The sequence below is a fragment of the Streptomyces sp. NPDC006430 genome, assembly GCF_040612395.1.
Lineage (GTDB): Bacteria > Actinomycetota > Actinomycetes > Streptomycetales > Streptomycetaceae > Streptomyces.
In genome coordinates this window covers 1-44,511 of record NZ_JBEXQA010000041.1, presented here as the reverse complement: position 1 = coordinate 44,511, position 44,511 = coordinate 1, and the positions used below count along the sequence as shown (strand labels likewise).

Below are 44,511 nucleotides of genomic sequence, written 5' to 3'. Positions count from 1 at the left end.
TGCTACGACCCCGCCATCCACCAAGCCAACAGCAAGATCAACGCGCCCACCGACGAGCCTCTGGCGGCATAGAGGTTGACTCAGGAAACTCATGCGTCCTCTTCAGTCCTTCTTCGTCTCGGGATCCATGGGGAGCACGGCGCTCACCTCGTACCCGCCGCCGGGGCGCGGGCCGGCGGTGAGCTCGCCCCCCAGCATGCCTGCCCGCTCCCGCATCCCCAGCAGCCCGTGCCCGGCTCCCTGCGAGGGTGGCGCGGGACGGGTCGGCGCGCTGTTCGCGACGCACAGGTGCAGTTCGCGCGGGCCGTACGCGATGCCGACCTCGACCCGTGAACCGGGCGCGTGGCGAAGGCAGTTGCTCAACGCCTCCTGCACGATCCGGTACGCGGTGAGCTCGACCCCCGGGGCGAGCGGGCGCCGTGTGCCGGCTATCTCGGTGGTGACGGCCAGCCCGGCACTGCGCACGTTGTCCACGAGGCCGTCCAGTTCGGCGAGGGTGGGCTGTGGATGGTGCGGGTTCGCCGGATCGTCCGGCTGTTCGGAGCGCAGCACGCCCAGGACCCGGCGCAGTTCCGTCAGGGCCTCCAACGCGTTCTCCCGGATGCCCGCCAGGTTCTCCTTGAGCTCTGCGGAAGGGTTGTCCACCAGGTGCGGTGCGACCTGCGCCTGGATCGAGATCACCGACATGTGGTGGGCGACGACGTCGTGCAGCTCGCGGGCGATCCGGTTGCGTTCCTCCAGCAGGGTGCGCTGGGCCCGCTCCTCCTCGGTGATCGTCTCCTGTTCCACGAGCTTGCCGCGGGCCAGCCGGGTGGCCCGCAGGGCGTATCCGAGCAGGCCGACGAAGCCGTAGAGCAGGACTGCCGGCAGGACGCTGCTCTGGCTGTGCTCCGGCTTGAACAGTGCCTCCGCCAGCCCGGTGCCTGCGAGGGAGACGCCGACGACCGTGACGGTCACCCGGGGCGGCACGCGCAGGGCGACCAGCAGCAGCACGGGCGCGAGGGCGAACAGCCCGCCCGCAGTCCAGGGCCAGGTCTGTCCGGACCCGACGTGGCCGTGGATCTGCCAGGCGCTCAGCCCGCCCGCCAGCAGTCCCAGCCACCAGCCCGCGATCGGTCGGAACATCGCGAGCAGGATGGAGGCGCCGGTCACGAGCGCCGTCACCAGCGGGAGCCCGCCGGTGACGCCGTAGTGGTCGCCGAGTTGTTCCGTGGTGAGGAAGCCGAAGAACAAGGCGGCGTAGCCGACCGCCAGATGAGGGAGCCGGTTCAGCCAGCGCGGCCGGGACATCTTGGGCAGCGGGTCCCGATCCAGGGTGAGCAGGTCCCCGGCCAGGGTCCGCAGGAACTCGCCCCGGGCCGTGACGGGCCGGCCCGAGTCCGCTTTCATTGGTGGGGTGTTGACCGTGGCCGGATACCTGGCCTGGGCTACGGGCGCGGCCAGGGGTTCGCTCTGCTCGTTCACGTCGGCCAGCCTAGGCATGACTGATCTCTTCGGTCGGTTCCAGCCGGGGGAGGGCGGTGGGGCGGGGATCCGCGACCGTCCGCGTCGCTGCGCTCCGCTGCGGGCGCTCGGCCTGCTCGTAGCTGCGGAACGCGGCCCAACAGACGCTCAGCGCGGCGGCGAACGCCGGAAGCCACAGCAGCCGGGCGGCTATCCAATACGGGGAGTCGGGCACGGTGTGGAGCCCGGGAAGATCGACGGGTGCCAGGAGCCCGAGCGCGGTGACGGCCATCATCGCCGTCTGGTGCCACAAGAAGATCGTCATCGCGGACAGGTTCGCCAGCGCCACCTTCGCCCAGGCCCGTGGCCGCCGCATGGCCCGCGCCAGCGGCTCGCGGAGCAGCAAGGCCAGCCCGCACTGGGCGAGACCGAACGCGACGGCGGCCAGCGTCGGCGGGTTCAGGTTCGATATCGAGGCCCCGGGAACACCGACCATCGACGCCGGATACCCACCCCACACCACCAGCGCAGCGGCCCCGGCCGCGCCCGCGCCCACCAGGACTGCGGCCGGGGCACGCCGGGCGAACGCGCCGCGGGACCATGCGACGCCGAGGGTGTAGGGGACGAGCCAGCCGGCGGCCACATTGACCCAGCCGATCCACTCGGGCCCGCCGAGAGCGAAACGCCACAGGTCCACGCCCGCCACCACGGCCAGTGGCCACAGCGGGTTGACCCGCGCCACGAGCGGGGTCGCGGCGGTGAGCGCGGCAAAGACGAGGAGGAACCACAGGGGGGAGAGGACAAGCTTGAGCAGCGTTTGGACGGTGCTCAGTTCCGCCCCGCCGAGTAGCATCCCGCCCGCCGCGACGGTCCAGAGGGTGAGTACCGCGGCGACCGGCCGGAACAGTCGCGACAGGCGCTGCCCCACCCATATCCGGTACGACATCCCGCACTCGCGCGCCGAGGCGTATCCGCGGGCAGCGACATGGCCGCCGACCAGGAAGAACACGGCCAGCGTCTGCAACATCCAGGACACCGGTGCCAGCCACGGCATATGGGACAGCGGACTGGTGGTGCTCAGGCCGCCGTTGGCGGTACTCAGGGCGGTGACCAGCCAGTGCCCCAGCACCACGCCGAGGATGGCGAAGGCCCGCAGTGCGTCCACGGTCCGGTCCCGGTCGGCGGGTGTTCCGGCGTCGATGCGGTCCGCGAGGGAAGACCATCGGGCGCGCGGCTTACGCACGGGGGACCTCCGGGGTGATGGGCATGGCGGTGCCGAGGACGATGCGGGTCAGGCTGTCGAGGGACTCGGTGCCCGGCTTGAGGTAGTCGCTGTGCCCGCCGGGTCCGGCCCGGAAGGGTCGGGCTCCGAAGGCGGGATCCACGGGATCGGTACCGAAGCCGATTCCTCCGAGGCGGACGTGGGGGACGTGAGCGATCCAGTCGCTGCCGCCCCGACCGGCCCAGACCCGAGCGCCGGTGGGCAGGTCGGCGGCGGAGTCGGCGCCGGTGCCCGGGCTGCCGAAGAGGGCCACGTCACTGACCTTGGGGCCGGTGCCGGTTCGGGCGCAGACCACGGACCCGTAGGAGTGGCACAGGAGGGAGAGCCGGGTATCGGGCAGGGTGTCTTGCCCCAAGTGCGTGAGGAACGAGGTGAGTTCGGCGGCGGCTGCGTCCGCCCGGTCCGTGGTCAGGACCGTCGTACTGACCGTGCCGGGGGTGTCGTACCCGAGCCAGGCGACCACGGCCGAGCCTGCGTGCTCGGCTCGGAGGTGCTGCTGCAGGGCGAGCGCCCCGGTCCGGAACCTCTGGTAGGTGTCCAACGTCGTGTCGGAACCGGGTATCAGGACGGTGACCCGGTCGGCGGTCTCCAGATCGCCGAGCACCTCGACGGCCCGCCCTTTGCCGCGACCGTCGAAGGCGAGGAACTGGGCCGTTCCGTCCGCTTCCATGGCGCGGAGCTTGGCGGCTCGGCCGGTGCGGCCGGCCTCCTGGGCCATGCGGGCCGCCTCGGCGAGGTTGGCGCGGTTGGCGGCGTACTTGGCCCGGGGCGCGCTCTGTTCGGAGAAAGCGGCGGGTGCAGGAGCGGGGACATCGGGAGAGGCGGCGGCGGACACCGGCAGCACGACGGCCGCAGCGACGAGGCCCGCCAACAGGGTGCGGCGCAGACGACCGCGGGGGCGTCCGGCGCTGCGTCCTTCGGGGCGTCCTTCGGGGCGGGGCATGGCGGGTCCCTCTTCCTTCGCTCGGTCCAGAGAGGTGGGCTTTCCTTCGCGTCTTCTCTGGTGTCGAAGTTAGGAATTGAGGGGCATCGATGGCGTCACACTGGGGACCGGCCTTTCAGGGTGGCTCTCAGGTATGACAGGGGATACCTGCGAGCCACGGACCGAGCCGCACGCTTCCATGAGGCGGCATCCCCAGGGCGGTCGACCTGCGTGCCGGGGATGACCTACGGCGGCAACGGCAACGGCAACGGCAACGGAGACGCAGACGGCAACGGAGACGCAGACGGCGACGGCGATGGAGGCCGGTGCAACGACCCGCCAGGGCACGGCCCATCGTGGCGAGTTCGCGTGACTCTGCGACACGGCGGGTCAGTCGCGGGCTGCTCTGCGCTCCCACAGCCGGGTGATGACGGTCAGCGGCCCAAGTGCGGCAATGTGCGGCGGGTGTCTCACGGGCAACAAGCCTTGCTCGCGGGCTTGTTGACGTCGACGCGATCCGCGTCCGGCAGTAGGGGCGGCCGCCGCACGGGTTTCGTCCGGGCCAGCGCCTCAGAGGCCGGCCGGCGTGGCGGGGGCGAGGGGAGGTGCCGTAAGGGCGTCCAGGGCCGCCGTGAGCCGGTCGAGGACGTGGACCGTTTCCGCGAAGGCCGCCTCGCCCAGTTCTTCCGCCAAGCGGGTGGCCAGGGCGGCGTGGCCCGGGCCGATGCGGGCGATGGCGGCCCGGCCCTCCTGCGTGGGGCGCAGCAGCTTCGCCCGCCGGTGGGCCGGGTTCGGGACGTACTCCGCCAGGCCCTGGGCCGCCAGTAGGTCCGCGATGCGCTGCACGCTCTGCCGGGTGATGCCCATGACCCGGGCGATGCCCGCCACCGGCAGGGGCTGCTGAAGCACGGCGCCCAGCACCTGCCACCGGGCGGCCGTCAGCCCGGCCGGCCTGGCGAGGTCTTCCGAGATCGCGAGGAACCGGCCGTTCAGCCCGAAGACCCCGAGCGCGGTGCGGCTCAGCAGGTCCTGTCGGGCCCGCGACGACAGCTGCGCAGCGGCAGCGGCATGCGCGGGTGCGGACGCAGGTCCGAGGCCGGACGCGGGCGTGGACGTGGACGCGGGCATGGACGCGGGCATGGACGCGGGCGTGGACGTGGACGCGCGGGCGTGTGCCGGTGGCGGCGCGGGCGACGACGCGGGTTCAGGCATCTCCGCGCTCCGCCGCCGCCATCAGGACCGGGAACGCGCTCGCGTCCGAGTCGTGGAAGAGGCGGTACCAGGCGTCCAGGACGTCCGGTTTGTATACGTCCAGCCGGGCGAAGACCTCCCGGGCCAGGGCCACCGGTTCCGTCGGTCCCGCGGTGATCAGGTCGCCGTCCGTCACCGCGTCGGCCTCGACGTACCGCGCGGCGCCCGCGTAGCCCGGCTGCTGGGCCAGGTAGGAGGAAGCCGCGCTGGTGTGGGCGCGGGCGTCGAGCAGGCCCGCACGGGCCAGTCCGGCCGTGGCGCCGCAGATCGCCGCGACCGGCACCCCGGCCGCCAGGAACTCCCGGGCCTTCTCGGCGAAGGGCGCCAGTTCGTCACCGGTGTCCCAGAGCGAGGCGCCCGTGAGGATGAGGAGGGAGGAGTGCTCGGGCGAGAGGTCCGCGAGGGCGAGGTCGGGCTGGATGCGGATGCCGCCCATGGTGGTGACCGGTGACGCGGCGGCGAAGCCGACCGTACGGACCTGGTGGCCGCGTTGGGTGAGGTGGGCGGTGGTGTGGCCGGTTTCCCAGTCGGCGTAGGTGTCGTAGACCGCCAGGTGGACCGGACGTGCGGTGGGCGTGGTCGAGGTCATCGGGGCCGCCTCCTCAGGGGTATATGACAGCAGGCTGTCATATCGGCAGTGTGCTGTCCATCACCTGGCGGCGTGCAGACACACTGCCGAGACCCGGCCCCCACCCACAGACAGTCCGCCGATATCCCTTCCCACCTGCGCACTTTTAGCGTGACCGCATGACCCCTCATGTCGCCACCGGTCCGATCGGCTCGAACGGCTCGCACCTCTCGAACGGCGCGGCCGTCAAGGCTGCCGATCGTGCCCACGTCTTCCACTCCTGGTCCGCCCAGGCCCTGATCGACCCGCTCGCCGTCGCCGGGGCCGAGGGGTCGTACTTCTGGGACTACGACGGCAAGCGCTACCTCGACTTCTCCTCCCAGCTGGTCAACACCAACATCGGCCACCAGCACCCCAAGGTCGTCGCCGCCATCCAGGAGCAGGCCGGCCGGCTCTGCACCCTCGCGCCCGGCTTCGCCGTCGACGTCCGCTCCGAGGCCGCGCGCCTGATCGCCGAGCGGACCCCCGGAGACCTGGACAAGGTCTTCTTCACCAACGGCGGCGCAGAGGCCGTCGAGAACGCCGTACGGATGGCCCGGCTGCACACCGGCCGCCAGAAGGTGCTCTCCACCTACCGCTCGTACCACGGGGCCACCGCCGCCGCGATCAACCTGACCGGCGACCCGCGCCGCTGGCCCTCCGACACGGCCGCCGCCGGGGTCGTCCACTTCTGGGGCCCGTACCTCTACCGCTCGGCCTTCCACGCCACCACCGAGGCCGAGGAGTGCGAGCGCGCCCTCACCCACCTCGCCGACACCATCGCCTTCGAGGGGCCGGCGACCATCGCCGCCATCATCCTGGAGAGCGTGCCCGGCACCGCGGGGATCATGACCCCGCCGCCCGGGTACCTCGCGGGCGTGCGCGAGCTCTGCGACCGGTACGGCATCGTCTTCATCCTGGACGAGGTCATGTCCGGCTTCGGGCGGACCGGCAAGTGGTTCGCCGCCGAGAACTGGGGGGTCACCCCCGACCTGATCACCTTCGCCAAGGGCGTGAACAGCGGATACGTTCCGCTCGGCGGCGTCGCCATCTCCGCCGCCATCGCCGAGACCTTCGCCACCCGCCCCTACCCGGGCGGCCTGACGTACTCCGGTCACCCCCTGGCCTGCGCCGCCGCCGTGGCGACGATCAACACCATGGCGGAGGAGGGCGTCGTCGAGCACGCCGCCCACCTCGGCGCGCACGTGATCGGTCCGGCGCTGGCCGAGATCGCCGAGCGGCACCCGTCGGTCGGTGAGGTCCGGGGTCTGGGCACCTTCTGGGCCCTGGAACTCGTACGGGACAAGGAGACGCGCGAGCCGCTCGTCCCGTACAACGCGGCCGGGGCCGACAACGCGCCGATGGCCGAGTTCGCGGCGGCCTGCAAGGCCTCCGGCCTGTGGCCCTTCGTCAACATGAACCGGACGCACGTCGTCCCGCCCTGCACCATCACGGAGGCGGAGGCCAAGGAGGGGCTGGCCCTGCTGGACGAGGCGCTGACGGTCGCGGACCGGCACACCACGAGCGGCTGATCATCCGGAGGGACCCCCGTCCCCGCATAACGGTCCACGATCGATCGGTTTCGGCCTCGCTGCCTGGCCTATGGTGTCCGAAGTTCTACTGAGGAGACGGACCCCTATGTCAGGCAGCGGCGCTGTCACCCGCAACACACTTCGCCAGCAGATCGCGGACGCGCTGCGCGACGAGGTGCTCGCGGGACGCCTGCCACCGGGCACCGAGTTCACGGTCAAGCAGATCGCCGAGCAGTACGAGGTCTCCGCGACCCCCGTACGCGAGGCACTGGTCGACCTCGCGGCCCAGGGGCTGCTGGAATCGGTCCAGCACCGGGGCTTCCGCGTGCGCGTCTACTCCGTGGACGACTTCCGGGAGATGATCGAGGCCCGTACGCTCATAGTGGACGGGATCTTCCGGCGGCTCGTCGAGCGCGGCACCGCGCCCGGCTCCGGCGAAATGCTGGTGTCGGTGCGCCGTCGTGCCGAAGAGGCGTGCCGGGCCGCGCAGAGCGGCTCGCTCGAAGTGCTGATCGGCTACGACCTGCGCTTCTGGAGGGAGCTGAGCGGGCTGGTCGGCAACACGTACATCTCGGATTTCCTGCACCGGATCCGCGTGCAGTGCTGGGTCTTCGCCGTGCCCCACCTGAAGGCGGAGCCCCATCCGCACCAGGGGCTGTGGTCCGGCCACAACGAGCTGGTCGACGCGGTGACCTGCGCGGACGCCGACGAGGTACGGCGCCTCGTGTACGCGTACAACCAGCACAGCCTGGACTGGGCTGCGGGTCTGAAGCCGGTCGGCACGTGAGCGGCGCGAGCGCGGACCGCGCATCCCGGACCGATGCGACAGAAGTGACCGATGCGACGGACGCGACGGACGTGACCGACGCGACGGCGATGCCCACGACGCCCGCGCCGACCGCCGAACCCGCCGCCTCGGCCTGGCTCGGCGCCGTCGGGCTCTCCGTCGTCATCCCCGCCCACGACGACGAGCACCGGATCGGCGCGACGCTCCACGCCCTGCGCGAACACCTCGACGCCCGCTTCGGCACCGGCCCCGGCACCTGGGAGCTCGTCGTCGTCGACGACGGCTCCACCGATGGCACGGCCCCGGTCGTCGAGTCCGCGGCGGCCGAGGAGCCCCGGATCCGGCTGATCCGCTCCGACCGCCACCGCGGCAGGGGCGCTGCGCTGCGCGCCGGGGTGCTCGCCTGCGCCGGCCGACGGGTGCTGCTCGCCGATGCGGGCCTCACGACGCCACTGGACGAGCTGGACCGCCTTGAGCAGGCCCTCGACCAGAGCAACCAGAGCAACCAGGGCAACCAGAGCAACCAGGGCAACCAGGGCGACGGGTTCCGGGCCGAGGGGTCCGTCTGCGCGGTCCTCGGCCGGTCCGGGAACCGCCTGGTCCGCGCCCTCGGCATCCCCGGAATACCCGGTTTCCGCTCCGATACCTGTCGCTTCGCCCTGTTCGACGGCGACCGGGCGCGCGCCGCCTTCGGCGCCTCGGCCCTCGACGGCCCGGCCATCGACGCAGAGGTGCTGCGCTGGGTGCGCCGCCAGGGCTGGGACGTGGCCGAGGTGCCGGTGCGCCGCAGCCCCGAGCGGGCTGCCGGGAAGACCGCCCGCCGCCGGGTCTCGGGCGACCGCCGCCGCGCGCTCGTCGAGCTGTTCCGGCTGAACGCCGGCGGCCTCGCCGTCGCCGCCGTCTTCATCGCCCTCTCCGCGTACGTCTTCCACGGGCTGTGGGCGGACCTCGACGGCCGCTACCTGGCCGACGCGCTCCAGGACCAGAACCAGTGGGAGTGGTTCGTCGGCGTCGCCACCGACAACATCACCCACCTGCGCAATCCGCTCTTCACCACCGCCCAGGGCATGCCCGACGGGGTGAACCTGATGGCGAACGCGACGATGCTCGGCCTGACCGTCCCGTTGATCCCGGTCACGCTCCTGTTCGGCGAGACCGTCACCTTCGCCCTGGTCCTCACGCTCGGCATGGCTGCCAGCGCCTGGACCTGGTACTGGCTGATCCGCCGCCGTTTCGTGGACAGCCGCTGGGCCGCAGCCGCGGGCGGGGCGCTCGCCGCGTTCGCACCGCCGATGGTGTCGCACGCCAACGGCCACCCGAACTTCGTCGTCCTGTTCATGATCCCGCTGATCATCGACCGGGCCCTGCGCCTGTGCGAGGGGCGCAACCAGGGCCGCGGCGTGGTCCGCGACGGGGTCCTGCTCGGCCTGTTCGCGACGTACCAGATCTTCCTCGGCGAGGAGCCGCTGCTCATCGCCGCGCTCGGCATGCTGGTCTTCTCTCTCGCCTACCTGCTGGTCGACCGTAGGCGTGCGCTCCAGGCCGCGCGCCCGCTGGGCCGCGGCCTGGTCGTCGCAGCAGCCGTGTGCCTGCCGCTGCTGGCCTTCCCGCTGTACTGGCAGTTCTTCGGCCCGCAGAGCTACCACTCGGTCCTGCACGGGGACAACGCCGGGAACAGCCCGCGCGCCCTGGTCGAGTACGCCGCCCGCTCCCTCTTCGGCAATGCCGAGACGGCGGGGCGGCTCTCGCTGAACACCACCGAACAGAACGCCTTCTACGGCTGGCCCCTGCTGGCCTTCGGCGTTGCCGTGTGCGTGTGGATGTGGCGCCGTGCGGCCGTCCGCGCGCTGGCGATCACCGGCGCCGTCGCGCTGCTGCTGTCCCTCGGGCCGTGGGTGCCCGTCCCGCGGACGGACGTCGTGCTGCCGGGGCCCTGGCGGCTGATGGTCAAGCTGCCGCTGTTCGAGTCGGTCATCGAGGGGCGCGTGGCGATGGTGTGCGCGCCCGTTCTGGGCGTGCTGCTGGCCCTCGCGCTGGACCGGATCGGACGTGTGCGGACGCGCGAGCTGCGTACGCTCGGCCTGCTCGGGGTGGCGGCGGCGCTGATCCCGGTGCTCCCGCTGCCGCTGGCCGTACGGGAGCGGGCGCCGGTGCCGGCGTTCATCGCCTCGGGCTCGTGGAAGGGCTACGTCAAGGACGGCGAAGTACTGGTTCCGGTACCGCTGCCGGACCCCGGCCAGGCAGACGCGCTGCACTGGCAGGTCGAGGCGGACTTCGGCTTCCGGCTGGCCGGAGGCTACTTCAACGGCCCGTGGGGGCCCGACCGGATCGGGATCTACGGGGCCACGCCACGGCACCTCTCGAACCTCCTCAGGGACGTCCGCTACGGGGCGCAGCCGCCGGAGATCACTCCGGACTGGCGGGAGCAGGCCCGGCAGGACCTCGCGTTCTGGAAGGCGGGCGCGGTCGTGCTGCCGTTCCAGGACCGGGGTGTGGAGCTGCGGGACATGCTCAGCGAGCTGCTCGGCAGGCAGCCGGAGAAGGTGCAGGACGTGTGGGTCTGGAGGGTGGGACCGGGGCAGCCGTAGCCCTCGGTTCGCTACAGGTTCTGCGCATCCCTTCGCGGAGGGTGTTCGGCGCACTACTCTGGCCGCATCGGCGACAACGACTGATCGGAGCCCGCGTGGCCTGTGACCTGTGGCTGGTCCCCCTTGTCGACGTGCTGTGCCACAGCCCCGACAACCCCTTCGCGGAAGAGATCGCCTCGTACGACAAGGCGCTGGGTGCGGCGGGGCTGCCGTCCGTTCCCGTCTTCGCCTACATGCCGGGCCTGAGCGGGGACGTGGCGCCCGTCGCCGGCTTCGACTACGACGCCCTGCACTTCCTGAGGCGGGCGTACCTGCTCCAGATCTGCGGGCTGCCGGTAACGCCGGTGGACGAGTTGGGCGGGGACTACGAGCAGCTGCTGGAGATGTTCGAGTCGACGGCGCAGCAGTCGCATCTGGTGTGGCACTACGACCACGCCGGGGCGTACGTGCCGGTGGACTTCGCCGCCCCGTTGGCCAATGAGGAGCTGTTGGCCGGGGGCGGGCCGCTGGGGTCGGTGCAGGGGCTGTTGCGGGAGCTGATGGTGGTGGCGCCCGCGATCGGGATCGATCCGGGAAATCCGCCGGCGGCGCCGGTGGCGCCGGGGCGGGCGACGTCGTTGGAGGAGCCGGCGGGGCCGATTCCGCACGACGACAGTCCGTTTGCACGGGAGCGGCACGTCTGGTTGGGCCTGCACGCCGCGGCGACGAGGAGTCTTGGCCAAGGCTCCATGATCATTTTTAGTTGACCGCCCGTCCTGCCGGCTCCGCACTGGTACCGATCCCCTGAGTGCCCGATCCCCCGAGTACCCGGTCACCTGCGCACCGGACGCCCTGACGCCCTGACGCCCGGAATCCCCGGCCCCCACAGCCCCGCCGGCAGCAGCGGTCAGCGGGGCTGTTCCGGGGGGCGCTGGCGCGGCATGTTCGGGCGGGTGCCCGGGGGGAGCGGGAAGCGAGTCGGGGGCAGGCCCGCCTCGGCTCGGGAGGAGGGGGTGCCCAGGGACTGCATCACCAGGGGCGCCGGGCCCGAGGAGAACTCCACCATCCATTCCGCGGTCTCGGAGCGCACCAGCTCCGTCACGTCCTCCGAGAAGCGCCGCAGGACCGTCAGGCACCGCTCCGCCGCCTCGCTGGCCGTACCCTCCGTGGGCCCCAGCACCTCCCGTACGTTCTCCGAGGCCCAGTCGAACTGGAGCGTCTGGAGGCGACGCTGGACCGCCTGGGCCGTCGCCACGTCCCGCATCCAGCCCGAGGTCAGCCCGAAGAACCGATCGCAGGCCAGGCAGGCGGCGCCGAGCAGGAGGGACAGGTAGCCGTACGGCATCGCGCCCGGGCCGGACCCGCTGAGCTCCAGCAGCGGCATCGAGGCACCGGCGACCGCACCCGCCGCCGCGCCGACCCGCAGGATCCGCGCGCCCCGGCGCTTCCAGGCACGGTCGGACAGGTACCACTCCGCGGTGCGCAGCGCATCGGCCTCGACCCGCCGGTAGAGCTCGTCCAGCCGCTCGGCCGGCTCGCCCCAGTCCCCGAGGGGGAACGGTCCGCCGGTCAGATCGCCCGCCGCCATCGGTCCGCTGCCCTCCTCCCGGGGATCCCGGGGATCCCGGGGTGGCCCCTCGGGCTGCATCTCCGGCTGGCTCACCCGGCACTCCCTCTGCCTGCGCTGACGTGTGGTGGTGCGCGTGTGCGCAATGATGCGCATGCTCTTCCTACCTTCGAATGGCGGCCGATGGGCGGCGAATCCCCGGTTTTCCGCTCGCAAGGAGGTCTCCATCAGGTACGCGTGCGCCCCGTCGCTCACTCGAAAGAGTTGGTCCTCACGGCGTAGGGCGCGCCGCGCGGGGAGCACGTAGGCTCGGATTGACCAAGCGTCCCGACGTTACGGAGTGAGTGACCTGTGATTCCCGGTGGTGGCCAGCCCAACATGCAGCAGCTGCTCCAGCAGGCCCAGAAGATGCAGCAGGACCTTGCGGCGGCGCAGGAAGAGCTGGCGCACGCAGAGGTCCACGGCCAGGCCGGCGGCGGTCTGGTCAGGGCGACCGTTACCGGTTCCGGCGAACTGCGTGCGCTGGTGATCGACCCGAAGGCCGTGGACCCCGAGGACACCGAGACCCTCGCCGATCTGGTCGTCGCGGCGGTCCAGGCGGCCAACGAGAACGCCCAGGCGCTGCAGCAGGAGAAGCTGGGCCCGCTGGCCCAGGGCCTCGGCGGCGGCAGCGGCATCCCCGGCCTCCCGTTCTAGTTCTTCCACCCCCGTTCCTCCCCGAAAGAAGGCAGTCCGTTGTACGAAGGCGTGGTCCAGGACCTGATCGACGAACTGGGCAGGCTGCCCGGCGTCGGGCCCAAGAGCGCGCAGCGGATCGCCTTCCACATCCTGCAGGCGGAGCCCACCGACGTCCGACGCCTCGCGCACGCGCTGCTGGAGGTCAAGGACAAGGTCCGGTTCTGTGCGGTGTGCGGGAACGTGGCGCAGGAGGAGCGGTGCGGGATCTGCCGCGACCCCCGCCGCGACACGACGGTCATCTGTGTCGTGGAGGAGCCGAAGGACGTGGTCGCCATCGAGCGGACCCGCGAGTTCCGGGGCAAGTACCACGTCCTCGGGGGCGCGATCAGCCCGATCGAGGGCGTCGGTCCGGACGACCTGCGCATCCGCGAGCTGCTCGCCCGTCTCGCGGACGGCGAGGTGACCGAGCTGATCCTCGCCACCGACCCGAACCTGGAGGGCGAGGCGACCGCCACCTACCTCGCCCGCATGATCAAGCCCATGGGCCTGAAGGTCACCCGCCTGGCCAGCGGGCTCCCCGTCGGGGGAGATCTGGAGTACGCGGACGAGGTCACGCTCGGGCGGGCCTTTGAAGGAAGGCGACTTCTCGATGTCTGACGCAACGCTGCACGCCTTGGCTCAGGATCCGGACGACTTCGCCGTCCAGATCGCGGACCAGATCGAGTCCTTCATCGTCGCGGTCACCGAGGTGGCCAAGGGAGAGGACCCGGACAGCGCGGTGCCCTTCCTCCTCCTGGAGGTGTCCCAGCTCCTGCTGGCGGGCGGTCGGCTGGGTGCGTACCAGGACGTCCTGCCCGACGAGCGCTACGAGCCCGACCTCGGGCCGGAGCCGGATGTGGACGAGCTGCGCGAGCGGCTCGCGTACATGCTGGAGCCGGTCGACGTGTACTCCGAGGTCTTCGACCCGTACGAGCCGCGCAAGGCGCCGGTCGCGCACCGGATCTCCGACGACCTGGCCGACGTGGTGGCGGACCTGCGGCACGGCCTGGCGCACTACGGGGCGGGCCGGACGGCCGAGGCGCTGTGGTGGTGGCAGTTCTCGTACTTCTCCAACTGGGGCTCGACGGCCTCGGCCACGCTGCGCGCCCTCCAGTCGCTGGTGGCGCACGTCCGGCTGGACCAGCCGCTGGAGGCCCTGGACGGCCTGGACACCGACGAGGACCTGGCCGAGGACGACCTCGCCGAGCAGGCTGGACGGGTGATGGCCGAGGAAATCGGTGCCCGGCTCGGTCTGCCCGGGAAATAGGGAACAAATAGGGAACCCGGGCTTTGATCTGATCGTCTCATGATGTGGTACGAAGCAGTCGGATCGCGGCCGCTCGTTACACTGCACCAGCAATGAGACGGACTGAGCGAGGAGCGCACGTGGGCCTTGTCGTGCAGAAGTACGGAGGCTCCTCCGTAGCCGATGCCGAAGGCATCAAGCGCGTCGCCAAGCGGATCGTGGACGCCAAGAAGAACGGCCACCAGGTGGTCGTCGTGGTTTCCGCGATGGGCGACACGACGGACGAGCTGATCGATCTCGCCGAGCAGGTATCCCCGATGCCGGCCGGGCGCGAATTCGACATGCTGCTGACCGCCGGAGAGCGTATCGCCATGGCCCTGCTGGCCATGGCGATCAAAAACCTGGGCCACGAGGCCCAGTCGTTCACCGGTAGCCAGGCAGGCGTCATCACCGACTCGGTCCACAACAAAGCGCGCATCATCGATGTCACGCCGGGCCGTATCCGCACTGCGCTGGACGAGGGCAACATCGCCATCGTCGCCGGCTTCCAGGGCGTGTCGGCGGACAGCAAGGACATCACCACCCTCGGTCGGGGCGGCTCGGACACGACTGCCGTCGCCCTCGCCGCGGCGCTGGACGCCGAGGTCTGCGAGATCTACACCGACGTCGACGGCGTCTTCACCGCGGACCCCCGCGTCGTGAAGAAGGCGAAGAAGATCGACTGGATCTCCTCCGAGGACATGCTGGAGCTCGCCGCCTCCGGTTCCAAGGTGCTGCTGCACCGCTGTGTCGAGTACGCACGCCGATACAACATCCCGATCCACGTCCGCTCGTCCTTCTCGGGACTGCCGGGCACCTGGGTCAGCAACGAGAATCCGCAAGGGGACGAGCAGGTGGAGCACGCCATCATCTCCGGAGTCGCTCACGACGTCTCCGAAGCCAAGATCACGGTCGTCGGCGTCCCGGACAAGCCGGGCGAGGCCGCGGCGATCTTCCGGGCCATCGCGGACGCCGAGATCAACATCGACATGATCGTGCAGAACGTGTCCGCCGCCGCCACGGGCCTGACGGACATCTCCTTCACCCTCCCCAAGACCGAGGGCCACAAGGCCATCGACGCCTTGGAGAAGGCGAAGGGCGTGATCGGCTTCGACTCCCTGCGCTACGACGACCAGATCGGCAAGATCTCCCTGGTCGGCGCCGGCATGAAGACGAACCCGGGCGTCACCGCCTCCTTCTTCCAGGCGCTGTCCGACGCGGGCGTCAACATCGAGCTGATCTCGACCTCCGAGATCCGCATCTCGGTCGTGACCCGCCAGGACGACGTCAACGAGGCCGTCCGCGCCGTGCACACGGCCTTCGGCCTCGACTCCGACAGCGACGAGGCCGTCGTCTACGGAGGCACCGGACGATGACCGAGACCCGGTCGACCCCGGCACCGGCGCTCGCCGTGGTCGGGGCGACCGGAGCAGTCGGCTCCGTAGTGCTCCAGATCCTGTCCCAGCGGGCGGACGTCTGGGGCGACATACGTTTGATCGCCTCCACCCGCTCGGCCGGCCGCATGCTGGCCGTGCGCGGGCGGGAGAGCGAGGTGCTCGCCCTCACCGAGGACGCCTTCGACGGCTTCGGCACGGGCGACGTGGTGCTGTTCCTGACCCCGGCCGAGATCTCGGCCCGCTGGGCGCCCGTCGTCGTCGCGCGCGGAGCCGTCGTCGTCGATCAGTCCGCGGCCTTCCGGGAGGACCCCGAGGTGCCGTTGGTGGTGCCCGAGGTCAACGCGCAGGCCGTACGGAACCGCCCGCGCGGGATCGTCGCGAGCCCGGACTGCGTCACCGCGGCGATGATCGCGGCCCTGGGCGCACTGCACGCCGAGTACGCGCTGGCCGACCTCACCGTGTCCTCGTACCAGGCCGCGAGCGCCGTCGGCCGGGTCGGCTCCGAGACGCTGCGCCGCCAACTGTCGGCCGTGGCCGGTACCTCCCTGGGGGAGCAGACCGGGGACGTGCGCCGCGCCGTGGGCGAGGACACCGGCCCCTTCGCCGCCCCCCTCGCCCTGAACGTGGTGCCGTGGTCCGGCGAGCTCCGCGAGGGCGGCTGGTCCTCGCACGAGCTGGCCGTACGCGCACAGACGCGCCGGGTCCTGCACCTGGAAGCGCTCCCGGTGGCGGTCACCTGCGTACAGGTGCCGGTACTGACCGGGCATTCGCTGAGCGTGCGGGCCCGGTTCGAGACCGAGGTGAGAGCCGTGCGCGCCCGGGAGGTCCTGGAGGCCGCGCCCGGCGTGGTCGTGGTGGACGACCCGGCGACCGGGGAGTTCCCGACTCCGGTGGACGCCGCGGGGACGGATCCGGCCTGGGTGGGGCGGCTGCGGGCCTCGCTCGACGATCCGCGCTCCCTGGAGTTCTTCGTGTGCGCCGACAACCTCCGCAACGGATCCGCCCTGAACGCCACGCAGATCGCGGAACTGATCGCAGGTGAATTCGCGTAATTCACTTTGTAGGATCAGTGCTGATCCCTTGATCAAGGTGATGGCCTGACTGCCGCCTGGACGGGCGGGGCAATCAGGAAGAGCGGGTACGCATGAGGGCAATGGGGATATTGCTGGTGAAGCTGCCTCGTGCGTACAACCCTGGTGGGGGGATGCGTGTCCAACGGGCGTGGCAGAGGGACTTCTCGACTTCACCGTCGTACCGGCGCGCAGCGCGATCGGTGCGCCGCGTCGGCCTTCCCGCTCGGCCAGCGGCTTCCCGGTGATCGTTCCCGTCCCTCCGGCCGCGTCGGCCGGCGTACCGACCCGGGGCGGTCGCATGCCCGCGCCCCGCGATAGCGCGGAGGCCGCAGGGAGCCGGGAGGAGGCGTCCGCCGTCGAGGCGACTGTCGTCGCCGGCACCACGGTCGACCACCTCACCGAGACCTACCAGGCCCACTACCGCTCACTGCTCGGCCTGGCCGCGCTGCTCCTCGACGACACCGCCTCCTGCGAGGACGTGGTCCAAGAGGCCTTCATCCGCGTCCACTCGGCCCGGAGCCGGGTGCGCGATCGGGACAAGACACTGGCGTATCTGCGCCAGACCGTCGTCAACCTCTCGCGCTCCGCGCTGCGCCGCCGCATCCTCGGCCTCAAGCTGCTCTCGAAGCCGATGCCGGACATGGCCAGCGCCGAGGAGGGCGCGTACGACCAGCTGGAACGGGACGATCTCATCAAGGCGATGCGCGGACTTCAGCGGCGTCAGCGCGAGGTGTTGGTGCTGCGGTACTTCGCGGACATGACCGAAGCCCAGGTCGCCGAGACGCTCGGCGTCTCGCTCGGCTCGGTGAAGGCGTACGGATCGCGGGGCATTGCCGCGCTGCGGGTGGCGATGGAGGCTGCGCAGTCATGATGGACGACCACACTCAGCCGGGCGGGGCGGGCGAGGAGCAGGCGCTGCGGAGCCTGCTCCGCGGAGCCGTCGAGGGCCTGGAGCCCTCCCAGGGCGCGCTGGAGCGGCTGCGGTACGCCGTCCCCGTACGCCGGACCCGTAAGCGGCAGGCCATCGTCGGGGCCGCGGCAGCTGCGCTGCTGGCCGGTACGGCCGTCCCGGCGGCCCTGCACCTGCACATCACCGGCGCCGAGGGCGGCTCCGCCGACCACTCCGCCATGGCCGGTCACGGCGAGGCGCCCGGCGCCACGGCGGGCGGCAGCGCCTCCCATCCGCACCAGAACGGTGCGGGCACGGCGCCCAAGGCCTCCAAGTCCGCCGGCAACGGGACGGAGACGGGCGGAGCCGGCGTGCAGCCGGACCCGCAGGCCGGCGGATCCCAGAGCGGCGGCGGGACGGCCGGCCCGTCCTCGGCGGGCGCTTCGGCGGGCGCCTCGGTGGGTGCCTCGGCAGGCACGGGCCCGCTGCCCCCGGCGACGGCGCCCGGCGTGCCCGGGTGCAGCGCGGAACAGCTCGGCGTGCAGGGCAGTGCCCGTGCCCCGGAGGCCGACGGCAAGGTGTACGGCCGTTTCAAGGTCACCAACGTCTCGGCGCGCGGCTGCACCGTGGTCGGCCCGGACACCGTGACCGCGGCCTCGGTGACGGCCTCCGTGCCCGGTCAGGCCTCCGGGGTCACCGTGGTCGGCCACACGGCGGGAGACCCGGCGGCCGGGCTGCCCGACCCGTCGGCGGAGGCGCCGCTGCTGCTGCTCCAGCCGTACACGGCGTACGAGGTCCGCTTCGCGTGGGTGCCCTCGGCGCAGTCCTGCCCGGCGGCCTCGCCCGACTCGGGGACCAAGCCCCCGTCGGGCGACTCGCCGAGCCCGGTGCAGCGCTCGGCAGGCGACGGGTCGGCGGTGGCGGGCACGGAGCCGAACACCGGCGGCACGGCCCCGGACACGACCGGGGTGGCGGTGACCCACACGCCGAACACGGCGCTGCCGGGTGCGCCGACCACGCAGACCACCATCCCCGCGGCCTGCGGGGGGACGGTCTACCGGACGGGCGTCATTCCGCTGGACGCGCCGAACCCGTAGCGGCTGCCGAACTCGTTGCCGGCGGTCCCGTTGTTGCCGCCGTAGCCGTAGCCGTAGCCGTAGCCGTAGCCGTAGCCGGTTCCTCGGCCGTCGGTTCCGGGAGCAGGCCGGCCTCGGCGTCGCGCAGGGTCTCCACCTCGCGGCGGTAGAGCCGGAACCACATGAACAGCACGAAGGCGGCGAAGACGAACCACTCGCCGGTGTAGCCGAGGTTCTGGAAGGCCTTCAGGTCGAGCCCGGTGTTGTTCGGTGCCTGGGCGGGCACCGGAGTCATCCCGTCCGACGGGGTCTGCACCGTCAGCCAGGCGTCGTACAGCTCGTACGGCACGAGGTTGACCAGTGAGGCGGCTCCGATCACCCCGAGCTGCCCGGCCGGCAGGCCGCCCTCGGCGTGCACGCCCTTGGTGGTGGAGTTCTCGGAGGCCTGGAGTGCCCCGGTGACCTCGACCCGCCCGGTCGGCGCGGCGGGTGCCCCGGCCGCGTCCGCGGCGCCCGGCAGCCAGCCCCGGACCACGGGAATCGTCTTGCCGGAGTCGGTCTTCAGCAGGGTCAGGACGTAGAAGCCGGACTTCCCGTCGAGCCGCCGGTCGGGGACCAGGAGTTGGTCGGCGTACTCCCCGGAGGCGGACGCGAGGCGTCCGGAGGTCCTCTTGTCGACGGGGAGCAGGGACTCCAGCGGCGCTGCGGGCTCGGCCCCGGGACGCTCGGAGGTCGCCTCCTGGTGGGTGGCGACGCGGTCCTCGAACCGGCCGAGCTGCCAGGTGCCCATGAACAGGCAGAAGGGAACCGCGAGCGCGACGAAGACGTTGATCCCCCACCAGCGCGGGGTCAGGAGAAACCGGTGCACCCCACCACCGTACGGGGAGTGCACCGGATCTTCGGGGCCGGGGCGGGCGGGACCGGTACCCGGCTGCGGCCGGGGCGGCCGGGGCGGCAGCGGCCGGGCGTTGCGGCAGCCGTCGCGGCACGCCCTGCGGCAGGTCCCACCGCACTGTTGCGGCAGGCCCTACGGCAGGTGCTTCTGCACGAATTCGAGCTCCATCCGGACCTGCTTGATCCGCTCCTCCACGACGAGCGAGCCGTGACCGGCGTCGTAGCGGTACACCTCGTGCACCGCCCCGCGCGCCGCCAGCCGCTCGACGTAGTTGTCGATCTGCCGGATCGGGCAGCGCGGGTCGTTGACGCCCGCCGCGATGTGGACGGGGGCCTTCACCGCGTCGACGTACGTGAGGGGCGAGGAGGCCTCGAAGCGGTCCGGTACCTCCTCCGGCGTGCCGCCGAAGAGGGTGCGGTCCAGGGACTTCAGCGCTTCCATCTCGTCGTGGTACGCCGCGACATAGTCGGCGACCGGCACGGCGGCCAGCCCCACGGCCCAGGCGTCGGGCTGCGTGCCGAGGCCCAGCAGGGTCAGGTAGCCGCCCCAGGAGCCGCCCGAGAGCACCAGCCGCGCCGGATCGGCGAGACCCGAGGCCACCGCCCACTCCCGGACGGCCGCGATGTCTTCCAACTCGATCAGGCCGACCCGGTGCTTGAGGGCGTCGGTCCACGCGCGGCCGTAGCCCGTCGAGCCCCGGTAGTTGACCCGGACGACGGCGAAGCCGTGGTCCAGCCAGGCCGCCGGGGTCGCCGCGAAGGAGTCGCTGTCGTGCCAGGTCGGGCCGCCATGCACCTCGAAGACGGTCGGGAAGGGCCCGTCGCCGTGGCCCGCGGGCCGCTGGGCGAGCGCGTGGATCCGCCCACCGGGTCCGTCCACCCACACGTCCTCCACCGGCACCGAGCCGGGCGGCCGGAAGCCGGGGGGATCGAGGACGACCCCGCCCGCGGTGGACCGTACGGACGAGGGCTCGGCCGCGGAGGACCACTGGTACTCCACCGTCCCGTCGGGCCGGGCCGTCGCACCCGAGACGGTGCCGGGCGGCGTGTTGACCCGTACGAGCTCCCGCGCGGCCAGGTCGTAGCGCCAGAGCTCGCTGCGCGCCTCGAAGCCGTGCTCGATCAGCAAGGCGGAGCCGTCCGGGTACCACTCGGCGCCCACATCGCCCGGCAGGTCGATCGCCAGATCCTCCTGGGCGCCGGTGGCCACGTCCCACACCATCGGCTCCCAGCGGCCGCGCCGCTGGTGGCCGACCAGCAGCCGGGTGTCACCGGCGACCGGGGCGAAGCCGAGCACCTCCAGGCCCAGCTCCACGGAGCCGCCCTCGGAGTCGTCGAGCTCGGCGACGGTGGCGCCGTCGAGGGTGACCACGCGCAGCGCCGAGTGCATGGCGTCGCCGTGCTCGGTGTGCTCGATCGCGATCAGGGTCCCGTCGTGGGACAGGTCGCCGACGCCTGCCGACTCCCGGTGCCGGTAGATCACCACGGGCTCCGTGCCGTCCGGCCGGACCACGTGGACGGTCGAGCCTTCCTCGTCGGTGGACCGGCCCACGACCGCCGTCCCGTCACGGCCGATGGCCAGCCCTGCGGGGTACGAGGGCAGGAGACCGGGGGTGGCCGGCTCGTCCGGGCCGCCCGTGAACGGCTGGCGCACCCAGGTGCCGAACTCGTCGCCGTCGGTGTCGGAGAACCACCAGATCCACTCGCCGTCGGGGGAGAGGGTTCCGTCGGTGGTCCCGTTGGGGCGGTCGGTGGCCTGCCGCTGCGTGCCGGTGGCGCGGTCCCAGGCGTAGAGCTCGTACGTACCGGTCGCGTTCGAGACGAAGAGCGAGCGGTCGGGGGCGTCCTCGGCCCAGTCGGGCAGCCCTACGCGCGGCGCACGGAAACGCTTCTCCCAGTCGGGCACGGCCGTGTTGTCAGTCATACCCCTATGTAACCCGATTGGCGCTGTCGGATGGTCGTGAAGAGCGGGAGGGGGCAGCGTGGGCGGGGTCCCACCCAGCCGTTTTCCCGTGAGGAGTGATCATGGCGAACCCGCGCAAGGAGCCGTCCCAGGAGAACCGTCGGTCGTCGGAGTCCCGTACCCCGCAGAAACCGGCACAGCTGGTCGAGGACGTCCGACAGGCCCAGATGGAGGCCATGAAGGAGGACCGGATGCGCGAGCAGCAGCGCAGGGGCGGGCGCCGCTGACGCCCGCTCTGGATGCCACCTCCTTCGAACCGAGGGAAAGTGGAGGGCGTACGCCCTCCGGAGCGCCCCGAGGAGGATCGATCATGGCCAAGAAGGCTCGCACCGGTACGTCACAAGCCGCAGAGCGCGAACACGAGCGGGCGAAGAACACGGCGGCCGAGGCGCGCTCCAAGGCCGCGGTCAGAGATATGCAATCGGTGTCCGCGAAGACGCGAGGCATGCAGCAGAAGGCCCAGGCCAAGCGCGGCTGAAGCGTCGTTGCACCGGTCCGGCCTGTGGTTTCCACGGAAACCACAGGCCGCGGTCGTACGCTGACCGCATGCGGATGATCGTCCGGGGCGCCCGGCTGCTGCACACCGAGGGCCTCTGCGACGTCGAGGTGGCCGAGGACGGTTGCATCGCGCGCGTGGTCCCGTACGACGACCAGAAGGAGCCGCCGGCCACCGGCGTGCTGATCGAGGCCCACGGCGGGCTGCTGTCGGCCCCCTTCGTCGAGCCGCACATCCACCTCGACACGGCTCTGACCGCCGGGGAGCCGCGCCCGAACGCCTCCGGGACGCTCTGGGAGGGCATCGCCTGCTGGAGCGAGCGCAAACGGACCCTGACCCGTGAGGACGTGATCGCGCGGGCCACGGAGGTGCTGCGCTGGCAAGCGGCCCAGGGCGTGCTGCACGTGCGGACGCACTGCGACGTCACCGACCCCGCGCTGACCGCGCTCGACGCGCTGCTGGAGGTCCGCGACCGGGTCCGGGACTTCATGACCCTCCAGATCGTCGCCTTCCCGCAGGAGGGCATCGTCTCCTTCCCCGACGGGGAGGCGCTGCTGCGCGAGGCGGTCGCGCGCGGAGCGGACGTGGTCGGTGCGATCCCGCACTTCGAGGACACCCGCGAGGACGGGGTCGCATCCCTGGGGATCGCCTTCGCCCTGGCCGAGGAACACGGGCTGCGCGTGGACGCCCACTGCGACGAGATCGACGACGAACAGTCCCGGTTCGTGGAGGTGCTGGCCGCGCTGGCGCTGCGCTCGGGGCTGCGGGAGCGGGCGACGGCCTCGCACACGACGGCGATGGGCTCCTACGGCGGTGCCTACAGCTTCAAACTCCAGCGGCTGTTGACGCGTTCCGGGATCAACCTGGTCTCCAACCCCTTCGCCAACCTCAACCTCCAGGGCCGTTTCGACGCCTACCCGAAGCGGCGCGGCCTGACCCAGGTCAAGGAGATGCTGGCGGCGGGGGTCAACGTGGCCTTCGGCCACGACGACGTGATGGACCCGTGGAACGCGCTGGGCACCGCCAATCCGCTCCAGACCGCCCTGGTCGGGCTGTACGCGGCCCAGCTCACCGGCGCGGAGGAAATCCCGCTGGCCTTCTCGATGGTGACGGACCGTGCGGCACGGGTGCTGGGCCTTTCGGCCGAGGAGTACGGCATCGCCGAGGGCGCGCCCGCCTCGTTCGTGCTGTTGCCGGCCGAGAGCGCCGGCGAGGCGATCCGCCGCCAGGTCCGGCCGCGGTACGTGGTCGTGCACGGCACGGTCCTCGCCGAGACCCCGCCGGCGCCGACCAGGCTGAACTGGCCCGGGGGGCCGCCGGTGCAGGTGGACTTCAGCCGGTCGTGAGCCCGAGCCCGCCCGGAGCCCGAGTCCGCCCGGAGCCCGAGCCCGTCCGGAGCCCGAGCCCGCCCGGCCCCGACACCGCACCGGGGCGTTCAGAGACCGCGCTCGATCATCCCGATCAGGTCCTGGCCCGCCTGGTGGGCCTGCTCGGGGGTGACCCCGCGCAGCGGCCCGTCGATCATCGCGCTGACCCCGGTGCCGGCGCAGTCCGTCGCCTGGGGCGCGGCGGCAAGCGCTCCCCCGCCGCGTCGCCCCGCTGGGCGGTCCGCCCCGGCGATAGCCTGCGCGCATGTCGTGGGACGAGGACGGAACTCCACACCCGCTCGCACTGCGCCGGACCGGCCGCAGCGAGCAGGAACCGGACCGGCTGCCCGAGGTCCGGGAACTGGAGGTGCTCGGCTGGGAGCCCGCGCCCGACGACGAAATGTGGGTGTTCCTCCCGTACGTATGGCCCCCGGCGGACCGGACCTGGATCCCGGACCGGTCCACGCACTGGGCGGTGGAGACCAGGCTGGACGGCCACGGTCACATCACCGAGGTGGAGGCCGCCCCGCTCGCGGAGTCGGACCTGCACGATCTCGACTGGGAGGCCGAGGAGGTGCTCACGAGCCTCGGCCTCCCGCCCCGGCCGCTGGGCCGCCTCTGGCTGCTGCGCCCGCCCGGCGCCTTCCACACGCTCGGAGCGGTCCTCGACCACCTCCGCACCGTGGCGACCGAGCGCGGCGTGGAGCCCCGGGCCTCGGCCGCCTTCCTGGCGCTGGTCCGCACCGAACTCGATGCCCTGGCCGACTAGGCGGGTCCGGGCGGGTCCGTGTCGGGCTCAGGGACGTGGCCGGGGGTCACTCCTGGCCGGCGGAGAGGGTTCCGCTGAGCGTTCCGTGCAGGCGGGCGCTGGGTCCGCTCAGTCCGGTGATCTCCACGGTCTTGCCCCGCTGGGCGTACCGGTGCTCGATCGCGTCGAGGGCGGCGACGGACGAGGCGTCCCAGACGTGGGCGGCGGACAGGTCGATGACGACTTCGTCCGGGTCCCCGGCGTAGTCGAAGCGCCCCACGAGTTCGTTGGACGAGGCGAAGAACAGCTGGCCGCTGACCGTGTAGATGACCTGTCCGCCGTCAGGGTCGGTGACCGCGGTGACGTCGGCGAGGCGGGCGACGCGCTTCGCGAAGATGACCATGGCGGTGACGGACCCGGCGACGACGCCGACCGCGAGGTTGTGGGTGGTCACCACGCACACCACGGTCGTGACCATCACCGTGGTCTCACCCGCCGGCATGCGCCGTAGCGTCTTCGGCGTAATGGAGTGCCAGTCGAAGGTCGCGCAGCAGACCATCACCATGACGGCGACCAGGGCAGCCATCGGGATCTCGGAGACCACCGGCCCGAAGGCGATGCACAGCACCATCAGGAACACGCCGGCGAGGAAGGTCGACAGCCGGGTACGGGCCCCGGAGACCTTCACGTTGACCATGGTCTGGCCGATCATTGCGCAGCCACCCATGCCACCGAGGAACCCGGTGACGACGTTCGCGACGCCCTGCCCGATCGCCTCACGGGTCTTGGAGGAACGGGTGTCGGTGATCTCGTCGACCAGCTGGGCGGTCATCAGCGACTCCATCAGCCCGACGAGCGCCATGGCGAAGGCGTACGGGGCGATCGTGGCCAGCGTGCCGGCGGTGAACGGCACGTCGGGCAGTCCCGGCATCGGCAGCGCCGACGGCAGCACCCCCTTGTCCCCGACGGTCGGTACGGCGATCCCCGCGGCCACGGTGAGGGAGGTCAGGATCACGATCGACACCAGCGGAGCCGGCACCGCCGTCGTGACCTTCGGGAAGAACACCATCAGCGCCAGCCCGATCGCCAGCAGCGGGTACACCGCCCACGGCACGTTCCGCAGCTCGGGCACCTGCGCCATGAAGACCAGGATGGCCAGCGAGTTGACGAACCCGACCATGACCGACCGCGGGATGAACCGCATCAGCTTCCCGATGCCGAGTGCGCCCAGCACGACCTGGAACACGCCGGCCAGGATGACCGCCGCCACCAGGTGGCCGAAGCCGTGCTCCCGGTTGAGCGGGGCGATGACCAGGGCCACCGCCCCCGTCGCCGCGGAGATCATCGCGGGCCGCCCGCCCACGACGGCGATCGTGACGGCCATCGTGAAGGAGGCGAAGAGCCCGATCGCCGGGTCCACCCCGGCGATGATCGAGAACGATATGGCCTCCGGGATGAGCGCGAGTGCGACCACCAGCCCGGCCAGCACCTCGATGCGCAGCACCTTCGGCGAAAGCCACGACGGACGGCGGACCCCGCGCAGTCGCGCGGACGGGGACACAGCGGAAGCAGACACGAAGGAGCAGACCTCTGGCTCGGGCACATCGGGAACGACGCAGAAAAGGCCTGACCCGCGATGCGGATCAGGCCCTGCCTGTGTTGTGCGAAGTCGGGGTGGCGGGATTTGAACCCACGACCTCTTCGTCCCGAACGAAGCGCGCTGCCAAGCTGCGCTACACCCCGATCGCCGCCTTGCAGTGTTACTGCCTGGCGACATCGATTACTTTAGCGGACCCGTGGCCGGAGACGAAATCCGGTTTTCGCGGGAGGGTCGCCGGGCCGGTGGAAACGGTGCGCGGAAGGCCGTCGGGAGCCCGGTCCCTGGGCTACGCCTTCGACGTCAGCGTCAGGAGCGTCGCCTCCGGCGGGCACGCGAACCGCACCGGTGTGAAGCGGTTCGTGCCGCAGCCGGCCGAGACGTGGAGGTAGGACCGGTGGCCGGTCACTTCGTGCGTGGAGAGGCCCTTCACCCGCTTCGTGTCCAGGTCGCAGTTGGTGACGAGCGCGCCGTAGAAGGGGATGCACAGCTGCCCGCCGTGCGTGTGCCCGGCCAGGATCAGCGGGTAGCGGTCCGCGGCGAAGGATTCGAGGACGCGCAGGTACGGGGCGTGGACGACGGCGATCGAGAAGTCGGAGTCCGCCTCCGGCCCGCCCGCCACGTGCTCGTAGCGGTCGCGCTTGATGTGCGGGTCGTCCAGGCCGGTGAAGGCCAGCTCCATCCCGTCCAGCTTCAGCCGGGCCCGCGTGTTGGTGAGGTTCAGCCAGCCCGCCGCGTCGAAGGCGTCCCGCATCTCCTCCCAGGGGTTGTGCACGGCGCCGACGACCGGCTTGTTGCCGTTCAGTCCGTGCCGTCCCTGGACCCTCTCGACCAGGTAGCGCCCGGGATTGCGCAGCCGCGGCCCGTAGTAGTCGTTCGAGCCGAAGACGTACACGCCGGGGAAGTCCATCAGCGGGCCCAGGGCGTCGAGTACTTCGGGCACGCCCTCCGTGTCGGAGAGGTTGTCGCCGGTGTTCACGACGAAGTCCGGCCGCAGTCCGGCCAGCGACTGCAACCAGGCGCGCTTCTTGCGTTGCCCGCCGACCATGTGGATGTCCGACACCTGGAGTATCCGCAGCGGTCGCATACCGGCGGGTAGGACCGGCACCGTGATTCGGCGCAGGCGGAAGGACCGCGCCTCGAAACCGGCGGCATAGGCCACACCAGCGGCCCCCACCGCCGCGATTCCAGCGGTGACCTTCAGGGGTACTCCGTAACGCGCACGCATGGCCCCATGCTCTCAGACCCGGAAAACCGGCGGGCGCCACCGCCCCCGCACCTGGCAGACTCAGGTGCATGACCACGCTCAAGGCCAAGCTCCAGGAAGACCTCACCACCGCCATCAAGGCGCGCGACGAGCTGCACTCGTCCACGCTGCGACTGACCCTCGCCGCCATCACCAAGGAGGAGGTCGCGGGCAAGGAAGCGCGCGTGCTTTCCGACGAGGAGGTTCTCAAGGTGATCGCCAAGGAGGCGAAGAAGCGCCGCGAGGCCGCGGAGGCCTTCGCGCAGGGCGGCCGTCCGGAGCAGGCCGCGCGCGAGACGGCGGAGGGCGAGTTCCTCGACACCTACCTGCCCAAGCAGCTCTCCGACGAGGAGCTCGGTGCGATCGTGGCGCAGGCCGTCGAGGAGGCCAAGGCCGCGGGCGCCGAGGGGCCGCGGGCCATGGGCGCTGTCATGAAGATCGTGAACCCGAAGGTGGCCGGGCTGGCGGAGGGCGGGCGCGTCGCCGCCGCCGTCAAGAAGCACCTCGCGTAGGAAGCAGGACGTAGGAAGCAGCAAGCAGCAAGCAGGAAGAAAGGGAGGGTCCCGGCCGCGTTCCGGCCGGGACCCTCCCTTTGCTCGTGGCGCCGCTCTTCCTACGGGATCTCGATACCGCCGATCAGGCCCGGCTCCGTGGTGTCCCCCGGGAGCGGGGTGGTCGGGGTGGTGCCGCCGATCGTTCCGGCTGCCGTCTGGCCGCCGGAACGTCTGCCGGGCTTGCCGTCGCCACCCGGCTTGCCGGGCTTCCCGGGCTTGTTCGGGGTGGGGCCTGTGGGACGGCCGCCGCCGGCCGGCAGCCCGGTGTCCGCGATGACGACCGTGGCGAAGTTCGGAGCCTCCCGGCCCGACAGCGCGCCCGAGACCGCCTGCTTCCAGATCGGGCCGGGCAGCCCGCCACCGTAGACCTTGTCGTAGTACTGGCCGCCGATGGTGATGTTCTCCATCGACACCTGCTTGGAGCCGCCCGAGCCGACCCAGGTGGCGCCGGCCATGTTCGGGGTGTACCCGACGAACCAGGCGTTGTAGCGGCTGTCGGTGGTGCCGGTCTTGCCCGCGTTCTGCCGGTCGGTCAGACCCGCGGCGGTACCCGTACCGGAGTCGACCACGCCGAGCAGCAGCGTGTTGATGGTGTCGGCGGTCCTCTCCGCCATCACCCGGTCGCACTGGGACTTCGGCACGGCCAGCGCCTTGCCGTGCGAGTCGGTGATGGACTCCAGGGCGACGGGGGTGCAGTGCACGCCGCGGTTGGCGAAGGTCGCGTACGCGTTCGCCATGGTCAGCGGGGACATGCCCTCGGTGCCGAGCGCGATCGCCGGGACCTCGGGCAGCTTCGTGCCGTCGGCCGGGATCACGCCGAGCTTGGTGGTCATCTCCGTCACGGGGCAGAGTCCGGTCTCGGAGATCATTTCCACGAAGTACGTGTTGACCGACTTGGCCATCGCGTCCTTCAGGTTGTATGCGCCGAACTCGGACTCCGACTCGTTCGGCACCCGCGCGTGCTCGGTGTTCTGCCAGGGCTTGTCGCCGCAGGTCTGCACCGGGCTCGGGTACTCCATCTCCTGCGGGGTGTTGTACACCTTCGTCGCCGGAAGGCCGCGCTCCAGGGCCGCGGCCGCGACGAACGGCTTGAAGGTCGAGCCGGTCGGGAAGCCGAAGTTTGAACCGCCCATCCGCTTGTCCACGGAGAAGTTGATCTGCGTTTCGTTCTTGCCGAAGCCGTACGGCTTGGACTGCCCCATGGCGAGCACCCGGCCGGTACCGGGCTGCACCAGGGTGACCGCCGTGGCGACCTTGTCGTCCTGGTTGACGTGGTCCTTGATCGACTCGTTGACGGACTCCTGCGACTGCGGGTCCAGCGTCGTACGGACCGTCAGGCCGCCCTGGTTCCAGAGCTTGGCCCGCTCCTCGCGGGTCTTGCCGAACACGGGGTCGGTCAGGAACGTGTTGCGCACGTAGTCGCAGAAGAAGCCCGCGCCCTTGACCGCGGTGATGCAGCCGTTCTTCGGCCGGGTCACCTTCAGCGTCACCGGCTTCTTCTTCGCCTCGTCCGCCTCCGCCTGCGAGACGTCCTTCATGTCGACCATCCGCTGGAGGACGACGTTCCGGCGCTTCATCGCTTCCTGTGCGTCGTTCACCGGGTCGAACCGGCTCGGCGACTGCACGACCCCGGCCAGCAGCGCCGACTCGTCGAGGGTCAGGTCCTTGGCAGGCTTGCTGAAGTAGCGCTGGGCGGCGGATTCGATTCCGTACGCCTGCTGGCCGAAGTACGTGATGTTGAGGTAGTTCTCAAGGATCTTCTTCTTCCCGAGCTCCTCCTCGACCTGGATCGAGTACTTCAGCTCGCGGATCTTGCGGCCCAGGCTCTTCTCCTGGGCCTCGCGCACCTTGGTCTCGTCGTCGCCGGCCTCTTCGACGAACACGTTCTTGACGTACTGCTGCGTCAGCGTCGAGGCGCCCTGGGCGGCGCCGCCCTCCTGCGCGTTGCGGTTGACCGCGCGCAGGATGCCCTTCAGGTCGACCGCGCCGTGCTCATAGAAGCGCGAGTCCTCGATCGCGACGATCGCCTTCTGCATGTACGGGGAGATGGCCGTGAGCGGGACCACCTGCCGGTCACGTGAATAGACCGTGGCGATCAAGCCACCCTCGGCGTCCAGAATCGTCGTGCGCTGACTCAGCGGCGGTGTCTTGAGATTGGCCGGGATCTCGTCGAATCCCTCGACCGTGCCCTTTGCGGCGAGCCCCAGAGCGCCTGCGCCCGGGATCGCGATGCCGGCCAGCACAACTCCGGAGAGAACGGACACCCCGAGGAACTTGGCGGCCTGCTGCGGCCCCGTGAGCCCGGCGCCCGAGCGCTTCTTTCCCATGGAGGGCAGCCTACGTTCTCATTCGCCGGACACGCGCGAATGCCTTGGCCTAAGCTGTCCCCAACTGTCACAGCAGTGCGGTGCGACATCAACCCCTCGGCTTGATTTTCACCCTTCCCGAATGGGGTGGACATATGTCCGAATCTCGCCCCTCGCTCTCACGGTCGCTCACCCATGGTCCGCCGATTCCACCCGAATTGCCGGAATGGTCGGGTATGTCGCCGGATCACTCCGTCGGGTGATCTGCCGCTTACCCATAGTCCGTTCGGACCATTCAAGATTGGGCCCGTCGGGGGTGTTGCACCGTGCCCGCCTTCCGTAACGTCCTCAACTGGCAGCGGTGAATATGCCGCTACCGCCGTGGGGGAGCCTCGATTCGGGAGAGGACGGCGCCGGGATGGGCTGGGTTACCGACTGGAGTGCGCAGGCAGCCTGCCGCACTACCGATCCGGATGAACTGTTCGTTCAAGGAGCGGCACAGAACAGGGCCAAGGCGGTGTGCACCGGATGTCCGGTGCGGACCGAGTGCTTGGCCGATGCGCTCGACAATCGCGTCGAGTTCGGCGTGTGGGGCGGAATGACCGAGCGGGAGCGTCGCGCATTGCTGCGCAGGCGTCCCACCGTCACCTCGTGGCGACGGTTGCTCGAAACCGCGCGCACGGAGTACGAACGCAGTACAGGCATCCTCACCGTGGATGTCGATGCGGAGATTGACGTTCCGTACGAGACGTACGCGGCAGCCGGGTAGACACACCCGCGCGGTCCCCCGTACGAACGCCTCCCCATCCGGAGGTGATCGACGTACGAACGCCTACGCTCCGGCCGGAACCCCGGCCGCGAGTCGCTCTCCGATGGCCCGCAGCCCGGCGAGGTCGTGCACGTCGCCGGGCAGGGCGGCCACTTCAACCACCGCCACTTCGGGGTGGAGCGAGGCGAAGCGGTCGCGTGTGCGCTGTTCGCGCGCGATCACCTGCATCCGTTCGGCGTGCAGGCGCAGCAGTCCTGCAGTGATCTCGTCCACATCGGCGTCGATGTCGATGTCGGTGTCTGTGTGGTCATGGGTACGGGCGCGGGCACGACCGTCGGGGGAGCCGGGTTCGGGAGTGTCCGTGGCGGCAGCGGGTTTCGAGGCCGACTCACGAAGTCCAGCTTTCCCGGACTCCTGATCGACAATGCCGCCTACTTCAAGATTCTCTGCGGCGGCCAATGCCCGCTCGGCGGAGAGCTGATCGGCTCCGCTGCCGTGCACCCGGTTCAGTACGAGCCCGGCCAGCGGCATCTTCTCCGCGGCCAGCCGCTCCACGAAGTACGCCGCCTCCCGCAGGGCGTCCGGCTCGGGAGCCGCGACCACCAGGAAGGCCGTACCCGGAGCCTGGAGCAGCCGGAACGTGGCGTCCGCACGCGTGCGGAAACCGCCGAACATCGTGTCCATCGCCGCCACGAAGGTCTGTACGTCCTTCAGCAGCGAGGCGCCCATCAGCTTGCTGAGCGTGCCGGTCATCAGGGACATGCCGACGTTGAGGAACTTCATCCCCGCCCGGCCGCCCACCTTCGCGGGAGCCATCAACACGCGGATGAACTTCCCGTCCAGGAAGGACCCCAGGCGCTTCGGCGCATCGAGGAAATCCAGCGCGGACCGGCTCGGCGGGGTGTCGACGACGATCAGGTCCCAGTCGTCCCGGGCCCGCAACTGGCCCAGCTTCTCCATCGCCATGTACTCCTGCGTGCCCGCGAAGCCGGCCGACAGGGACTGGTAGAAGGGGTTGGCCAGGATCGCCCGGGCCCGCTCCCCGTCCGCGTGCGCCTCGACGATCTCGTCGAAGGTCCGCTTCATGTCCAGCATCATGGCGTGCAGTCGGCCTTCGCCTTCGCCCTCGCCGTAACCTTCGCCTTCGCCGCTACCGTGAGCGCCGCCGCTTCCGTTCACGCCCTTGACCAGGCGCGGGGTGTTGTCCAGCGAGTCGATCCCCATCGACTGGGCGAGTCGGCGCGCCGGATCGATGGTCAGCACGACCACCTTTCGCCCGCGCTCCGCCGCCCGTACGCCCAGGGCCGCGGCGGTGGTGGTCTTGCCGACCCCGCCCGCGCCACAGCAGACGATGATCCGCGTCCCGGGATCGTCGAGCAGCCGGTCCACGGCCAGCCGCGGCGGAGTGTCCATGCCGGTGCTCGCGTTCACGACCGCGTTCACGGCCGTGCCGATGGCCTCGCTCATTCGTCGCCCGCCTGCTTCCGCAACTCCGAGGCCAGCTCGTACAGCCCGGCCAGATCCATCCCCGCGCCGAGCAGGGGGAGTTCGTACGTCGGCACGTCCAGCTGTGCCAGTACGGTGCGCTGCGCGCGCTCCAGCTCCACCCGGCTCGCATGCTCGGCGGCCTGCGCGAGCAGCGGGTCCACCAGCCGCTCCGCCAGCCCGCCGCGGCGCGCCCCGCCGAGCCCGGCGCGGGACAGCGCCTTGGCCACGTCGGCGCGGTGCTCGCCGGCCGCCGCGCGCAGGGCGTCCTCGTCCAAGTGGTGGGGCCGCACCATGTTGACGACGACCCGGCCCACGGGCAGTCCGGCCTCCTGGAGCTCGGCGATCCCGTCCGCGGTTTCCTGGACGGGCATTTCTTCGAGCAGGGTGACCAAGTGGACCGCCGTCTCCGCGGACTTGAGCACCTTCATGACGGCCTGCGCCTGGTTGTGGATCGGCCCGAACCGGGCCAGCCCGGCCACCTCGTCGTTGACGTTCAGGAAACGGGTGATCCGCCCGGTCGGCGGCGCATCCATGACCACGTGGTCGTAGACGTACCGACCGGCCTTGTCCTTGCGCCGTACCGCCTCGCACGCCTTGCCCGTCAGCAGCACGTCGCGCAGCCCGGGCGCGATGGTCGTCGCGAAGTCGATGGCGCCGAGCTTCTTGAGGGCACGGCCCGCGGAGCCGAGCTTGTAGAACATCTGGAGGTAGTCCAGCAGCGCCCGCTCGGCGTCGATGGCGAGGGCGAACACCTCCCCGCCACCCGAAGCGACGGCGATCTTCCGCTCCTCGTAGGGGAGCGCCTCCGTGCCGAAGAGCTGGGCGATGCCCTGCCTGCCCTCGACCTCCACCAGAAGAGTCCGTCCGCCCTCGCGCGCGAGGGCGAGCGCGAGTGCCGCGGCGACCGTGGTCTTTCCGGTTCCGCCCTTGCCGCTGACCACCTGGAGCCTGCTCACAGCGTCTGAGCCTAACCACTCGGGTCTCGGGCCGTGCATGAGCCTCCCCCTGACTCCACCCGAGGGGACCGCCCGCTCGACAGGCACTACGCTCGCCCCCATGACCAAGAAGTTCGAATACGCGACGGTCCCGCTGCTGGTCCACGCCACCAAGCAGATCCTGGACACCTGGGGCGAGGACGGCTGGGAGCTCGTCCAGGTCGTGCCCGGCCCCAACAACCCCGAGCAGCTCGTGGCCTACCTCAAGCGGGAGAAGGCATGAGCGGCACCGTCGACGCGAAGCTCGCCGAGCTCGGCCTGACCCTGCCGGAGGTCGTCCCGCCGCTGGCCGCGTACCAGCCGGCCGTGCGGTCGGGCGGGTACGTGTTCACCGCGGGGCAGCTCCCGATGGTCAAGGGCAGCCTTCCGCTCACCGGCAAGGTCGGTGCGGAGGTCTCGGCGGAGCAGGCCAAGGAGCTGGCGGCGACCTGCGCGCTGAACGCGCTGGCCGCCGTGAAGTCCGTGATCGGTGACCTCGACAAGATCGCGCGTGTCGTGAAGGTCGTGGGCTTCGTGGCCTCGGCCCCGGACTTCACGGGCCAGCCGGGCGTGCTGAACGGTGCGAGCGAGCTGCTGGGTGCGGTGCTCGGCGACAAGGGCGTCCACGCCCGCAGCGCGGTCGGCGTGGCGGTGCTCCCGCTGGACGCCCCGGTCGAGATCGAGATCCAGGTCGAGATCCTCCCGGGCGCCTGACCCGCGGACGACCCCGTACGCCCTTTTGCCGCAGCCCCCGCCGACCCGGCGGGGGCTGCGCGCGTCTCCCGCCACCCCCCCCGCCCGGGGGAGTCCCGCCGTCGGCCTGCCCCCGATCCGGGCCTGAGCCCCGCCCCCGGCCTGACCCGATCCCGGCCCCGGACCGGCCCCGGCCCGAGTCCGATCCGGGCCCGATCCCGGCCCCGGACCGGCCCCGGCCTGACCCCGGCCCGGCCCGAGTCCGGTCCGGGGCCGGGCCGGGGCCGGGGCCCCACGGTCTGCCACCCCGGCAGGGGCCCGGCACGTCCGCCACCCGGGGCCGTGGCCCTCGAACATCGGGCCGGATGGCCGTAGCATCCGGCCATGCCCAACGGTGAGCAGGGACAGCAGCAGACAGGCGGAGCAGCCGGAGCGCGCGGCGCCGCTCCCGCCGGCGGACAGTGGTACCCGCCCGAATGGCCCGCGCGGATCCGGGCGCTCGCGGACGGTTCCCTCACCCCGGTGGAACCCAGACGCGCCGCCACCGTCATGCTGCTCCGCGACACCCCCGCCGGCCCCGCCGTCCACATGCTGCGCCGCAAGGCGTCCATGGCCTTCGCCGGCGGCGCGTACGCCTACCCGGGCGGCGGAGTCGACCCGCGCGACGAGGACCACCTCGTCGGCTGGGCGGGTCCGAGCCAGGCCGACTGGGCCGCACGCCTCGGCACCGATCCCCGCACCGCGCAGGCCATCGTCTGCGGCGCCGTCCGCGAGACCTTCGAGGAGGCGGGTGTCCTGCTCGCCGGGGAGACCCCCGACACGGTCGTGGGCGACACCACCGGCGACGACTGGGAGGCCGACCGAGCGGCCCTCGTCGCCCGCGAACTGTCCTTCGCCGAGTTCCTCGACCGTCGCGGCCTGCGGCTGCGCTCCGATCTGCTCGGCGCGTGGGCCCGCTGGATCACCCCGGAGTTCGAGCCCCGTCGCTACGACACCTGGTTCTTCGTCGCAGCCCTCCCGGAAGGCCAGCGCACCCGCAACGCCTCCACCGAGGCCGACCGGACCGTCTGGATCCGTCCGGCGGACGCAGCGGACGGCTACGACAAGGGCGAGCTGCTGATGATGCCGCCCACCATCTCCACCCTGCGCTCCCTGGAGCCGTACGGGAGCGCCGTCGACGCGCTCTCCGCGGCCGCCGCCCAGGACCTGACCCCCGTACTCGCCCGAGCTGCGCTGGAGGACGGCGTCGTGGTGCTCAGCTGGCCCGGGCACGACGAGTTCACCAAGCGCGTCCGCCTCGGAGGCCCCGCATGACCGACGCTGAAGCCCTGCCCGGACAGCCCCGCGGAATCGTCACTTCTGGGCCCGCCACCGACCGCGCGGTCAACATCCTGGCCCCCAACGCCTCCCCGATGACCCTGGACGGCACCAACACGTGGCTCGTCTCGGAGCCCGGCTCCGACCTCGCCGTCGTCATCGACCCCGGCCCGCTGGACGACGTCCACCTGCGGGCGGTCGTCGAGACCGCCGAGCGGGCGGGGAAGCGGATCGCGCTGACCCTCCTCACGCACGGCCACCCCGACCATGCGGCGGGCGCGGGCCGGTTCGCCGAGCTCACCGGCACCAAGGTCCGGGCCCTGGACCCCGCCCTGCGCCTCGGCGACGAGGGGCTGGCCGCCGGGGACGTGATCCGGACCGGCGGTCTGGAGCTGCGCGTCGTTCCGACCCCCGGCCACACCCACGACTCGCTCTGCTTCCACCTGCCCGCCGACCGCGCCGTCCTGACCGGCGACACGATCCTCGGTCGCGGCACCACCGTCGTCGTCCACCCCGACGGCCGGCTCGGCGACTACCTGGACTCGCTGCGGCGCCTGCGCTCGCTGACGGTCGACGACGGCGTGCACACGGTGCTCCCGGGCCACGGGCCGGTCCTGGACGACGCGCAGGGCGCGGTGGAGTTCTACCTGGCCCACCGTGCGCACCGGCTCGCCCAGGTCGAGACCGCGGTCGAGGACGGCTATGTCACCCCCGAGGCGGTCGTCGCCCACGTCTACGCGGACGTGGACCGCTCCCTGTGGCCGGCCGCGGAATGGTCCGTACGGGCGCAGCTCGAGTACCTTCAAGATCACGGACTGATCCCTGGAGGCCCGGAATGACGACCCTTTTCCTGCTGCTCGCGCTGATCGCCACAGCCTCGTGGATCACCTCGACGGTGACCTTGCGGATGAAGGCCCTGGAGCGCCGGTCGGAGCAGCTGGAGCGACGCCTGGGCCTGGTCCTGGACCACTTCGGCATCGAGGAGCCGGAGTCGGCCGGGCTGGCGGACGTACGGGAGCTGGTGCGCGCGGGCCGCACGATCGAGGCGATCCGCGTCCACCGTCGGGTCACCGGGTCGGGCCTGGCCGAGGCCAAGCAGGCGGTCGACGCCCTGACCGCCGCTCCGGCAGGGCCCGCGCAGTAGTACCCCGGCCCGCGACGCGCTCCCGACGCCCGGCCCGCGCTCCCGGTCACAGCACTAGCGGGGCGCCTTGGTTCCGTGCCGGGCCGCGTACTCGTCCGCGAGCCACGGTCCCAGGTCCTCCACCCACGTGCGCAGGACGGCCGGGTCTCCGGTCGGATCCAGGGCTTCGGCAGCCGCGGCCCGCATCTGCGCGGCGCGCTCCGGGTAGTACCGGCCGAAGACCTCCGCGGACTCGGTCAGGTCGCTGGTCCAGCCGCCCCACCACGGCATGACGAGAGTGAATCCGCTCCGCACCAGACGCCGCGAGATGCGCCGGCTCAGCGTCCGGTACTCGGAAGTGTTCGACGCGGCCCACACCCCGGCCCGCCAGTCGGGCAGTACGGCGGCCAGGTCCCCGTTGGTCTCCCGGGCGAGCAGGCTGTCCGGACGGTAGCGCGGCAGGTGCTCGGCCAGGTCCGCACCGAGCAGCGGGGTGCACAGGCAGGCGAGGAACCAGCCCAGGTCGTAACGTTCCTGCTCGCTCAGCAGGGTGTCTTTGCCGTGGAGCAGGATCCCGACGCCGTCGATCTCGTCGAAGTCCTGGTCGAGGCCGCGCGCCAGCACCTCTGCGGTGTCCCGGTCCTCGTGGGAGGGCTCGTGCTGGAGGGCGAGCAGCAGGTCGAGGTCGGAGAGCCCCGGACGGGCCGTCCCGCGGGGCACGGACCCGTACAGGTAGCCGCTGTGCAGGCGTTGCCCGTACGCCTCGCCGATCCGTTCGCGCGCGGCGGCGACGACCGGCGCGAAGGCGTCCTGCACCCGGCCGAGCGACCCCTCGCGCTCGAAGTACCCGTACGCGTCGAGCCCTTTGCGCTCCATGGCATCCACTGTGCCCCTCGCCGGGACGAAGGTCGACGAAGGCCTCGGGAGGGAACGCGCAGGGGGTCCCGCCCGGTCGGGCAGGACCCCCTGCGTACGAGGCAACCGCGGTCAGCGGGAGCGCTTCGCCAGTCGTTCCACGTCCAGCAGGATCACCGCGCGGGCCTCCAGGCGGAGCCAGCCGCGGCCCGCGAAGTCCGCGAGGGCCTTGTTGACCGTTTCGCGGGAGGCACCGACCAGCTGGGCCAGCTCTTCCTGCGTCAGGTCGTGTACGACGTGGATGCCTTCCTCGGACTGCACGCCGAAGCGGCGCGACAGGTCGAGGAGGGCGCGGGCCACCCGGCCCGGAACGTCCGAGAAGACCAGGTCGGACATCTGGTCGTTGGTCTTGCGCAGGCGCCGTGCCACCGCGCGCAGCAGCGCGGTCGCGACCTCCGGGCGGGCATTGAGCCACGGCTGGAGGTCGCCGTGGCCGAGGCCGAGCAGCTTGACCTCGGTCAGGGCGGTGGCCGTGGCCGTGCGCGGACCGGGGTCGAACAGCGACAGCTCGCCGATCAGCTCGCCGGGGCCGAGGACGGCCAGCATGTTCTCGCGGCCGTCGGGGGAGGTGCGGTGCAGCTTCACCTTGCCCTCGGTCACGACATACAGCCGGTCACCGGGGTCGCCCTCGTGGAACAGGGCGTCACCGCGTGCGAGGGTCACCTCGCCCATGGAGGCGCGGAGCTCCGCGGCCTGCTCATCATCGAGCGCCGCGAAGAGCGGGGCGCGCCGCAGAACGTCGTCCACGAGTCTCTCTCCTATGTCGACCAGCTCAGGGGACCGTGCTCCCCATTTTGCCGGACGGCTCAAACAGTGCGATCAATCACAAGGATGCCGGACGGACGGGCGTGCTGTGCGGCGAGAGGCCAATCGGAGTGGTGTTACCTGAGGTCCAGGCGGGTGTCAGCGCCCGGCCTTAGGCTGGCCGGGTGTCCAATAAGCCGGTGAGAGCACAGGCCAAGGGGTCCGCAGGAGTGACGGGCGCCCAAAATTCAGCTGTGGGCGAACAAGCCCCCGAAAAGGCGCCCGGGAAGCCCCGGAAGGCCGCAGAGCGGCCCCAGGGCAAAGCTTCGGCCAAGAAAACGGAATCGCACCTGGGCATGGTGCGTCGGGCCCGCCGCATCAACCGCGAACTGGCCGAGATCTATCCATACGCCCACCCCGAGCTCGACTTCCGGAACCCCTTCGAGCTGCTGGTCGCCACGGTCCTGTCCGCGCAGACCACCGACCTGCGGGTGAACCAGACGACCCCGGCACTCTTCGCCGCCTACCCGACCCCCGAGGACATGGCCGCGGCCGTTCCCGAGGATCTGGAGGAGATCATCCGGCCGACCGGGTTCTTCAGGGCGAAGGCCCGCTCCCTCCTCGGCCTCTCCCAGGCGCTGCGGGACAACTTCGGCGGCGAGGTCCCGGGCCGCATGGAAGACCTGGTGACGCTGCCCGGAGTCGGCCGGAAGACGGCCAACGTGGTGCTCGGCAATGCCTTCGGGGTCCCCGGGATCACCGTGGACACCCACTTCGGCCGCCTGGTGCGCCGGTGGAAGTGGACCGAACAGGAAGACCCGGAAAAGGTCGAGGCGGAGATCTGCGCGATCTTCCCGAAGAGCGAGTGGACGATGCTCTCGCACCGCGTCGTCTTCCACGGCCGTCGGATCTGCCACGCCCGCAGGCCCGCCTGCGGCGCCTGCCCGATCGCCCCGCTGTGTCCGGCGTACGGGGAAGGCGAAACGGACCCGGAGAAGGCGAAGAAGCTGCTCAAGTACGAGAAGGGCGGTCAGCCCGGCCAGCGGCTGAGCCCGCCGCCGGACTACCCGGGCCTGCCGGCCGCACCGCTGGGCGGTGCCCCGGCAGGCTCCTGAGCACGGCCGCGGGTCGCCGTACGACGGCCCGCGCAGGAACGAATCCGGACCGGGGCGGCGTTGTCCCGGTATCGGGACGGCGACGGTGTCGGCAACGGCAGGGAGCAGGGGTGCCTATGACGCGCGGAGCGCGGGACGAGAGCAGCGTGGCCCAGGCAGCCGCGCCGCCGCAGCAGGGCACGAAGCGGGGCGTCCCGTACGAGGACCCCATCGGCCGCCGCGTCAGCACCCGCGGCCTCCCCGGGTGGCTCGACCCCGTCGTGGAGGCGGTGCGCACGGTCCGGCCGACCCAGCTCAGCCGGTTCCTGCCGCCCGAGGACGGCAGGGGCCGACAGTCCGCCGTGCTGATCCTGTTCGGGGAGGGCCCCCGCGGCCCCGAGCTGCTCCTCATGGAACGTGCCGGGAGTCTGCGCTCGCACCCCGGCCAGCCCTCGTTCCCGGGCGGCGCCCTCGATCCGGAAGACGGTGATCCGCACAGCACCGGCCCGCTGCGCGCCGCCCTGCGCGAGGCCGAGGAGGAGACCGGGCTCGACCCCTCGGGCGTCCAGCTCTTCGGGGTGCTGCCGCGCCTCTACATCCCGGTCAGCGAGTTCGTGGTGACCCCGGTGCTCGGCTGGTGGCGCGCTCCCAGCCCCGTCGGAGCTGTGGACCCGGCCGAGACCGCCCGGGTCTTCACGGTCCCCGTGGCCGATCTCACGGACCCCGAACATCGCGTCACGGTCCTCCACCCGAGCGGCCACACGGGGCCCGCTTTCACCGTCGCATCGGCTCTGGTCTGGGGTTTTACTGCCGGTGTGATCGACCGCTTGCTGCATTTCGCAGGATGGGAGCTGCCCTGGGACCGATCACGGCAGGTCCCGCTCGACTGGCGCGCATGAGACGGTGACCCTCGTGAACGTGCTGGACATCCTGTTGCTGCTCGCCGCCGTGTGGTTCGCGATCGTCGGCTACCGCCAGGGGTTCGTCGTCGGCATCCTGTCGGTGATCGGCTTCCTCGGCGGTGGCCTCGTCGCCGTGTCCCTGCTCCCGTTGGTCTGGGACCGGGTGACCGACAACGGCACCCAGGTGTCCACCACGCTCGTCGTGATCGCGGTCGTCGTGATCATCGTCTGCGCCTCGATCGGCCAGGCCCTGACCACCCATCTAGGCAACCGGCTGCGCCGCCACATCACCTGGTCGCCTGCCCGCGCGCTCGACGCGACCGGCGGCGCCCTGGTCAACGTCGTCGCGATGCTGCTGGTGGCGTGGCTGATCGGCTCGGCGCTTGCCGGGACGTCACTTCCCACGCTGGGCAAGGAAGTCCGCAACTCCAAGGTGCTGCTCGGCGTGTCGCGGGTGCTACCCGCCCAGGCCAACACCTGGTTCTCCGACTTCAGCTCCACCCTCGCGCGCAGCGGCTTCCCCCAGGTCTTCAGCCCGTTCTCCAACGAGCCGATCACCGAGGTGAAGGCGCCCGACCCGGGGCTCGCCCGCAGCCCCGTCGCGGAGGTGGCCAAGCGCTCGATCGTGAAGGTCGTCGGCACCGCGCCCAGTTGCAGCAAGGTCCTCGAAGGCACCGGTTTCGTTTTCGCGCCCGGCAAGGTGATGACCAACGCGCACGTCGTCGGCGGGGTCGGCGAGCCGACCGTCCAGATCGGCGGCGAGGGCAAGCTCTACGACGGCAAGGTCGTGCTCTACGACTGGGAGCGCGACATCGCCGTCCTGGACGTGCCCAAGCTGAAGGCGCCCGCGCTGGAGTTCACCGACAAGGACGCGGTGAGCAGCAGCGACGCGATCGTCGCCGGCTTCCCGGAGAACGGCGCGTACGACGTCCGCGCGGCACGCGTCCGCGGCCGGATCAACGCCAACGGCCCGGACATCTACCACCGCGGCACCGTCCGGCGCGACGTCTACTCGCTGTTCGCGACCGTCCGCCAGGGCAACTCCGGCGGCCCGCTGCTGACGCCCGACGGCAAGGTGTACGGGGTCGTCTTCGCGAAGTCGCTCGACGACCCGAACACCGGCTACGCACTGACGGCGGACGAGGTCCGCGACGACATCCGGATCGGGAAGATCGCCGACCGGCGGGTCGACAGCCAGGGCTGCGCCCTCTGATCCGTACGGGCAGAGGTGCCCACAGGGAAGGGGGCGCGGCGGTGGCTACGTCCGTGGATGCCGCAGGCGTGCCGACACCCAGCGGGCTCGGCGGCGCAGGATGCGTGGAATCCCGAGTCGGGGGTCGTGGCCGTCCCGGCCCGTCGTCCCGCGCGTGCCCGGCGTCGCTGCCGGGCGGCGTTCGCGTGTGATGTCACCGTAGTCGTGCGTCCAGCCCATACAACGAGCTGTGCCCGGGCCCCAAGGTCGGTAATCCCGTACGGGGCGGCCAATTGGCCTATGCGCGGGGCAAGTGAATGCTCGTAAGACAGTCGGACGAACCATTCGTCAGATCGACATCCAGCCGTCTCCGGGTGGCCTGTTGGCGGCCGGCTGACCGCGGCTGGGTATCGGCGGCCGATGGCAAGCCCGGTGACGCGGTCCGGCGGTCAGCGGTCCGGCTCGGGGTCCTTGAGCCAGTTCACCAACTCGGTCGAGAAGGCGGCGGGATCCTCCTCGTGGGGGAAGTGCCCGAGGCCGTCGAACAGCCGCCAGCGGTACGGGGCTTCGACGTACTCCCCGGAGCCGGCCGCGCTCCGGGTCCGCATCACCGGGTCGAGCGATCCGTGCAGGTGCAGCGTCGGCACCCGCACCGGCCGCTTCATCCGGCGGTTGAACTGGAGCCCGTCCGGCCGGGCCATCGACCGCATCATCCAGCGGTACGGTTCGATCGAGCAGTGCGCGGTGGACGGGATGCACATCGCCCGCCGGTACACCTCGACGTCCTCCTCATCGGGAGGTACGGGACCGGACCAGTCCCGGATCAGCTGCCCCACGAGCGCCCCGTCGTCGGCGACGAGCTGTCGCTCCGGGACGAACGGCCGCTGGAAGCCCCAGATGTGCGAACTGGCCCGGGCCTGACCGAAGTCGGACAGCATCGCCGAGCGCCAGCGCCGCGGGTGCGGCATCGACGAGACCACGAGCCGGCGCACCAGCTTGGGCCGCATCACGGCCGCGGTCCAGGCGAGGTAGCCACCCAGGTCGTGTCCCACGAGGGCGGCGTCCGGCTCGCCGAGGGACCGTACGACCCCGGTGATGTCGAGCGCCAGGTTGGCCGGGTCGTAGCCGCGCGGGGTGCGGTCGCTGCCGCCCACCCCGCGCAGGTCCATCGCGACCGCGCGGTAGCCCGCGTCGGCGAGCGCGATCAGTTGGTGCCGCCAGGTCCACCAGAACTGCGGGAAGCCGTGCAGCAGTAGCACCAGCGGTCCGTCGCCGAGTTCGGCGACGTGGAACCGGGCCCCGTTGGCCGCGACGTCCCGGTGGGTCACCGATCTCCCGCCGGGCACGTCGATCCTGACCGCCGTCGCGGCGGTGGGCGGAGAGCTGGAGTCCGGCGAGGGCGCAGTCATGAGGACGAGCGTGCCACACCCACGGCCTGGTCACTCACTGACCGCGGATGCGGCTTGACGCTTCCGACCACCGCTGCGGTCACCTTGACCGAGGCGATGCTCTTCTCCGGCGGCTTGACCTGCTTGAACTTCTTGATCGCGATCAGTCCGAGCAGGGCCGCGAGCAGCAGAAACGCTACACCCACGATGAGGAACGACCAGGCCAGCCCGAGCCCGAGGTTGTGGATGCCGTACGCAGCGGCGAAGCTCAGCACCGGCAGGGAGAAGAGTGCGAGTACCCCTGCGACGGTGATGGCAGCGCTGCCGGCACCCGCACGCTTGACGTCCTGGCGGATCTCCGCCTTGGCGAGGGCGATCTCGTCGTGCACCAGGGCGGACATCTCGGCGGTGGCCGAGGCGACCAGCTGGCCGAGTGTGCGCTCGGCTCCTTGCACCCCTTGGTCCACTGCGCTCATCGCTCTCTCCCTCTGTCATCTGCCGGTCACTGCGTCACTTCAGATCATGCCGGACGGTCGCCCTCGGCGCTGGACCCGGCTGCCGCTTCCTTTCCAGTGGCGGACGGCGGGGTCGACGCCGGGCCCGTCGTGGTGGTGGGCGGCGCGACGGTCGCGGAGGCGGCTGCGGTCGCCGCCCGGCGGCGGTGCTCCGCGGCCTTCTCCTCGTAGATCTCCGCCATCCGCAGGTGGTACTCGGGCTTGTCCTGCTCGTAGATGTCCGGGATGCCGTCCTGGTCCTCGTCCCGCTCCTCGGCCTCGGTGAGGGCCCGGTACGTGCGGTTGCGGAGCTTGAGCAAGATGCTCGCGATGACGGCGGCGATCAGCGAACCGATCAGCACGGCGGCCTTGACCTCGGAGGTGAGGGTCGTGTCGTCGGTGAAGGCGAGCTCGCCGATCAGCAGCGAGACGGTGAAGCCGATGCCGGCGAGGGAGGCTAGGGCGAGCACGTCCGGCCAGGCGAGGTCCTCGCCCAGCTCCGCTCTCGTGAAACGGGCGGCCAGCCACGTGCCGCCGAAGATGCCCACGGCCTTGCCGACGACCAGGCCGAGGACGACACCGAGGGTCTCGGGCCGGGTGAAGACCTGCGCGATGGCTTCGTCGGAGAGCGAGACCCCGGCGGAGAACAGCGCGAAGAGCGGGACGGCGAGACCCGCCGAGAGGGGTCGGACCAGGTGCTCGATGTGCTCGCCGGGGGACTGGTCCTCGCCCTCGTTGCGGGTGCAGCGGAGCATCAGGCCCATGGCCACGCCGGCGATGGTGGCGTGGACGCCGCTGTTGTACATCAGGCCCCAGATGGCCAGGGCGAGCGGAACGTACACGTACCAGCCGTGGACGCCCCGGCGGAGCAGGAACCAGAACAGGACGAGGCCCGCGACCGCGCCGCCGAGCTGGAGGAAGTTGATCTCGCTGGTGAAGAAGATCGCGATGATCATGATTGCGAAGAGGTCGTCCACGACGGCGAGCGTCAGCAGGAACGCCCGCAGGGCGGATGGCAGTGACGTCCCGATGACCGCGAGGACAGCGAGGGCGAAGGCGATGTCGGTGGCGGTCGGGACCGCCCAACCGCCCATCGAGCCGCCGCCGAGGCCGTTGACCAGGACGTAGACCAGTGCGGGAACGGCCATGCCGCACAGGGCGGCGATCACCGGGAGGGCAGCCGCTTTCGGGTCGCGCAGGTCGCCCGCGACGAGCTCACGCTTGAGCTCGATGCCGGCTACGAAGAAGAAGATCGCGAGCAGGCCGTCGGCTGCCCAGTGCTGGAGCGAGAGGTTCAGTCCGAGGGAGGCCGGGCCGACGTGGAAGTCGCTGACGCTGGCGTAGCTGTCCGTGAGTGCGGGGATGTTCGCCCACAACAGTGCGGCGATCGCGGCCACGAGGAGGAGCACGCCGCCGACGGTCTCCGTGCGCAGGGCATCGGCCACGAAGCGCTGCTCGGGCAGGGACAGCCTGCTGAGGAACGTGCGGCTACGGCGGTCGGTGGAGCTGGGCGCGGCCACGAGGGGGACACCTCCGGGTGGATTGGACGGCATGGCGGAACTCGTTGCCGACCAGACTTCCCGGCGCACCCTGTGGACTCTCTTTACGCTTCCGATACCCTACAGGGCCGCGCGAGGGCGTATCCGGCGATCTTCACTTTATGCGCAGAAGGGGCATCCGGCGCGATGCGTCGAATGCCCCTCCTCGCGGTCTCGCGACCGGTGTCGAGCCCGGCTCCACCGGCCCCGGGTCCCGGCTCAGTCCTCGCTGGAGGCGTCCGGCAGCTTGTTCTGGATGAGGTCCATGACGGAGGAGTCGGCCAGCGTGGTGACGTCGCCGACGGCGCGGTTTT

Annotated in this window: 43 protein-coding genes and 1 tRNA gene; 25 read left to right on the top strand and 19 right to left on the bottom strand. The window is 71.4% G+C overall.

Translation table 11 applies throughout. The features are described 5' to 3' along the window. Positions 1 to 102: 102 nt before the first annotated feature. From ABZZ20_RS33220 to ABZZ20_RS33200, 5 genes are all read right to left on the bottom strand, one after another. The gene (locus ABZZ20_RS33220; RefSeq protein ID WP_356876124.1) at positions 103 to 1,464 is read right to left on the bottom strand and encodes a sensor histidine kinase; all 1,362 of its coding nucleotides are present in this window, start codon (positions 1,462 to 1,464) and stop codon (positions 103 to 105) included. 10 nt (positions 1,465 to 1,474) lie between these two features. Further along, a complete protein-coding gene (locus ABZZ20_RS33215; protein ID WP_356876122.1) occupies positions 1,475 to 2,686 on the bottom strand; it encodes an acyltransferase in 1,212 nt (403 codons plus the stop codon). Further along, positions 2,679 to 3,668 carry an alpha/beta hydrolase gene (locus ABZZ20_RS33210; protein ID WP_356876120.1) on the bottom strand — a complete coding sequence of 330 codons (990 nt, stop codon included), beginning with the start codon at positions 3,666 to 3,668 and terminating at the stop codon, positions 2,679 to 2,681. The genes ABZZ20_RS33215 and ABZZ20_RS33210 overlap by 8 nt, the downstream gene beginning before the upstream one ends. Positions 3,669 to 4,217: 549 nt before the next feature. Further along, positions 4,218 to 4,775, bottom strand: a complete 558-nt coding sequence (locus ABZZ20_RS33205; RefSeq protein ID WP_356876118.1) for a MarR family winged helix-turn-helix transcriptional regulator — start codon at positions 4,773 to 4,775, stop codon at positions 4,218 to 4,220. 76 nt (positions 4,776 to 4,851) lie between these two features. Then, on the bottom strand, positions 4,852 to 5,487 hold the full coding sequence (locus ABZZ20_RS33200; RefSeq protein WP_356876116.1) for a DJ-1/PfpI family protein: 636 nt from the start codon (positions 5,485 to 5,487) through the stop codon (positions 4,852 to 4,854). Positions 5,488 to 5,645: 158 nt separating this feature from the next. Here ABZZ20_RS33200 and ABZZ20_RS33195 point away from each other — a divergent pair, with 158 nt between their 5' ends. From ABZZ20_RS33195 to ABZZ20_RS33180, 4 genes are all read left to right on the top strand, one after another. Next, complete coding sequence (locus ABZZ20_RS33195) at positions 5,646 to 7,037, top strand: aspartate aminotransferase family protein (RefSeq protein ID WP_356876114.1); 1,392 nt, start codon at positions 5,646 to 5,648, stop codon at positions 7,035 to 7,037. A 106-nt stretch (positions 7,038 to 7,143) separates the two neighbouring features. Further along, a complete protein-coding gene (locus ABZZ20_RS33190) occupies positions 7,144 to 7,824 on the top strand; it encodes a GntR family transcriptional regulator (protein ID WP_356876112.1) in 681 nt (226 codons plus the stop codon). A gap of 44 nt (positions 7,825 to 7,868) precedes the next feature. Then, positions 7,869 to 10,412: a glycosyltransferase gene (locus ABZZ20_RS33185; protein ID WP_356876110.1), complete on the top strand. Its 2,544-nt coding sequence runs from the start codon at positions 7,869 to 7,871 to the stop codon at positions 10,410 to 10,412. A gap of 95 nt (positions 10,413 to 10,507) precedes the next feature. Then, positions 10,508 to 11,158 (top strand): hypothetical protein, encoded by a 651-nt coding sequence (locus tag ABZZ20_RS33180; protein WP_356876108.1) that lies wholly within the window; start codon positions 10,508 to 10,510, stop codon positions 11,156 to 11,158. Positions 11,159 to 11,298: 140 nt separating this feature from the next. Here ABZZ20_RS33180 and ABZZ20_RS33175 read toward each other — a convergent pair whose 3' ends face one another. After that, the gene (locus ABZZ20_RS33175) at positions 11,299 to 12,054 is read right to left on the bottom strand and encodes an SLATT domain-containing protein (protein WP_356876106.1); all 756 of its coding nucleotides are present in this window, start codon (positions 12,052 to 12,054) and stop codon (positions 11,299 to 11,301) included. A gap of 255 nt (positions 12,055 to 12,309) precedes the next feature. On the opposite strand from ABZZ20_RS33175, the gene ABZZ20_RS33170 reads away from it, so the two are divergent. The 7 genes from ABZZ20_RS33170 to ABZZ20_RS33140 all read left to right on the top strand — a co-directional run bounded on the left by ABZZ20_RS33170 (position 12,310) and on the right by ABZZ20_RS33140 (position 18,416). Next, positions 12,310 to 12,654: a YbaB/EbfC family nucleoid-associated protein gene (locus ABZZ20_RS33170; protein ID WP_356876104.1), complete on the top strand. Its 345-nt coding sequence runs from the start codon at positions 12,310 to 12,312 to the stop codon at positions 12,652 to 12,654. Between the two features lie 39 nt (positions 12,655 to 12,693). Then, complete coding sequence (gene recR / locus ABZZ20_RS33165; protein ID WP_030010802.1) at positions 12,694 to 13,293, top strand: recombination mediator RecR; 600 nt, start codon at positions 12,694 to 12,696, stop codon at positions 13,291 to 13,293. Continuing rightward, on the top strand, positions 13,286 to 13,942 hold the full coding sequence (locus ABZZ20_RS33160) for a DUF5063 domain-containing protein (RefSeq protein ID WP_356876102.1): 657 nt from the start codon (positions 13,286 to 13,288) through the stop codon (positions 13,940 to 13,942). The genes recR and ABZZ20_RS33160 overlap by 8 nt, the downstream gene beginning before the upstream one ends. Before the next feature lie 119 nt (positions 13,943 to 14,061). Next, positions 14,062 to 15,336 (top strand): aspartate kinase, encoded by a 1,275-nt coding sequence (locus ABZZ20_RS33155; RefSeq protein ID WP_356876100.1) that lies wholly within the window; start codon positions 14,062 to 14,064, stop codon positions 15,334 to 15,336. Continuing rightward, the gene (locus tag ABZZ20_RS33150; RefSeq protein WP_356876098.1) at positions 15,333 to 16,409 is read left to right on the top strand and encodes an aspartate-semialdehyde dehydrogenase; all 1,077 of its coding nucleotides are present in this window, start codon (positions 15,333 to 15,335) and stop codon (positions 16,407 to 16,409) included. Before ABZZ20_RS33155 ends, ABZZ20_RS33150 begins: the two co-directional genes overlap by 4 nt. A 169-nt stretch (positions 16,410 to 16,578) precedes the next feature. Next, entirely contained in the window at positions 16,579 to 17,301 is a 723-nt protein-coding gene (locus ABZZ20_RS33145; RefSeq protein ID WP_356876096.1) for a SigE family RNA polymerase sigma factor, read from the top strand. Then, positions 17,298 to 18,416, top strand: coding sequence for a hypothetical protein (locus tag ABZZ20_RS33140; RefSeq protein WP_356876094.1), 1,119 nt, complete (start codon positions 17,298 to 17,300; stop codon positions 18,414 to 18,416). The genes ABZZ20_RS33145 and ABZZ20_RS33140 overlap by 4 nt, the downstream gene beginning before the upstream one ends. Here ABZZ20_RS33140 and ABZZ20_RS33135 read toward each other — a convergent pair. Further along, positions 18,388 to 19,263, bottom strand: coding sequence for an SURF1 family protein (locus tag ABZZ20_RS33135; RefSeq protein WP_356876092.1), 876 nt, complete (start codon positions 19,261 to 19,263; stop codon positions 18,388 to 18,390). The genes ABZZ20_RS33140 and ABZZ20_RS33135 overlap by 29 nt on opposite strands. 159 nt (positions 19,264 to 19,422) lie before the next feature. After that, positions 19,423 to 21,213, bottom strand: coding sequence for a prolyl oligopeptidase family serine peptidase (locus ABZZ20_RS33130; protein ID WP_356876090.1), 1,791 nt, complete (start codon positions 21,211 to 21,213; stop codon positions 19,423 to 19,425). A 101-nt stretch (positions 21,214 to 21,314) separates the two neighbouring features. On the opposite strand from ABZZ20_RS33130, the gene ABZZ20_RS33125 reads away from it, so the two are divergent. The 4 genes from ABZZ20_RS33125 (at position 21,315) to ABZZ20_RS33110 (ending at position 23,884) form a co-directional block, all read left to right on the top strand. Further along, positions 21,315 to 21,479, top strand: a complete 165-nt coding sequence (locus tag ABZZ20_RS33125) for a hypothetical protein (RefSeq protein WP_356876088.1) — start codon at positions 21,315 to 21,317, stop codon at positions 21,477 to 21,479. An 83-nt stretch (positions 21,480 to 21,562) separates the two neighbouring features. Beyond that, positions 21,563 to 21,730, top strand: coding sequence for a hypothetical protein (locus ABZZ20_RS33120; protein WP_356876086.1), 168 nt, complete (start codon positions 21,563 to 21,565; stop codon positions 21,728 to 21,730). Between the two features lie 68 nt (positions 21,731 to 21,798). Then, complete coding sequence (gene codA, locus ABZZ20_RS33115) at positions 21,799 to 23,094, top strand: cytosine deaminase (RefSeq protein ID WP_356876084.1); 1,296 nt, start codon at positions 21,799 to 21,801, stop codon at positions 23,092 to 23,094. A gap of 286 nt (positions 23,095 to 23,380) precedes the next feature. After that, the gene (locus tag ABZZ20_RS33110) at positions 23,381 to 23,884 is read left to right on the top strand and encodes a DUF5956 family protein (RefSeq protein WP_356876082.1); all 504 of its coding nucleotides are present in this window, start codon (positions 23,381 to 23,383) and stop codon (positions 23,882 to 23,884) included. Positions 23,885 to 23,930: 46 nt separating this feature from the next. Here the strand turns inward: ABZZ20_RS33110 and ABZZ20_RS33105 are convergent, their stop codons facing one another. The 3 genes from ABZZ20_RS33105 to ABZZ20_RS33095 all read right to left on the bottom strand — a co-directional run bounded on the left by ABZZ20_RS33105 (position 23,931) and on the right by ABZZ20_RS33095 (position 26,688). Beyond that, positions 23,931 to 25,439: a SulP family inorganic anion transporter gene (locus ABZZ20_RS33105; RefSeq protein ID WP_356876080.1), complete on the bottom strand. Its 1,509-nt coding sequence runs from the start codon at positions 25,437 to 25,439 to the stop codon at positions 23,931 to 23,933. Between the two features lie 93 nt (positions 25,440 to 25,532). Then, positions 25,533 to 25,606: transfer RNA gene (locus ABZZ20_RS33100), tRNA-Pro, on the bottom strand. A gap of 143 nt (positions 25,607 to 25,749) precedes the next feature. Then, positions 25,750 to 26,688 carry a metallophosphoesterase gene (locus ABZZ20_RS33095; RefSeq protein ID WP_356876078.1) on the bottom strand — a complete coding sequence of 313 codons (939 nt, stop codon included), beginning with the start codon at positions 26,686 to 26,688 and terminating at the stop codon, positions 25,750 to 25,752. A 68-nt stretch (positions 26,689 to 26,756) separates the two neighbouring features. Here ABZZ20_RS33095 and ABZZ20_RS33090 point away from each other — a divergent pair, with 68 nt between their 5' ends. After that, a complete protein-coding gene (locus tag ABZZ20_RS33090) occupies positions 26,757 to 27,218 on the top strand; it encodes a GatB/YqeY domain-containing protein (RefSeq protein ID WP_356876076.1) in 462 nt (153 codons plus the stop codon). Positions 27,219 to 27,319: 101 nt separating this feature from the next. On the opposite strand, the gene ABZZ20_RS33085 is transcribed toward ABZZ20_RS33090, so the two are convergent. Then, positions 27,320 to 29,587 carry a transglycosylase domain-containing protein gene (locus ABZZ20_RS33085; protein WP_356876074.1) on the bottom strand — a complete coding sequence of 756 codons (2,268 nt, stop codon included), beginning with the start codon at positions 29,585 to 29,587 and terminating at the stop codon, positions 27,320 to 27,322. Positions 29,588 to 29,984: 397 nt separating this feature from the next. On the opposite strand from ABZZ20_RS33085, the gene ABZZ20_RS33080 reads away from it, so the two are divergent. Then, complete coding sequence (locus ABZZ20_RS33080) at positions 29,985 to 30,335, top strand: WhiB family transcriptional regulator (protein ID WP_030299276.1); 351 nt, start codon at positions 29,985 to 29,987, stop codon at positions 30,333 to 30,335. A gap of 63 nt (positions 30,336 to 30,398) precedes the next feature. Here ABZZ20_RS33080 and ABZZ20_RS33075 read toward each other — a convergent pair whose 3' ends face one another. Both ABZZ20_RS33075 and ABZZ20_RS33070 read right to left on the bottom strand, forming a co-directional pair. Continuing rightward, the gene (locus tag ABZZ20_RS33075) at positions 30,399 to 31,748 is read right to left on the bottom strand and encodes an ArsA family ATPase (protein WP_356876126.1); all 1,350 of its coding nucleotides are present in this window, start codon (positions 31,746 to 31,748) and stop codon (positions 30,399 to 30,401) included. A 50-nt stretch (positions 31,749 to 31,798) separates the two neighbouring features. After that, positions 31,799 to 32,779, bottom strand: coding sequence for an ArsA-related P-loop ATPase (locus ABZZ20_RS33070; RefSeq protein WP_356876072.1), 981 nt, complete (start codon positions 32,777 to 32,779; stop codon positions 31,799 to 31,801). Between the two features lie 100 nt (positions 32,780 to 32,879). On the opposite strand from ABZZ20_RS33070, the gene ABZZ20_RS33065 reads away from it, so the two are divergent. The 5 genes from ABZZ20_RS33065 (at position 32,880) to ABZZ20_RS33045 (ending at position 35,951) form a co-directional block, all read left to right on the top strand. Beyond that, on the top strand, positions 32,880 to 33,041 hold the full coding sequence (locus ABZZ20_RS33065) for a DUF4177 domain-containing protein (RefSeq protein ID WP_007264966.1): 162 nt from the start codon (positions 32,880 to 32,882) through the stop codon (positions 33,039 to 33,041). Then, positions 33,038 to 33,511, top strand: a complete 474-nt coding sequence (locus tag ABZZ20_RS33060; protein WP_356876070.1) for a RidA family protein — start codon at positions 33,038 to 33,040, stop codon at positions 33,509 to 33,511. The genes ABZZ20_RS33065 and ABZZ20_RS33060 overlap by 4 nt, the downstream gene beginning before the upstream one ends. Before the next feature lie 363 nt (positions 33,512 to 33,874). Continuing rightward, complete coding sequence (locus ABZZ20_RS33055) at positions 33,875 to 34,804, top strand: NUDIX hydrolase (protein ID WP_356876068.1); 930 nt, start codon at positions 33,875 to 33,877, stop codon at positions 34,802 to 34,804. After that, positions 34,801 to 35,646 (top strand): MBL fold metallo-hydrolase, encoded by an 846-nt coding sequence (locus tag ABZZ20_RS33050; RefSeq protein WP_356876066.1) that lies wholly within the window; start codon positions 34,801 to 34,803, stop codon positions 35,644 to 35,646. Before ABZZ20_RS33055 ends, ABZZ20_RS33050 begins: the two co-directional genes overlap by 4 nt. After that, positions 35,643 to 35,951: a hypothetical protein gene (locus tag ABZZ20_RS33045; protein WP_356876064.1), complete on the top strand. Its 309-nt coding sequence runs from the start codon at positions 35,643 to 35,645 to the stop codon at positions 35,949 to 35,951. The genes ABZZ20_RS33050 and ABZZ20_RS33045 overlap by 4 nt, the downstream gene beginning before the upstream one ends. 54 nt (positions 35,952 to 36,005) lie before the next feature. Here the strand turns inward: ABZZ20_RS33045 and ABZZ20_RS33040 are convergent, their stop codons facing one another. Both ABZZ20_RS33040 and ABZZ20_RS33035 read right to left on the bottom strand, forming a co-directional pair. After that, positions 36,006 to 36,806 carry a nucleotidyltransferase gene (locus ABZZ20_RS33040; RefSeq protein WP_356876062.1) on the bottom strand — a complete coding sequence of 267 codons (801 nt, stop codon included), beginning with the start codon at positions 36,804 to 36,806 and terminating at the stop codon, positions 36,006 to 36,008. A gap of 111 nt (positions 36,807 to 36,917) precedes the next feature. Next, complete coding sequence (locus ABZZ20_RS33035) at positions 36,918 to 37,592, bottom strand: Crp/Fnr family transcriptional regulator (protein ID WP_003981529.1); 675 nt, start codon at positions 37,590 to 37,592, stop codon at positions 36,918 to 36,920. 182 nt (positions 37,593 to 37,774) lie between these two features. Between ABZZ20_RS33035 and nth the strand changes: the two genes are divergently transcribed. The 3 genes from nth (at position 37,775) to ABZZ20_RS33020 (ending at position 40,798) form a co-directional block, all read left to right on the top strand. Beyond that, complete coding sequence (nth, locus tag ABZZ20_RS33030; protein ID WP_356876060.1) at positions 37,775 to 38,704, top strand: endonuclease III; 930 nt, start codon at positions 37,775 to 37,777, stop codon at positions 38,702 to 38,704. Positions 38,705 to 38,820: 116 nt separating this feature from the next. Then, entirely contained in the window at positions 38,821 to 39,582 is a 762-nt protein-coding gene (locus ABZZ20_RS33025) for a CoA pyrophosphatase (RefSeq protein WP_356876058.1), read from the top strand. A 13-nt stretch (positions 39,583 to 39,595) separates the two neighbouring features. After that, positions 39,596 to 40,798 carry a MarP family serine protease gene (locus tag ABZZ20_RS33020; protein WP_356876056.1) on the top strand — a complete coding sequence of 401 codons (1,203 nt, stop codon included), beginning with the start codon at positions 39,596 to 39,598 and terminating at the stop codon, positions 40,796 to 40,798. A 428-nt stretch (positions 40,799 to 41,226) separates the two neighbouring features. Here ABZZ20_RS33020 and ABZZ20_RS33015 read toward each other — a convergent pair whose 3' ends face one another. From ABZZ20_RS33015 to nhaA, 3 genes are read right to left on the bottom strand one after another with little or no spacing between them, the layout of a single operon-like run. Then, entirely contained in the window at positions 41,227 to 42,186 is a 960-nt protein-coding gene (locus ABZZ20_RS33015) for an alpha/beta hydrolase (protein WP_356876054.1), read from the bottom strand. Then, positions 42,183 to 42,641 (bottom strand): phage holin family protein, encoded by a 459-nt coding sequence (locus ABZZ20_RS33010; protein WP_356876052.1) that lies wholly within the window; start codon positions 42,639 to 42,641, stop codon positions 42,183 to 42,185. The genes ABZZ20_RS33015 and ABZZ20_RS33010 overlap by 4 nt, the downstream gene beginning before the upstream one ends. Before the next feature lie 44 nt (positions 42,642 to 42,685). Next, entirely contained in the window at positions 42,686 to 44,179 is a 1,494-nt protein-coding gene (gene nhaA, locus ABZZ20_RS33005) for a Na+/H+ antiporter NhaA (RefSeq protein WP_356876050.1), read from the bottom strand. Positions 44,180 to 44,511 lie beyond the last annotated feature (332 nt).

Bases quoted from the DNA above. Each gene is read 5' to 3' on its own strand.
- ABZZ20_RS33015 (WP_356876054.1), bottom strand. From the start codon at position 42,186: ATGACTGCGCCCTCGCCGGACTCCAGCTCTCCGCCCACCGCCGCGACG.
- ABZZ20_RS33125 (WP_356876088.1), top strand. From the start codon at position 21,315: ATGGCGAACCCGCGCAAGGAGCCGTCCCAGGAGAACCGTCGGTCGTCG.
- ABZZ20_RS33150 (WP_356876098.1), top strand. From the start codon at position 15,333: ATGACCGAGACCCGGTCGACCCCGGCACCGGCGCTCGCCGTGGTCGGG.
- ABZZ20_RS33140 (WP_356876094.1), top strand. From the start codon at position 17,298: ATGATGGACGACCACACTCAGCCGGGCGGGGCGGGCGAGGAGCAGGCG.
- ABZZ20_RS33045 (WP_356876064.1), top strand. From the start codon at position 35,643: ATGACGACCCTTTTCCTGCTGCTCGCGCTGATCGCCACAGCCTCGTGG.
- ABZZ20_RS33090 (WP_356876076.1), top strand. From the start codon at position 26,757: ATGACCACGCTCAAGGCCAAGCTCCAGGAAGACCTCACCACCGCCATC.
- ABZZ20_RS33075 (WP_356876126.1), bottom strand. From the start codon at position 31,748: ATGGACACTCCGCCGCGGCTGGCCGTGGACCGGCTGCTCGACGATCCC.
- ABZZ20_RS33055 (WP_356876068.1), top strand. From the start codon at position 33,875: ATGCCCAACGGTGAGCAGGGACAGCAGCAGACAGGCGGAGCAGCCGGA.
- ABZZ20_RS33160 (WP_356876102.1), top strand. From the start codon at position 13,286: ATGTCTGACGCAACGCTGCACGCCTTGGCTCAGGATCCGGACGACTTC.
- ABZZ20_RS33010 (WP_356876052.1), bottom strand. From the start codon at position 42,641: ATGAGCGCAGTGGACCAAGGGGTGCAAGGAGCCGAGCGCACACTCGGC.
- ABZZ20_RS33200 (WP_356876116.1), bottom strand. From the start codon at position 5,487: ATGACCTCGACCACGCCCACCGCACGTCCGGTCCACCTGGCGGTCTAC.
- ABZZ20_RS33195 (WP_356876114.1), top strand. From the start codon at position 5,646: ATGACCCCTCATGTCGCCACCGGTCCGATCGGCTCGAACGGCTCGCAC.
- ABZZ20_RS33110 (WP_356876082.1), top strand. From the start codon at position 23,381: ATGTCGTGGGACGAGGACGGAACTCCACACCCGCTCGCACTGCGCCGG.
- ABZZ20_RS33120 (WP_356876086.1), top strand. From the start codon at position 21,563: ATGGCCAAGAAGGCTCGCACCGGTACGTCACAAGCCGCAGAGCGCGAA.
- ABZZ20_RS33050 (WP_356876066.1), top strand. From the start codon at position 34,801: ATGACCGACGCTGAAGCCCTGCCCGGACAGCCCCGCGGAATCGTCACT.
- ABZZ20_RS33065 (WP_007264966.1), top strand. From the start codon at position 32,880: ATGACCAAGAAGTTCGAATACGCGACGGTCCCGCTGCTGGTCCACGCC.
- codA (WP_356876084.1), top strand. From the start codon at position 21,799: ATGCGGATGATCGTCCGGGGCGCCCGGCTGCTGCACACCGAGGGCCTC.
- ABZZ20_RS33210 (WP_356876120.1), bottom strand. From the start codon at position 3,668: ATGCCCCGCCCCGAAGGACGCCCCGAAGGACGCAGCGCCGGACGCCCC.
- ABZZ20_RS33205 (WP_356876118.1), bottom strand. From the start codon at position 4,775: ATGCCCGCGTCCACGTCCACGCCCGCGTCCGGCCTCGGACCTGCGTCC.
- ABZZ20_RS33080 (WP_030299276.1), top strand. From the start codon at position 29,985: ATGGGCTGGGTTACCGACTGGAGTGCGCAGGCAGCCTGCCGCACTACC.
- ABZZ20_RS33130 (WP_356876090.1), bottom strand. From the start codon at position 21,213: ATGACTGACAACACGGCCGTGCCCGACTGGGAGAAGCGTTTCCGTGCG.
- ABZZ20_RS33060 (WP_356876070.1), top strand. From the start codon at position 33,038: ATGAGCGGCACCGTCGACGCGAAGCTCGCCGAGCTCGGCCTGACCCTG.
- ABZZ20_RS33040 (WP_356876062.1), bottom strand. From the start codon at position 36,806: ATGGAGCGCAAAGGGCTCGACGCGTACGGGTACTTCGAGCGCGAGGGG.
- ABZZ20_RS33085 (WP_356876074.1), bottom strand. From the start codon at position 29,587: ATGGGAAAGAAGCGCTCGGGCGCCGGGCTCACGGGGCCGCAGCAGGCC.
- ABZZ20_RS33025 (WP_356876058.1), top strand. From the start codon at position 38,821: ATGACGCGCGGAGCGCGGGACGAGAGCAGCGTGGCCCAGGCAGCCGCG.
- ABZZ20_RS33095 (WP_356876078.1), bottom strand. From the start codon at position 26,688: ATGCGTGCGCGTTACGGAGTACCCCTGAAGGTCACCGCTGGAATCGCG.
- ABZZ20_RS33190 (WP_356876112.1), top strand. From the start codon at position 7,144: ATGTCAGGCAGCGGCGCTGTCACCCGCAACACACTTCGCCAGCAGATC.